Raw genomic sequence first — 55408 nt, forward strand, 5'->3', positions numbered from 1 at the left:
GTTCGCCCCGGGGCCTGTGAGTCGGGCCGCGATCGGCCCCGCCATGAACGCGACGAAGGCGATGGGTCCGGTGGCGGCGGTGGCGAACGCGAGCAGGGCCACGGCGCCGAGGATGCAGAGCACGCGGGTCGTGTTCACCCGCACCCCGAGACCGGACGCCGAGTCGTCGCCGAGCTGCATCGCGCCGAGCGCACGGCCCTGCGCCAGCAGCAGCGGCACGAGCACGAGCGCCGCGATCGCGAGCGGGGCGACGCGCTCCCACGAGGCGTTGTTCAGACTGCCGGTGAGCCACTGCATCGCCGTCTGGATGTCCCACGACGCGGCGCGCGACAGCACGTACGAGATGACGCTCTGCAGCATCAGCGAGACGCCGATACCGATGAGTATCAGCCGCGTTCCGGCGAATCCGCCGCGGATCGACAGCAGGTAGATGGCTCCGGCGGTGAGCAGCGCTCCGCCGAGCGCCATGAGCGAGACGAGCGGACCATCGAGGGACAGCACGATGATGCCGATCACGGCGGCGGCGCCGGCGCCGTTCGAGATGCCGATGATGTCGGGGGAGGCGAGCGGGTTGCGCAGCAGCGTCTGGAACGAGACGCCGGCCATGCCGAATGCGATGCCGGCGAGGATCGCCAGCACGGCCCGAGGCAGGCGGAGCTCCCCGACCGTGAACGAGGCGCCGGGCACGGTCTCGCCGAGGATGACGCGCACGACGGCGTCGAGCGGATAGAACGTGTTGCCGACCATGAGCGCGAGCGCGAACAGCGCGAGCAGCAGCGCGCCGAGGACGATCGTCGCGACGGCGTGGCGGCGGTGCCGGGCGCGACGGCCGGCGATGATCGCGGTGACGCGGTCGCGTGACGTGGTCTGGGCGGGAGCGGTGCGATCCATGGTGCTCACAGCTCACGCACCTTCTGACGGCGGACGATCCAGATGAAGAACGGCGCGCCGATGACCGCGGTGATGATGCCCACCTGGATCTCCTCCGACGACGGCGAGATGACCCGACCGACGATGTCGCTCGCGAGCAGCAGCGCGGCACCCGCCATCGCCGAGAACGGCAGCAGCCAGCGGTGGTCGGTGCCGACGAGCATCCGGCACACGTGCGGGATGACGAGTCCGATGAATCCGATCGGACCGGCGATCGCGGTCGCCGCGCCGGCGAGGATCACGGCGCCGAGCGCCGACACGAGCCGGGTGCGGAAGACGTGCTCGCCGAGCCCCTTGGCCATGTCGTCGCCGAGCGCGAGCGAGTTCATGCCGCGCGCGCTCGCCAGGCAGATGAGTGCGCCGAGCGCGAGCACCGGGGCCGTGAGCGCGATGCGCGGCCACTCCGCACCGCCGACCCCGCCGATCTGCCACGACTGGAAGGCCTGCAGGAGGTCGACGCGCGGCAGCATGACGGCGCTGATGAGAGAGGCGAAAGCCGCCGAGGTAGCCGCTCCGGCGAGGGCGAGCTTGAGCGGGGTCGCTCCACCGCGGCCGAGCGAGCCCACCGTGTACACGAAGGCGGCTGCCAGCGCGGCGCCGGTGATGGCGAGCGCCATCTGTCCGTACGGGTTCGTCATGCCGAGGAAGGCGAGGCCGAGCACCACGGCGAAGGACGCGCCGTTGGAGACTCCGAGAATGCCGGGGTCGGCGACGGGGTTGCGGGTGACGGCCTGCATGGTGGCTCCCGAGAGCGCGAGCGCGGCGCCGACCAGCACGGCGAGCACCGTGCGCGGGATGCGCTTGACGACGGCCGCCTCGGCGATCGTGTCGGCGTGCCCCGAGAACGCTGCGCCGATGTCGTCGAGCGTGACGGCTTTCACCCCGAAGCTGACTGACAGCGCGCACAGCACGAGCAGCACCCCCACTCCGACGAGAAGCCAGAGGGTACGCACCCACGCCGGGCGTCGCAGGTCTGCGATGCCCGGCGCGGGAGCGGTGACAGCGGTCACGAGTCAGAGCGGGGTGGTACCGGCGATCACTGCGCGAGCGGCGCAGCCAGGGCCTCGAAGTACTTCTCGATGCCCCACGGGATGGAGAGCGGCGTCGGGTTCGCCGATGCGGCGAGCGGGGTGGAATCCGGCAGCACGGCCACGCGGCCCTCGGCGATCGCGGGGATCTTCGACAGGAGCGGGTCGCCCTGCAGAAGGGCGAGCGTGGAGTCGTCGCCGTACGTGATGATGAGGTCGACGTCATCGAACTTCGCGGCGTCCTCGGCGCTGACCTGCAGGTAGAACTGGTCGGTGTCGGCGTCCGCCTCGAGCAGGGACGAGAGCGGCATCCCGAGCTCGTTCAGGTAGCCGACGCGGGGGTCGATCGGGGTGTAGTACCCGATCTGGCTGAGGTCGGTCGGGTCGACGAAGAAGAACATCGCCTTCTTGTCCTTGAGGTCGCCCTGCGCCTCGAGGGCGGTCGTCGCCTCGGAGTTCAGCTCTTCGACGAGCGCCTCGCCCTCGTCCTCGAGGCCGAGGGCCTTCGAGTTCATCTCGATCATCTCGTCGACGGTCGTGCCCCAGGGGATGTCGGGGTAGGCGACCACGGGCGCGATCTTGGAGAGGGTGTCGTACTCCTCCTGGGTCAGCGCGGAGTACGAGGCGAGGATGAGGTCGGGCTGCGTGTCGGCCACGGCTTCGAAATCGATGCCGTCGGACTCGTCGAACAGCACGGGAGCCTCTCCGCCCAGCTCGTCGAGCTTCTCCTCGACCCAGGGCAGGATGCCGTTGTCGTCGTCGTCGCCCCACGTCGCCTTGCTCATGCCGACCGGCACGATGCCGAGTGCCAGCGGCACCTCGTGGTTCGCCCAGGCCACCGTCGCGACGCGCTCGGGCTTCTCGGTGATCGTGGTCTCGCCGTAGACGTGCTCGATGGTGACCGGGAAGGCACCGTCGTCGGCCGGGTTGCTCCCGGCGGAGTCGGAGTCGCCACCGGACGGGGTCGAGCAGGCAGCGAGGCCCACGGCGAGAGCCGCGGCGACACCGGCGGCGAGGAGACGGGAGGTGCGCACAGGCGTTCCCTTCGGTTGGAGATGGAGGGTGCGGCGCACGAAGGGGCGCCAGGGCTTTGGTAAGCCTGGCCTAATCTAACAGAAAGTAAGGCGACCCTCATCTCGAGCGTCGACGGAGGAATGCAGAAAGCCGGCCGGATCCGTGCGGATCCGACCGGCTTCAGGAAGTCAGCGCGTGCTCAGAGAGCGCGGATGTTCGCCGCCTGCATGCCCTTGGGGCCACGCTCAGCGTCGAATTCGACCTTCTGGTTCTCGCGGAGCTCCTTGAAACCGGAGCCGGCGATAGCCGAGTAGTGAGCGAAGAGATCTTCCGAACCGTCATCAGGTGCGATGAAGCCGAAGCCCTTCTCCGCGTTGAACCATTTCACAGTGCCAGTGGCCATGTGTTTTCTACTTTCTGTTGATACGGCCGCTGAAGCGACCTGTGCCGCTCCGGATCATCCGGCGCGCACACCTGGTCAACGTATCACGGCGGGATGACCGACGGTCGGGGTGTTCTCACGGTGCAGTACAGCCGCCTCCGTGCGACTCGCCACCCCGAGCTTGCGGAGAACAGCCGACACGTGCACGCTCACGGTCTTCACGCTGATGAACAGCCGCTCCCCGATCTGCCGGTTGCTGAGCCCCTCGGCGATCAGGCCGAGCACCTGAAGCTCGCGCGCGGTGAGCGGGTCGGGGTCGTCGGACTCGATGGTGGCGGCGTGTGGGCCGCCGGCCATGCGGAGCCCGGCGGCACGCCCGAACTCGGCGACCGCGCGCCCGAGGGGCACGTGTCCGAGGCTTTCGGCCGACCGTCGCGCCTCGTCGAGGACGGATGCCGCGGCCACCCGGTCTCCGGTGTCGACCAGCATTCGGGCGAGTTCGAGACGGGTCATGACACGGAACGTCACCGGCACGTCGTCGCCGTCGGCGAGATCGACGGCGACCTGCAGGGCGGGGATCGACGGATCGAGGAACGCCGAGAGGATGCCCCACCAGGCGTCGCCGAGGAGCTGCTCGGGCTGGCCGAGCCAGGCGTCGCGCACCTCGGACACCGCGTCGTCGACCGCCTCGCCCACCGCCCGGAGCTCGGCGATGAGCCACCCCGCTTCGAGCATCAGGCGACGTTCGTGCAGCAGCCTCGGGCCGTCGTCGCGGATCATGGCACGGACCTCGTCGAGCGCGGTCCGCAGGTCTCCCCCGCTCTCGGCGACCGAGAGCCGCATCATGATCTCGTCATACCAGATCTGTCGTTCGTCGACCCCGGCCTCGGCGAACACCGGATGCCACTCGCGCACGATCTCGCCAGCCTCGATGTGGCGGCCGCGCCACGAGAGCACTCGCACCCGCGTCATGGTGGAGTAGGCGTGGAAGATGCGCAGCGTCGCCTGAGCGAGCTCGCGCGCCAGCATCCCCTCGACGCGCTCGATCTCACCCATCTCGAGCAAGGGCACCGCCATGTTCTGCGTCATGATCGCCCCGGTGGTGCGCTCGACGCCGTACTCGCGGGCCCGCTCCATCCCCTCCTCGGCCACACGAACCGCGTCGCGGTAGCGCCCGAGCAGACCCAGCAGGTCGGAGTAGTTGACGCGGTACCTCAGCTCGGCGTTCGTCGTGTTCGCGCGTGCGAGCGCGAGGGCGTACTGCTCATGCGACGCGGCCACCCTGCCCAGATGAGCGAGGGAGGCCGCACGGATGTTCGCCGCGATCGACATCTCCTCGTCGGATCCCGCCGCCCGACCACGGCCCTCCGCGTCGGTCGCGATCTCGATCGCATCGTCGAGACGCCCTGCGACCATGTACCGGCTGCCGAGCTGATTGAGGATCGAGGCGTGCAGCCGATCGTCGTCGACGCGGCCGTCGAGCACCGCGAGCGAGTCCTGCAGCAGCGGCACCGACCCGTTCCGCCCGAGGTTCATCGTGTAATACGCCTTGTCGCGCAGAAGGCGCGCGTGTGTGCGCGGGTCGACGGCCGCGGGGTCGATCTCGGACAGCGCGAGATCGACCACGGTGAGCGCTCGCTCCCCGTCGCCGGCGTTGCGCAGCACCGAACCCAGCGAACGGAGGAACTCCAGGCGCGGCACATCGACGACCGCCTCGGCGTCGGGGACCTGTGCCCACAGGTCGAGCACGAGCTCGCCGAACCGCGCCGCACTCGCGAACGCGAACCGAGCCTTGGCATCGCTCATCGCGGTGATGGCCGCCGCCAGCGCCCGTCGCGGATCCTGCGCGAGCTGCCAATGGTAGGCGAGAGCAGCGGCTTCGCCGCTCGCCGCCCCGGCACCCTGCTGCTCCATGAGTTCCGCGTACGCACGGTGCAGCCGGGCGCGCTCTCCCGGCAACAGGTCGTCATGAACGGCCTCGCGCAGCAGTGCGTGACGGAAGCGGTACTCGTCGTCGGCCACGATCAGGATGCCGCTCTGCGTCGCCTCGCGGATCGCGTCGTCGAGCCTGCCGTCGGCGAGCCCGGCGAGCGCGGCGATGGCAGGATCACTCAGCGCGCGATCGGCACCCGAGGCCACCTGCACCACGCGCCGCGCCTCGGGGCCGAGACGGTCGAAGCGGGCGAGCAGCAGGTCGCGCAGAGTGCCGGGGAGCGGGCCGGCCGAGCATCCCGCGATCTCTTCGATGAAGAAGGGCACTCCCTCGGCCCGCGATTGGATGCGCTCGATCGCGGCATCGCTCAGCGGCTGACCCGTGATCGCCTCGGCGAGCTCGCGCGCCGCATCGGTGTCGAGACGGTCGACCTGAACGCGGTCGAGCAGGCGCGCCCGCGTCGACTCGCCGATGAAGGAGCTCACCGCATCCCCACGACGGACGTCGTCGCTGCGGCACGACAGCAGCAGCATGATGCGTCCGCGCGACAGCGTGCGCAGCAGGAAGGCGAGGATCGCGAGCGTCGAATCGTCGGCCCAGTGCAGGTCTTCGACGATCAGCACCTGCGGGGTGCGCTCGGCCGCGATCTCGATGAGCGCGGCGATCGCATCGCGCACCCGGTCGGGGCTCGTCTGGCTGCGCTCGGTGGGATTCAGCTCGGGCAGCAGCATGCCGAGGGCCTCGGCGCCGACGCCCAGCTGCTCGCGAACGCTCTCGGACCCCAGCTGCGACACGATCGAGCGCAGCATGCCGACGAGCGGCCCGAACGGCGTGCGCGACGCCCCGAGGTCGAGGCACCATCCGACGTGCACATCGGCGCGGTTCGCGACGTCGGAGGCGAACTCGCGCAGCAGACGCGACTTGCCGATGCCCGCTTCGCCCTCCACGAGCAGAGCCACCGGGGCGCCCTCGAGCGAGCGTTCGAAGACCGCGCGCACGACCTGCGATTCGGCCTCACGGCCGACCATCGCGGTGCTCGGAGCGGACGGGGGCATGGACTCATCGTGCCACTGCCCTCCGACATCCGGCAGGGCCGCTGCCGTCGGCAGAGGCTCGGTCGGCGTCACCGCGCGGGCGCGGGCTCGCAGGGCGTCGCGCGGCGGCCGGCGACCGCATCCTTCGCGCCCTGGTTCGATGCTGCGGAGCCGCGCAGCACCCGCCCCATCAACCGGCGCAGCGGACCCGCAGGCCGGGGGACGATCTGGTCGGCGTGCTCGGCGAGGAAGCGGCGACGCTCGGCGGCGCGTTCCAACTCGCGCCGGTCGAACTCGGTGACCTGGTAGCTGAGGTACGGGTGCTCGTACATGACATCTCCTCTGTCGGGATGTCCCTACACTCCGCTCTGAGGCGCCCCCTCGACATCGGGAGGATGCCCTATCTTCGCGGCGACCGATCCCTAGGCGTCGGCGGAGGCCGCAGAGGCCGCGAGCGCCCGCACGCGACGAAGCCCGGAGGCAGCCGATGCTGCCGTCCGGGCCTCGTCACCTGGGGTGTGTCAGGCGTCCACGTCGCCGCGCCAGGCGCCGGTCTCGGCGCCGCGCTTCTCGATGAACTCCTTGAAGTTCTTGAGGTCCTTCTTCACGGCGTGCGATCCGGCGCCGACGAGGGAGCCGACCTTCTCGAGCAGGCCTTCCGGCTCCCAGTCGATCTGCACGGTGACGCGCGTCGTCAGGTCCTCGAGCTTGTGGAACGTCACGACGCCCGCGTGCTCGGTGTCGCCGCCCGTGCTCTTCCACGCGACGCGCTCGTCGGGGTGCTGCTCGGTGATCTCGGCGTCGAACTCGCGCGTCGCGCCGCCGACGTTCACCTTCCAGCGATTGTGCGTGTCGTCGATCTGCACGATCGACTCGACCTCGTCGAGGAACTCCGGGAAGCTCTCGAACTGGGTCCACTGGTTGTAGGCGACGTCGACGGGGACGTGGACGTCGATGGTCTCGATGATCTGCGCCATGTGATGCTCCTCACTGATTCGACTTGAGTTCCGTTGCTCTATTCGACGCCCTCACGCCCTCGGATGCGAAGGGGTTGACAGGGTGCGGGGGAAGAGCGCAAGGGGCCGGATGCCGCTGCTGCCGCGAGTAGCGTGGGAGCATGCGCATCCCCGCCGCGATCCGCGCCTCGAAGCGCTCCCCGCTGCTGCAGGTGGTCAAGTCCGCCGCCGCGACGATCGCGGCCTGGCTGCTCGCGGGATGGGTCGTGCCCGGGCAGCTGCCCGTCTTCGCCGCGATCGCCGCCCTGCTCGTCGTGCAGCCGAGCATCAACCAGTCGCTGTCGAAGGCCCTCGAACGCAGCATCGGGGTGATCGTCGGCGTCGTGATCGCGGTCGCCCTCGGTCTGCTGCTGGGCTCCCCCAGCTGGATCGTGCTGCTCGCGATCGTCGTCGCCATGCTCGTGGCGTGGGTCTTCCGCGCGACGCCGGGCACCGGCAATCAGGTCGCGATCTCGGCGATGCTCGTGCTGGCTCTCGGGTCGACTCCCGACTACGCCCTCGCGCGGATCTTCGAGACCCTCATCGGCGTGGCCATCGGCATCGTCGTGAACGCGCTCATCGTTCCGCCGGTGCTCGTCGCCCCCGCCAAGCGAGACCTCGGACTGCTCGGCGGGGAACTCGCCGCGAGCCTCGACCGCCTCGCCGACGCCCTGCCCGAGCCGCAGTCACCCGCTCAGCTGCAGGAGCTCATGCTCGAGGTCCGACTGCTGCGACCGATGCGCGATGCGGCCGAGGCATCGATCGCCGCCGGCGAGGAATCGCTGACCCTCAACCCGCGCCGTTCGACGCACCGGGCCGACCTCGCCGAGATGCGGGCGCTGCTCGACAGGCTCACCCCGATCGTCACGCAGACCATCGGCATGACCCGGGCGTACTTCGACCACTACGACGACTCGATCGGCGAAGAGCCGGCGGTCGCCGCGATCGCCGATCAGCTGCGGCGGGCAGGGCACGACGTCCGCCTCGCGGTGCAGATCGCCGACGTCGCACGGGAGCCCGAGGCTCTGACCTCGACGATCCCGGCGCTCACGTCACCCCTCGTCATCCGCCCGCCGTCGTCGGCGCACTGGATCCTCATCGGCTCGCTGATGGAGGACCTGCGCCGCATCCGCGGCGAGCTCGTCGACGAGGACTGAGCGCGGTTCAGTCCCGCTCGGCCTCGACGTCGCTGCTGTGCCGACCGTCGTCGTCGCCGTCCGAGGGAAGCTCTCGGGGCGGGTCGCTCTTGTTGTCCTCGGTGCCGAGGTTGTCGTTCTCCTCCGCCCCGGGTGACGGCTCGGAGCTGATGTCGGTGCGGTCGGTGTCGATGCCGTCGTTCTCGGTGCCCATGATCGGTCCTCTCGGTCGGGTCGATGTTCGTGAGACATTATCGGTACCGCCGCGAGAGGGCAGCGGTCTTGACAAGCCCTGCTGCGCGGCCTCGCGCCCTCCTGCGCGACCTCACGCCCTACCCTGGAAGCATGTCGGAGATGACCGTCGACGCCGCGCTGGCTGAGCTCGCGGCACTCGAAGACCCCAAGATGCGCGCAGCGAACGAGAAGCGCGGCGACGACCACGGGATCAATCTCAGTCGGATGCGCGCACTCGCGAAACGCATCAAGACCGATCATCCGCTCGCCCTGAAGCTCTGGTCGACGGGGGACACGGCGGCGCGCTTGCTGGCGCTGCTGATCTGCACGCCGCGGTCTTTCACGCCCGACGAGCTCGACGCGATGCTGCGCCAGACGCAGCCCCCGAAGGTCAACGATTGGTTCGTCAACTACGTCGCGAAGAAGACGCCGCTTGCCGAGGAGATGCGGATGCGGTGGTTCGACGACGCCGACCCGACGGTGGCCGCGGCGGCGTGGGCGCTGACGACCGTGCGCGTGCAGAAGGATGCCGCAGGGCTCGACCTGCCTCACCTGCTCGACGTGATCGAACGCGATCTGCGCGACGCCCCCGCGCGCTTGCAGTGGTCTATGAACGAGACGCTCGCGAACATCGGCATCTTCCATCCGGAGCTGCGCGCCAGGGCGCGTGACATCGGCGAGCGACTCCGGGTGCTCGCCGACTATCCGACCGCTCCGGGGTGCACGTCTCCCTTCGCGCCGATCTGGATAGACGAGATCGTGCGGAGGCGCGAGGGCTGAGCACCCTCCCCTGCCGAGCCACCCCGTTTCGCGCGAGCCACCCCTCTTCTGTGTGGCCGTGAAGGGGTGGGTGGCGCGGAAAGGGGTGGGTCGGCGCGAATACGCTGGACTGATGAGCACGCACATCGCCGCAGAGCCCGGTCAGATCGCCCCCGTCGTCCTCTTTCCCGGCGACCCGCTGCGGGCGAAGTGGATCGCGGAGACGTTCCTCGAGGACGCCGAGCTGTACTCCGAGACCCGCGGGATGCTGGGATTCACCGGCACCTGGGAGGGGCACCGCGTCTCGGTGCAGGGGTCGGGCATGGGCCAGCCGTCGATGGCGATCTACGCGAACGAGCTGTTCTCGGATTACGACGTGCAGACGATCGTGCGCGTCGGGTCGTGCGGGGCGCTGACCGAGAAGCTCGCGGTGCGCGACATCATCATCGCCAACGGCGCCTGCACGGACTCCGGGATCAACCGGGTGCGTTTCCACGGCCTGGTCTACGCGCCCGTCGCCGACTTCGGCCTGCTGCGCGCGGCGGTCGAGGCGAGCGAGTCCGAGCAGATCGACTCGGCCGTGCATGTGGGACTGCTCTTCTCGAGCGACCAGTTCTACAGCACCCGCCCCGAGCTCACGGAGCCCTTCGTGAAGCACGGGGTGCTCGGCGTCGAGATGGAGGCCGCCGGCCTGTACACGCTCGCCGCATACTACGAGCGCCGCGCTCTCGCGATCTGCACGGTCTCGGACCACATCGTCACGGGCGAGGAGACCACCGCGCAGGAGCGCGAGCAGACGTTCGGCGACATGATCCGCATCGCGCTGCGCGCCGCGACGTCGGTCTGACCTCCCCTCCTCTGCGCAGGAGATCTCTCGATATGAAGGACCAGTTCCGGCATCCTCTCCTTCGTTGCGTGAGATCTCCTTCGAAACGGTCGGCGCGCGCGTCCGCAGGGGGATGAAAGGATCGGAGGATGCTCCTCGATCCGACGACCTTGACCGACGGCTCCGACGCGGACGCCGTCTACACGGCGTTCGTCGACTGGGTCGAGTCGACCGGCATCAGCCTCTACCCGGCGCAAGACGAAGCGCTGATCGAGATCGTCTCGGGCAACAACCTGATCCTCTCGACGCCCACCGGCACCGGCAAGTCGCTCGTCGCGGTCGGCGCGCACTTCGCCGCCCTGGTCACCGGGCGGCGCTCCTATTACACGGCGCCGATCAAGGCACTCGTGAGCGAGAAGTTCTTCGCGCTCGTCGACGTCTTCGGCGCGGCGAACGTCGGCATGATCACCGGCGACTCGTCGGTGAACCCCGACGCGCCGATCATCTGCTGCACGGCCGAGATCCTGGCGAACCTCGCCCTTCGCCAGGGGCCGGATGCCGCGGTGCAGCAGGTCGTGATGGACGAGTTCCACTTCTACGCCGACCCCGACCGCGGCTGGGCGTGGCAGGTGCCGCTGCTCGAGCTGCCGCAGGCGCAGTTCATCCTCATGTCGGCGACCCTCGGCGACGTCACGCAGCTCGCGTCCGACCTCACCCGGCGCACCGGCCGCGAGACGGCATCCGTCACCGGCGTCGAACGACCGGTTCCGCTGCACTTCTTCTATGAGACGACGCCGATCCACGAGACGATCGACGACCTGCTGGGCACCGGGCAGGCCCCGATCTACGTCGTCCACTTCTCGCAGGCCTCGGCGATGGAGCGCGCGCAGGCGCTGTCGAGCACGAAGGTCGCCACCCGCGAGCAGCGCGACGAGATCGCCGCGCTCATCGGGGGATTCCGCTTCACGACGGCGTTCGGCAAGACGCTCTCGAGATTCCTCAGGGCGGGCATCGGCGTACACCACGCCGGGATGCTGCCGAAGTACCGCCGCCTCGTGGAACAGCTCGCGCAGCGCGGTCTGCTGCGCGTGATCTGCGGCACCGACACCCTCGGCGTCGGCATCAACGTGCCGATCCGCACCGTGCTGCTCACGGCCTTGACGAAGTTCGACGGCACTCGGATGCGGCAGCTCAACGCGCGCGAGTTCCACCAGATCGCGGGGCGCGCCGGTCGCGCCGGATACGACACGGCCGGCACCGTCGTCGCTCAGGCACCCGAGCACGAGACCGAGAACATCGCAGCCGTCAAGAAGGCCGGCGACGACCCCAAGAAGAAGCGCAAGATCATCCGCAAGAAGGCACCGGACGGATTCGTGTCGTGGGGCGAGCCGTCGTTCCGCAAGCTGATCGATGCGGAGCCCGAGACGCTGACCTCGCACATGCAGATCACGAGCGCCATGATGCTGAACGTGATCGCCCGCGGCGGCGACGTCTTCGAGAACATGCGCGCGCTGGTGTACGACAACCACGAACCGCGGACGAGGCAGCGCGAGCTCGCTCGGCGCGCGATCGGCATCTATCGCACCCTCCTCGAGTCCGGGGTCGTGGAGCGGACGGATGCCGGCGACATCCGCCTCACGGTCGACCTGCAGCCGAACTTCGCCCTCAACCAGCCGCTCTCCCCGTTCGCCCTCGCGGCGTTCGAACTGCTCGACCCCGACCCCGCCGCGGGCACGGGGACCGGCTCGTACGCACTCGACATGATCTCGATCGTCGAGGCGACCCTCGACGACCCGCGGGCCGTGTTGAGCCAGCAGGAGTTCCTCGCCCGCGGCGACGCAGTGGCCGCGATGAAGCGCGAGGGCATCGAGTACGAGGAGCGGATGGAGCTGCTGGAAGAGATCACGTATCCGAAGCCGTTGGACGAACTCCTGACGGCGGCTTTCGAGACGTACAGCTCCGCGCAGCCGTGGATCCGCGACTTCGAACTGCATCCGAAGTCCGTCGTGCGCGACATGTACGAGCGAGCCATGTCGTTCGGCGAGTACGTCGCCGAGTACAAGATCGCCCGGTCCGAGGGAGTCGTGCTGCGCTACCTCTCCGACGCCTACCGCGCCGCCTCGCAGACCATTCCCGAGGAGCTCAAAGACGAGGATCTGCGCGACCTGATCGAATGGCTGGGCGAGCTGGTGCGCCAGGTCGACTCCAGCCTGCTCGACGAGTGGGAGGAGCTCGTGGCCGGTGTGCCGCAGGACCACGACGACGAGCCCATCGTACCGCCCGCGCCGAAGCGCCTGACCGCGAATGTGCGCGCCTTCCGCATCCTCGTGCGCAACGAGCTGTTCCGTCGAGTGCAGCTCGCGGCCCGCGAGGACGTCGCCGCACTCGGCGAGCTCGACCCCGGCTTCGGCGCCGACGCGTGGTCGGACGCCCTCGACGGGTACTTCGCCGATCACGACGAGATCCTCACCGGGCCGAACGCGCGCAGCTCTCAGCTGCTCCTCCTCACCGAGGGCGCGACCGAGTGGACCGTGCGTCAGATCGTCGACGACCCGGCGGGCGATCACGACTGGGGCATCTCGGCGACCGTCGACCTCGCCGCCTCCGACCAGGAGGGCGCGGCCGTCGTCACCGTGACGGCCGTCGACCGCCTGTGATTTCGCTTTACAACTTTGACGAATCGCCGTAGGCTCATGTGACAACTTTTACGGAGGATCTATGGCTACCGAGCCTCGGTCCGCGGATGCCCGTCGTGTCGTGCCGAGCACGGCATCACCCGCAGAAGCGGCTGCCAGAGTGATCATCCGGCGCGCGCGCCTCGGCGGCACGAGCGGGTCCGGGAACGACATCGAGGTGGAAGTCGACGGGTTCGCCGTATCTCCCTTCAAAGCCGACCTGATCGCGCAGATCAGCGGTGCGCTCCTGGCCGTTCCGGACGATCAGCTCCGCCGCGACTCGGAGGAGTCGGCAGAGGAGGCAGCGGACCGTTTCATCGCGTCCAGACGCGTGCGCAATGAGTGGGACGAAACGATCGGCCCGTTCTACGAGACCGGTGCTCTGGTGCGATGGTTGAAGAAGAAGCACCGGATGAACGTTCAGCATCAGATCGACCGCAGGGAGATCCTCGCGGTGAAGAGCGGCCGTACGCTCCTGTACCCGACCTTTCAGTTCGATCCGTCCGGACAGCCTCTCCCCGGCCTCCCTCGGGTGCTCGCTGTGCTCGGGCAGTACATCACGGACCCGTGGGACCAGGCGCTCTGGCTGAATTCTCCGGTCGACGGCGGCGACGGGTCGACAGCGGCGACGGAGCTGCGGGCGGGGCGCGTCGACGATGTCGTCCGTATGGCGCAGGAGGACGTTGCCCGGTGGTCGCTGTGACGGCGGCATCCGACGACCCGCTCGACGATCGCGCTCGACTCGCTCAGCGCGCGCCCGGTCCCGACATCGATCTGAGCGGCTTCCCCGAGAGCACTCTCTCCGGGACCGGGGCACTGTACCGCGCGCACGGCGTCCGCAACGATCCGTGGTGGTTCACGAGCGCGGGTTCGGGAAGATTCGATCTGTCCGCGCCTCGCGGGACCTGCTACGCCGCGGACGGCACCGCCGTGGCCGTCCGCGAGAGACTCGGCCGCCACTACGCCGGCGGGGGAGTCGCGCCCGCCGGCCTCGTCGATGACACCGTCGTGACGGAGGTCACTCCGCGAGCGGGTCGCGCGGCTGAGCTCGAGCATCCGGATGTCGCTGACTACCCCGTGACCGGCGAGCTCACGACCATGTCCGATTACGGCATCCCTCAAGCGTGGGCCGCGGCGTTCGACGAGGCGGGATTCGACGCGATCCACTACCGCGGGCGACTGTCGCATTCGTACGGGGTGTGCTGCTGGGCGCTGTTCGACGACGCAGGAGCGAAGGCGTATCCGACGGGCGCGACGATCGGGGGTCGCGATGCCTGCGCGGTGGCCGGGATCCGGGTCATGCCTCCCCCGCCGACCGACGCGACCACGCTGAGCGTCGTCACCCCGCCAGGGTGACGACGCTCAGCAGAAGGACTCGACGCCGCCCCATCCGCCGAGCCAGGCCTCGACCCGCGGATCGGGTCGCAGCGCGAGGATGCCGTCGACCGGCATCTTCTCGGTCTCGAACCCGCCCTCGGCACCCCAGCGCGCTGCGCGCCGCGTCGCGCGACGGGAGCGCAGAGACCCGAGCGACGAGCCGTCCTCGTCGAGGAGGTCGACCGAGCCGACGCGCCCCGAGCCCAGACGCGTGACGAGATCCACGACCCACGCGGGGTCCAGGACGACGACGGGGCGAGGCATCTCCCAGACGACACGGGCGTCGACGTCTCCCGCCGACACGGTCACGCGAGGATCCTCGACGAGCTCGGCGGGCACCTGTTCCACCACCAGCCTCGCGCGAGGGAACGCCGCGAACAGCGAATCCGCGGTGATGAACAGCGCGGCGGCCGAGTGCTCGCCGGGCAGGCGTACGACGAGATCGGCGTCTCCCGGCCACAGCGCGCGCGGCGCGGAGCCGGGCACGGGGATCGACGACTGCAGCCGCAGGGTCTGGGCGTTGGCGCGGTCCATCCCCGACCCGTCGCGGTCGGCCCACTCGGGACCGTCGTGCCAGGCCACGGCGTCCGGCACGTGCGCGAGCACCGCGCCCGCCTGCCACATGCGGTGCGCCCACTCCCAGTCCTCGCCGCCGTACGTCGTGAACGTCTCGTCGAATCCCCCGACCTCGTCGAACATGCGCCGCGAGCAGCCCATGACCGCGCCGATCACGAATCGGTACGAGCGGTCGTCGGCATCCAGCAGGTCGCGGCTCCGCGCATACTCCTCGGCCAGCCACCCTGGTTCTGCCAGCTCGCGGCCTGCGGCGGCTTTCACGACCGGGGTATCCGGCGCGATACCCGTGAAGTCTGCGTGACGACGACGCCCGACCACGACCGCCTCGGGCAGCAGAGCCGGCAGCCGCGTGAGCGCGCGCACGTATCCGGGTTCCGGCGACGTGTCGGCATCGAGGAAGCACAGCACATCCCCGCTGCTGGCCCGGACGCCGAGATTGCGCACGGCGGCGAGCCGGAATCCGCGATCCTCCTGCCGGACGAGGGTCACGCCATCGGGCACGTCGACATCGCCGGGCGAGCCGTCATCCGCCACCACGATCTCGAGCAGCTCGCGCGGATAGTCCTGGGCGGCGAGCGCCTGCAGAGTGCGGGCGAGCTCGCCGCGCTGGTCGTAGTGCGAGATGATCACCGAGACGCGCGGCAGCGGTTCGGGCACGACGCCGTCCACGGCATCCCACCCGTTGCCGACGACCCACGATGCCGTCACGAGCCCTGTCCGCCCCACAGGCGCAGGTACGCGTCCGCGGCATCCGCCTGCGAATGCGGCAGCTCTGCGAGTCCGTGCCATGTGGTGCGCAGGTCGGCCGCGGCATCCCGAAGGGCACCGGCGAGCCCTGTCTCGTCGACCGCGGTCAGGGTCCCCGGGCGCAGGGCGGCCATCTCGTCGATGTAGCGGTTGCGAACGGCGACCGGACGTCGACCCCAGCCGATCCACGAGGCCAGGGAACCGGATGCCGAGATGTGCCGATGCGCGATCACCGGCACCGACACGGCGCGTCCGCGACGGGCGATCTCCTCGTCGTCCAGCCACCCGGTGACCTCGACCTCGACACCGAGATCGGCGGCGCGTCGGACGAACGTCTCGAGCTCGCCGGCGTGACCGTCGGAGGCTCGCCCGAGCACGGTGAGCCTCCGCATGCCGGCCGCGGCCGCGGCAGCCGCCGCCTCGTCGTGTCCCTTGCCCGGGTAGAAGTAGCCGAGGACGCCGACCGATCCGTCGGGACGCGGCCGCTCGGCATCCGTTCCGAGTTCGACCGGCAGCGGGATGGCGGATGCCGGCCCCGACCACACGTCCTCCTCGCGGAGCAGTGCCTGCTCGTGCGCGCTGTTCACGACGATCGCCTGAGCGGCAGCCGCGACGAGGGCGTACGCGGCGCGACGCCGCGGACGGTTCTGCTCGCCGTCGGATTTCTGCGGCACATCGTGCAGGGTGACGCTCAGCCGCAGCCGCGTGGCGAGCTCGGCGAACGTCCGCGACGCCTCTTCCGGGGAATCGCCCCAGAGCCGGTCGGTGAAGTGCGCGTGCACGGCGGTTCCGTCTGGCACGTGAGCGAGACCCGCCGGATCGACCGTCCGCACATCGGCGAGGCCGCCGATCACTGACGCCAGGTCGCGACCGTAGACGGCGACGCCGTGCTCGCCGGGGTGGATGAGCAGCAGAGGCGCGCGGCTCATGCGGCGCGCCAGATCGCCAGCAGCGGAGCGAGGCGGTCGACCGCCGCCGCGACGAACTCGGGATGGGCGGCGTACCAGGCGGTGTGAGCCTCGCGCACCTCCGTGTCGGCGAGCGCCTCCCCCTCGACGATCCACTCCGCGCGCGGCTCGTCGGGCAGGTCCCACGCCTCGACGACCTCGGCAGCGAGCGGCGCCCGCACCGCGTCGAGCAACGGCCGCCCTGGGTCGACGGGCCCGTCCGTGTCGCCCAGCACATCGAGCACGCGGGCCGCGAGCGGGAGCCAGACCGCGTTCCCGGGGTGGTTCACCGTGCGCGCGTGATCGGCGGTGACGGTGTCGAAGAGGTCGGATACCCGAACGTCGGCGGTCGCTTCACGAGCGCGGAGGGTGTCGACCGAGGACCGACCGATCGCCCGCACCGCCTCCGGCGTGATCGACGAGGACACCGGGATGCCGGCGGCCGCCGCGAGGGTGCGGATGTCGTGATACGCCACGACGGGGGGCTCCTCCTCGACACCGGGAACGCGGATGGCCGCCTGGAACGGATGCAGGCCGGCGAAACGGACGGGTGGCACCGTGAGCACCCGCGCCGGTGTCGCGGCGGCGACCTGCCTCGTGCCGAGGGGGAGGTCGTGGTAGTCGTCGCGCACGGGCTGCGTGACGACGGTGTGCGCGACGGGGACGAGCTCGTGCAGACGCCGGGCGTCCTCCTCGGTCATCTCGTGCACCGGGGGAACGCGGATGAACCGTCGCTCGGGGGTGTCCATCACGAGCCGCAGCGATTCGGCCTGGCAGTTGCCCAGAACGACGCCGAAAGTCTCAGGGAGAGCGGCGAGACCGTAGAACTCCCCGTAGTGCCGACGGCGTCCTAGCACCGCCGACACTGCGGGCGCAACGGTCGTGACGTCGGGGGAAGGGTGGTTCATGCTTCGAACGTATACCTCCCCCTTTCCCTCCTTAACCCCGTTGCATTTCGGCGCTTCCGCCCCTGCGATTTGTGAATTCAGAGCGCTCAGACATGCAAGGAAGACTCCCATCGCTACAGCCTCAGCGCCCATTCGGGTCGCATCCATCCCGTCCGCCCATCCCTACATCCACGCGATCACCGATCCGCAGCGGGTCTCGCTGTTGCCCGACCCACCTGTACCGGGCGCCCCGCCCGAGCAGTGGTGGCCGCCCGTCGCCATGACGGCGCCGTGGCTGACCGAGAACGCCGCCGGATACGACCTGCTGCATGTGCACTTCGGTCTGGAGTCGTTCTCGACCGACGAGCTGCGAGCGGGCCTCGATGCGGCTCGGCGGGCCGGTCGGCCGGTGATCTTCACGGTGCACGACCTCGACAATCCGCAGATCGTCGACCAGGAGCCGTACCGCGCTCTGCTCGACGTGATCGTGCCCGCCGCCGATCGGCTCGTGACCCTCACGCCGTCCGCCGCAGCGGAGATCGAGCGTCGATGGGGTCGCCAGAGCATGGTGCTCGCCCACCCGACGCTGCTCGACGAGGCGGCGACGCCGAAGCGCGAGGCCGATGGCACGGTGCGCGTCGGCATCCACCTGCGAGATCTTCGACCGAACATCGACGCCGAGGGCGCGGTGCGCGCGGCGACGGAGGCGGCGAGGAGCCTCGAGGAGACCGGTCGAGCAATCGAGGTCGAGGTGCTGCTCAACGAGCGGGTGCGCGACGACCGCCTCGCCGACCGCGTGGTCGCCGCGGCGAACGGGCAGACCGCCGTGCGGGTGCGACGCACCCCGTATCTCGACGATGCCGAGATCGAGGCCTGGCTCGGCGGTCTGGACCTGTTCGTGCTGCCCTATCGCCACGGAACCCATTCCGGGTGGGTGGAGCTCTGCTATGACCTGGGGGTGCGCGTGGCCGGGACCGACGTCGGACACATTCGGTCGCAGCATCCGTCCGAGTTCCGGGTCGTCGACCTCGACGACGCGCGCACGCTGGCAGATGCCGCGACGTGGGCGGGCGATGCACGGCATCCGTCCTCGCCAGCCGACGACCGCCTCGCGACCCGCCGGCTCGAGCGGAGCGAAGAGCGGCGTGCTGTCCGCGAGGCGCACGCCCGTCTCTACTCCGACGCGATCGCGGAGGTTTCGGCGTGAGCGCCGGACAGAGGTTGCGGGTGCTCGTGGTCGCGCCCGAACGGCACCCGCTCCGCCAACCGCATGCCGGCGGCCTCGAGGCGGTCGTATGGAACCGCGTGCGATGGCTGCGGCGCCGCGGACACCACGTCGATCTGTGCGCTGCCGAGGGCTCGGACTTCCTCGACTCCGCGGTCGATCTGCATCTGCCGAGCCCCCGCTGGCATCACGCGCGGGATAGGTCGGACACCGAGAACCCCGCGGGGCATCGAGCCCGGATGTCGGATGCGTTCGCCCGCGTCGGCGCACGGCTGACCGATCCGCTCGACCGCGTGGACGTCGTCGACAACCACAGCCTCCACAGCGACCCGATCCTGTGGAGCAGGGATGGGGGCGTGCCGGTCGTGACGACCCTGCACACCCCACCGCTCCCCGACATGGTGGAGGCCGCCCGCGCTCTCCCGCCGACGGCCCCGCACCGTTTCCTCGCGGTGAGCCAGTACACGGCGCGCGCCTGGTCGGCGGAGGGGGTCGACGCGTTCGTCTTCCCCAACGGGGTCGACAGCGCGCAGTGGCAGCGTGGACCGGGCGGGGACCACTGGGTGTGGTTCGGCCGCATCGTCCCCGAGAAGGCCCCGCACCTCGCGATCCGCGCCGCCCGTCTGGCCGGAGCGCGGATCCGGCTCGCCGGTCGCATCGGCGACGCGGAGTACTTCGCCCGCGAGGTCGAACCGCTCCTCGGCGACGGGGTCGAGTACGTCGGTGCGCTGCGTCAGCCCGAGCTGTGCGCGCTCGTCGGCGCCTCGTCGGTCGCGCTCGTGACCCCTGTGTGGTCGGAGCCCTTCGGGCTGGTGCTGGCCGAAGCCCTGATGACGGGCACACCAGTCGTCGCTTTCGACGAAGGCGGCGCGAGCGAGGTGCTGGCCGACCTTCCCGGATGCTCCGTCGTCGCCGCCGGCGACGTCGCCGCGCTCGCGCAGGCGGCCGTTGCGCTCGCCCACGGCTCGTCGGCGAGCGAGCTCCGCGATCGGGTGCGGGCTGCCGCGATCGCCCGTCATTCGCTCGCCCGCCGCCACCGCGAGGTCGAACGCGTGCTGGCCGTAGCCGCACAGAGCCCTGCAATGGTCGCCGAGGAGATCCGACCCGTCGAAGAAGTGGAGGCGGTCGGCGCATGATCGGCTGGTATGTGCATCATCACGGGTGGGGACACCTGACGCGGATGCGAGCGATCCGCCGCCATCTCGACGAGGAGGTGACGGTCTTCTCGAGCCTCCCCGCTCCCGAGTCCCTCGACGACGGCACGACCTGGGTGCACCTCCCGGCCGACGCCGATGCCGTGGTCGGACCAGACGGTGTGAGCCGTGAGGCGCACGAGCTCGGCGATGTCACGGCGGGCGGCGCCCTGCACTGGGCTCCCATCGGACACCCCGGCCATCAGGAGCGCCTCGCGATCATCGCGGACTGGATCGCCCGGAACCCGGTGTCGGCGTTCGTCGTCGACGTCAGCGTCGAGGTCACCGCGTTCGTGCGCCTGCTCGGTGTGCCGACCGTGGTGTTCGCGCAACCCGGCGACCGCACGGACTCCCCGCACCGCCTCGGCTACGACGTCGCGGATCGGATCGTGGCGCCGTGGGCGCCCGGGACCATCGACGCGGCAGAGCTGGCGGGCCGCGTCGATCGCGTCCGTCATGTCGGAGCGATCTCGCGGTACGACGGACGCGACCGCGACCGCAGTGAGGACGATCAGGCGCGGCGAGTGCTCTTCCTCAGCCGCACGCTCGACCAGCCGGAGCTCGCGGAGACGATCGACCTCCTGACCGCGCAGGGCTGGGTGGTCGAGACGGCGGGCGCGCGGGGCGACGATCGGGTCGATGACGTCTGGCCGATGCTGTGTCGCGCGACCGTGGTGGTGAGCGCGGCCGGGCAGAACGGCGTGGCCGACCTCGCGGCCGTCGGAGCCCGTGCCGTGATCCTCCCGCAGGACCGGCCGTTCGGAGAGCAGGAGCACACCGGGCGGGTGCTGCAGTCCGATGGCTACGCGTGGACCGGCTCGGCGGACTCGACGCCGGCGCAGATCGTCGAGCTCGTCGAGCGGGCCGCCGCCTCGACGCCGGATTGGACGGGCTGGGGCGTCGCGGGCGCCGCCGCGCGCGCCGCCAGAGAGATCGAGGAGGTCGCGTCATGACGGCTCGTATCGCCGTGATCACCCCGGCATCCGAGAACAGGCTCGCCCATCTGCACCGCCAGCGCCGGTTCCTCCGGGAGGTCTCGACGCCGGAGCACGAGGTCGTGCGCATCGAGGCCTGGCTCGACGAGTCAGAGCCCCCCGCGTTCGACGGGGCCGTGCACGTGCACGTTCCGCCGGGGCGCGACGGCATGCGGGTCGGGGCGGCGCGCAACGCCGCGGCCGAGGTCGCACTCGCCGGCGGCGCCGACCTCCTCGTGTTCCTCGACGTCGACTGCCTGCCGGGGCCGGATCTCATCGGCCGTTACGCCTCTGCCTCGCTGACGTACCCCGACGGACTGCTCTGTGGGCCGGTCACCTACCTCGAGAGCGTGCAGCGCCCGTCCTCGCCCGACGAGCTCGCGGCGGCGACGAATCCGCACCCGGTGCGTCCGCAGCCTGCAGCCGGTGCGATCGAGACGGCGGGCTTCGGCGACTACGACCTGTTCTGGTCGCTCTCCTTCGCCGTGACCCCCGCCACCTGGGCTCGCCTGGGCGGATTCGACGAACGGTTCCAGGGGTACGGGGCGGAGGACACGGATCTCGGGCGCCGCGCGCGGTCGCTCGGCGTCCCTCTGCACTGGGTCGGAGGAGCCCACGCGTACCACCAGTGGCATCCCGCCGGCACTCCGCCGTGGCGTCATCTCGACGACATCCTCCGCAACGGCGCCCTGTTCGCCGAGCGCTGGGGCGAGTGGCCGATGGGCGGCTGGATCGACGAGTTCGTCGCCGCGGGCGCCATCGAGGAGCACGCGGGCGGGTACCGCCGCACCGCGGTCTGACGACGATCTCACGAATGGGGTCTCGGACTCTCCGGCTCGCTGCGGCCTGACGAAGGCAGACGACGGGATCGGACGCGGTCGGCGAGCAGCAGCGGGTCGAACAGCATCCCCAATCCACACCGCACGAGCAGGGTGTGCAGCGCGAGGCAGATCCCGATGACGACCGCGGTGAGCACGATGGGACCGACCGCCTCGATCACCGGGTTCACCCGCCACCCCGCGGCCCGCAGGCCCGCGTCGATGAATGCGAGCGGGATCATGTGCAGCACATAGATCGGCAGCGTCCTGCGGCCGATCCAGCGCAGCGGTTGGGCGAGCGGCGCCGCAGTCCGGTCGACGAGCGCGCAGACCGCGACCCCGCACGCCACCGCCACGATGCCGAGCAGCGGCCACACCCCCGGCCACTGCCGCATCCCCAGCACACCGACCACTGCCGCCGCTCCGAGGTACAGCAGGCCGAGACCGACTGCGCGCACGGGATCGGATGCCGCGGCGAACCGCTCGACCCCATCGCGAAGCCGCAGCCCGGCGAGGAAGAAGAACAGGTTCTGCACGACCTGCCACAGGTTGCCGAGATCCGGGATGGCGCCGGCCGCGGCGACCGCCGACACCGCGAACGCCACCGGCAGCACGACCGTCGTCGGCACGTCGCGTGTGAGTCGCGCCACGGCGAGGTAGGCGGCGAGCGCGAGCAGGTACCAGAGGTTCGTCGGGCTGATCGTCAGCTGCGCGAGCAGCTCCCCTCCGCTCTCGGCCCTGGCCGTGTCGAAGTCGGGCGTGAGCGCGAGCACAGCGGTCTGGATGAGCACCCAGATCACGTACACCGCCAGCAGCCGCCCCGCTCGGCGTCGCCACGACGACCCGTCGGCGGCCAGCACGGCCCGCCCCGCGAACATCCCGGAGATCAGGAAGAACAGCGGCATGCGCAATGGCAGCAGCTGGGCGTTCACCGTGGCCCACACGTCGGTCACGGTGCCGGCGCCCGGCATCTCGACCGCGTGCTTGGTGACGACGTGCCACAGCACGACGAGGATGATGCACACGCCCTTCGCGACGTCGGGCCAGCCGACCCGCGCGCTCACCGGCTCGGCACCTCGGCGGCGCGCACGAGGCGTTCCACCAGGTCGGGGTAGGCGACGTCGGCGGCGGCGAACATCCGCGGGACCTGAGATGCGGCGGTGAGGCCCGGCATGGTGTTGACCTCGTTCAGCACCGGCCCGTCGGCGGTGAGGAAGAAGTCCATCCGCGCGACGCCGGCGCAGCCCAGGGCGTCGAACACCGTCAGCGCCGCCCTGGTGAGACTCGCGTGCTCGGGCGTCGTGAGGGCGGCGGGCACCGTGAACCGCGCCGTGCCGTCGTACTTCGTCGCGGTGTCGAACAGGCCGGTGGTCTCGATCTCGAGCGGCGGAGCCGCCCAGCGCACTCCGCCCGCCTCCCGGATCACGGCTACATCGATCTCGCGCCCCCGCACGACCTCCTCGACGAGCACCCGCCGGTCGTAGTGCGCCGCCTCGCGCAGCGCCGTCGCGAGGTCCCCCTCCTCGCGGACGAGTCCGACGCCGTAGCTCGATCCGCTCGACACGGGCTTCACGACGACGGGCCCGTCGAACTCGACATCCCCCAGCGCCGCGGCGTCGACGACCCGGCCGCGCGCAATCCGCAGACCGGCCGCCTGGGCGACCAGCTTCGTCGCCCACTTGTCCATGCCGATCGCCCCCGCGCGCGGCCCCGAACCGACGACCCGCACCCCCGCGAGGGCGCACAACGCGGCGAGCGCTCCGTCTTCCCCGAGCGGACCGTGAACCGCGGGGAACACCGCGTCGGCGTCGCCGATCAGCGGCAGTGCGGCGGACAGCGAGACCGCCGCATCCGCCCCCGCCGCGAGCCCTGGCACCCGCCACACCCCCTCCGGCGAGATCGTCACCTCTGTGACCGCGTGCCCTCGAGACCGCAGCGCCTCGGCGACCGCCGCCGCCGAGGCGAGCGACACCGCGTGCTCGGCGTTCTGTCCCCCTCCGATCACCAGTACCCTCATGCGAGGCCCTCCTGCTCGCGTGCGCAACGCAGGAGTTCTCCTGCTTCGAAGGAGGGAAGGGGCGCATCCGTCCTTCGATACGCGAGATCGCCCGCGATCGCGCGCCGCACCCGCGCCCCGACCCCCGTGACGATGGTGTGCGGAATGGTGCCCGCCCATCGCGCCCACTCCTGCACGCTCGGCACCGCTCCGCCCTCGGGTCCGAACACCACCGCGCTCGCACCCCGCGGTACGCGACGGTCTCCGGTGTCGACGATGATCTGGTCCATCGACACCCGCCCGACGAGCGGACAGCGGATGCCGTCGATCGCGACCGCCGCGCCCGGCCCCAGTTCACGGGGGATGCCGTCGGCGTACCCGACGCCGATCACCGCGAGGTGCGTCGGCCGTTCCGTCACGAACGCGCCGCCGTACCCGACGGAGGTGCCCGCCGCGACGGCGCTGCTGTGCACGACGGATGCCGTGAGCCGCGCCGCTCCGTGCAGCTCCACGGTCTCGGACGGGTCGATGCCGACGAGTCCCGCCCCCACCCGCACCAGGTCGAAGTGCGTGGTCGGGTCGCTGAGCGTGCCCGAGGTCGCGGTGAGATGCACGAGCAGCGGGCCGAACCCCGCCCGCAGCACGGCGTCGCGTCCGTGCCGCATCCGCAGCACCGCCGCAGCATTGGCCACGGGATCGGCGTCGTCGGCGCGCGGCAGATGCCCCATCACTCCCACGACCCGGATGCGGTCGCTCGCCGCGCGTGCCGCGCGCAGCAGCTCCGCCCAGTCATCGAGCGGCACCCCGCCGCGCGTCATGCCGGTGTCCAGATGCAGGTGCACACGCAGCAGGGGCGCCCCCGGCACCGTGTCGGCGACCAGCTGACGGAGCTCGTCCAACGATCCGACGGCGATGTCGATGCGGTCGGCGGCGGCCTGCGCGGCATCCACCCCCGCAGGGTTCAGCCAGGCGAGGATCGGCGCCTCGATCCCGGCCGCGCGCAGAGCGCCGCCGTCCAGGGCATCCGTCACTCCGAGCCAGTCGGCCCCGGCCGCGAGCGCTGCCCTCGCCACGGTCAGGGCGCCGAGTCCGTAGCCGTCCGCCTTCACGACGGCCATGATGCGGGAGCGCGTCGAGGTGCGCATCCGGGTGACGTTCGCCGCGACCGCCGCCGGGATCGTCTCGAGCGTCGGAGCGTGCAGGCGAGAGAGCGTGAGGCGCGCGACCGGCGCGGCCAGCGTCATCGCTGCACCCGCGGGTCAGCGGTCGGGTCGGCGTACATGAGCGGACAGCCGTTCGCGACGGCGCCCGGCCGCAGTTCGAAGTGCCAGCGCTCGTTGGCGTAGATCTGGCAGAGGCCGAACTCCGCACCGTGCTGCGACAGCCAGTCCTGCGCGGCCACGGGGCCCAGGTCGACGGCATCTCCCGACACGTGCTCGGAGTTCTCGGGCGTCGCCACCCAGCGCGCGGCCTCCTGCTCGGAGCCGTACTGCGCGACGGCATCGTGGCGCAGCTGCTGTTGGTAGGCGGCCGAGCGCCACCCGCTGTTGACGTGCATCGTCACGCCGTCTCGCTCGGCGGCAGCCGTCGCCGCTGCGCGGACGGCCGTCAGCAGGTCGGCGTCGAGGTTCGACACCGCCGGCACGTCGTCGAACACCGACACGGCCCCCTCTTCGCGGATCAGACCGTCGGCCTCGGTCACGGGTCCGGAGGCGAGGGAGGTGGATGCCGCGGCGAGCGACTGCTGTCCGATCAGCGCCGCCGAGCCGGCGATCACGGCGGCGAGCAGCACGGCGCCGATCGCCGTCACGCGGCGGCGCTGTCTGAGAGGGAGGGGAGTGTTCATGCCACTCAGTCAACGAGCGCGGCTGTTGCGAGGTCGTATGCGATTTTGCATACGCCCGCGATATGCCGGGGTGCGTAAGCTCTCAGCACATGGGAGTCCTGTCGTGCGCGTGCTGATCGTCGAGGACGAGCCGTATCTGGCCGAGGCCGTGCGAGACGGACTCCGCCTCGAGGCGATCGCCGCCGACATCGCCGGGGACGGCGACACCGCGCTCGAGCTGCTCGGCGTGAACGCATACGACATCGCCGTGCTCGACCGCGACATCCCCGGTCCCTCCGGCGACGACGTGGCCCGCTGGATCGTGGCGTCGGGCAGCGGCATCCCGATCCTCATGCTGACGGCCGCCGACCGCCTCGACGACAAGGCGACCGGGTTCGAGATCGGCGCCGACGACTACCTCACCAAACCGTTCGAGCTGCGTGAGCTGGTGCTGCGGCTGCGTGCTCTCGACCGGCGTCGTCAGCGTGCGCGCCCGCCGGTGCTCGAGATCGCGGGGCTGCGGCTCGACCCGTTCCGCCGCGAGGTCTATCGCGACGGACGCTACGTCGCCCTGACCCGCAAGCAGTTCGCGGTGCTGGAAGTGCTCGTCGATGCGGCGGGCGGCGTCGTCAGCGCCGAGGAGCTGCTCGAGCGCGCCTGGGACGAGAACGCCGACCCGTTCACCAACGCCGTGCGCATCACGGTGTCGTCGCTGCGCAAGCGCCTCGGCGAGCCGTGGCTCATCCGCACGGTGCCCGGCGTCGGGTATCGCATCGGAGCGGAGGAGACGGCGGATGCCGGCGCCGAGGCGTAGACGGCGCGGCATCAGCGCCCGCTGGAAGCTCACCCTCAGCTACGCGGGGGTCGTCGTCGTATCCGGTGTGCTGCTGCTGGCCGCCGTGGCCCTGTGGCTGCTTCGCTACATCCCCGACACCAACATCGTCACGCAGCTCGACCAGTGGGTGCCGAACCGCTCGGATCTCATCCGCGCATTCGTGCCCGCGGCCGTGGTGGTGATGATGGTGCTGCTGGCGATCGGCATCGGCGGCGGCTGGCTGCTGGCGGGACGGATGCTGGCGCCGCTCCACCGCATCGGCCGCGCGGCCCAGCTCGCCGCGCAGGGGTCGCTCTCGCACCGCGTCGATCTGGAGGGACCCCGCGACGAGTTCCGCGACCTCGCCGACGTGTTCGACACCATGCTCGAGAAGCTCGAGGCCCACGTGGCCGAGCAGCAGCGATTCGCGGCGAACGCGTCGCACGAGCTGCGCACCCCGCTCGCGATCTCGCAGACCATGCTCGAGGTCGCGCGCGACGACCCGCATCGCGACGTCGACGGCCTCATCGACCGGTTGCACGAGGTGAACTCGCGCGCGATCGATCTGACCGAAGCGCTGCTGCTGCTCAGTCGCGCCGAGCGCCGCGTGTTCACGCGTGAGCCGGTCGACCTGTCGCTGCTGGCCGAGGAGTCGGTGGAGACGCTGCTCCCGCTCGCCGAGCGCCGCGGCGTGACGATCGACGAGGGAGGCGAGACCGCGAACGTCCTCGGCTCCCCCGCGCTGCTGCAGCAGCTGATCACGAACCTCGTGCACAACGCGATCGTGCACAACCTGCCGGCGGGAGGCACCGTCGTCGTGCGCACGCACGCGCTGCCCGAGGCCGTCGCGCTCGTCGTCGAGAACACGGGCGGGGAACTCGCGCCGCACGTGGTGTCGACTTTGGCCGAGCCGTTCCAGCGCGGATCGGAGCGCGTTCGCGGTGATGGCCGGGCCGGCGATCACGTCGGAGTCGGCTTGGGACTGGCCATCGTGCAGCGCATCGCCGAGGCCCACGACGGGAGCCTGGTGCTCACCCCGCGACAGGGCGGCGGCCTGAACGTGACGGTATGGCTGCCGCATCCGTATCCTCCGTCGCGGCCGGAGTTCGGCCACTTCGGGGGCCGACACGCCACATGACGGACGCACCCCCGTCGCACCGCCCGCTTCTGGCGTGTCGGCCCCCGGTGTGTCGGCCCCCTGGGCGCGTCCTCGCCGGCAACTTCTGCGGCCATGACGAACTTCTGCGGCCTCGATCCCCCCTCGAGGCCGCAGAAGTTGCGATGGGCCGCAGAAGTCGCTGTCCGAACGGACGCAGCCCGTCAGGCGACCTCCGACCCCCGCAGCGCCGCGAGTTCGCGGCCGTAGGTGCGCGCGTCGGACTCGGCGTTCTCCTTGAGCTCGCGCGCGGTGTCTGTGAAGGCGTCGAGCGCCGGGTTCACGCCCACGAGCGTGAACGGACGCTGCACGACCCGCAGGTCGAGGCCCCAGACGTCCTCGAGCACGCGGCGCAGCCATCCGGTGGAGTGGTCCCAGCCCTCCTTGGGGGTGCCGGAAGCGTAGTTGCCGCCGAGCACCGTCACGAGTGTGGCGGGCTTGCCGCGCAGCGCGGTGCCCTGCGGGTCGATGCGCGGGTCGGTGTAGGCCAGGTCGAACCAGGTCTTGAAGTGCTGCGAGACGCCGTAGTTGTAGAGCGGCACGGCGAAGAGCAGCGCGTCGGCGCCGATGAGCTCGTCGGCGAATGCGGTCGCGAGAGCGCGGGCCTCGACCTGCGCGGGGGTGCGCTGTGCCTCGTCGACGAAGCCGCCGGTGACGGCATCCGCCCAGGCGGTGGCGGGCACGGGATCGGCGGCCAGGTCGCGGCGGGTCACGGTGGAGTCGGGGTGGGATGCCGTCCACTCGGCCTCGACGAGGTCGGCGAGCGATCGGCTGGCGGACGACGCGGGAAGGATGCTGGCATCCAGGCGGAACAGAGACATGTGGGACCTTTCGTTTTTCGTAGTCGCTCTGTTTTTCTTAGCGACTCGCGTTAACGTAGCACAGGTAGAATGGCGTGGTGTCCGAGACAGCTCACGAGATCCAGCGGTGCGACGCCGCCGTGACCCTCGCGTTCAGCGTGCTCGGCAAGCGGTGGAACGGCATGATCGTGTCGACCCTCGGCGGGGGGCCGTCGACGTTCGTCGCCCTGCGCCGCGCGGTCGCGGGCATCAGCGACACCGTGCTCTCCGATCGTCTCGGCGAACTGGCCGACGCCGGCCTCGTCGAACGGTCGGTCGACGCCGGCCCACCCGTCACGGTCTCCTACGCGCTCACCGACGGCGGACGAGGACTGCTCCCGATCCTCGACCAGCTCGGCGAGTGGGCCTCCGCGAACCTCGCGGTGCGGGCGCACTAGCCCCCCCCCCGGGCATCCGCTGCCCGCGGCATTCGCCCGCCGTCTCATCCGCCGGAGGTCTCATCCGGCTGGCCGAAGCCCGTTGGGCCGTCGACACGCCGCGGAATTACCAGCCATCCGGGGAATGGTCAGCCATCTGACCCGCCCCGGCCGTCACCAGGGGCTGGGCTCGTAGTCCTTGAGGAACACGCCCTGGATGTCTTCGCCGGCCTCACCGCGCACGATCGGGTCGTACACGCGGGCGGCTCCGTCGACGAGGTCGAGCGGGGCGTGGAATCCCTCCTCCGCGAGGCGCACCTTCGTGTAGTGCGGTCGCTCGTCGGTGATCCAGCCGGTGTCGACGGCGGTCATGAGAATGCCGTCGGTCTCGAGCATCTCCCCCGCGCTCGTGCGAGTGAGCATGTTGAGCGCGGCCTTCGCCATGTTCGTGTGCGGGTGGCCGGGACCCTTGTAGCGGCGGGAGAACTGCCCCTCCATCGCCGACACGTTCACGACGTATTTGCGGCGGGCGGGCGACGCCGCCATCGACGCGCGCAGGCGGCTGATGAGCAGGAACGGCGCCGTCGTGTTGGCGAGCTGCACCTCGAGCATCTCGAGCGGATCGACCTGATCGACCGACTGCACCCAGCTGTTCACACGGTTCACGTCGGGCACGAGTCCCCCGGCGTCGATGGCAGTGCCGTCGGCGTGCTTCTCCAGCGACGACGACCCGGGGGCCATGGCGAGACGGGCGAGGTCCTCGGCGGTGAGCGCCTGCCCGCCCTGCTCGGCGACGGTGCCGCCGAGAGCGGCGACCGAGAGGAGCGGATGCGCGTCGACCGACGCCTGCAGCGCCTGGGGATGCGGGTCGGCGGTGTGCCCGAAGGTCTCCATCTCGGGCAGCGGACCGTCGGGGAGCGGCTGCAGCTCGGCATCCGCCAGCAGCGAATACGCACCCGGCGAGCGCCGCACGGTCTGGGCGGCGTTGTTGATGAGGATGTCGAGGGGACCTTGAGCGGCGACCGAGTCGGCGAGCCCGATGACCTGGGCGGGATCGCGCAGATCGATGCCGACGACGCGCAAGCGGTGCAGCCAGTCGGCGGCATCCGGCAGCGCCGAGAAGCGCCGTACGGCATCACGCGGGAAGCGCGTCGTGATCGTGGTGTGCGCACCGTCACGGAGCAGCCGCAGCGCGATGTGCATGCCGATCTTCGCGCGGCCACCGGTGAGCAGCGCGCGCTTGCCGGTGAGGTCGGTCCGAGCGTTGCGCTTGCCGTGGCTGAACCGGGCGCAGTCGGGGCAGAGCTGGTGGTAGAAGGCGTCGACGAGCGTGTACGGCTGCTTGCAGATGTAGCAGTTGCGCGGCTTGAGCAGCTCGCCCGCGATCGGGGCGTCGACGACGCTCGAGGCGAGGTCGTTGCCACGGGTCTCGTCATCGATGCGATCCGGGGCACCGGTCGCGGTGCGCGCGACGACGGCCTTGTCGGCCTCGGCGATCGCGTCGCGGATCTGCTTGCGACGCACGCGCTTGACGTCTTTGAACATCGCGGCGGTCGCCTGGCGCACGGCGATGAAGTCGGGATGCTCGTTGTCGATCGTGTGCAGCTCGCGCAGCACGCGCAGCGTCGTGGCGAGGTCTGCGGGGTCGATGCCGGATCCGAGGTCGGGTGAGGCGTCGGAGGTGGCATCGGTCATTGGGCCGATTTTACGCGAGCGACCTGGGCATCCGCCCGCGGCGCGTCCGTCGGGCACGTCCGCCCCGTTCGCACGGCATCCCTGCCCCGTTTGAGTGGCACCCCCGCCCCGTTCGCTTCGCACGTCCGCCCCGTTCGCACGGCATCCTGCCCCGCTTGAGAGGCACCCCCGCCCCGTTCGCTTGGCACTTCTTGCGGGAATCCGCGCGGAATTCCCGCGGGAGGTGCCAACCGAATCGCGCGCGAGGATGCCGAACACCCACGGCCCGCGACCCGACGTCCGACCCCCGGCGTAGGGTCGGAGCATGAGCAGCCACGTCGCATCCCCCGGAGTCGTCCCGTCCTACCTGCTCGCGCGCCTGGCCGAGTCGGGTCGCTACCCGCGCGCGGCCGCCGCCGCGCGGCAGACCCTCACGGCCGGGCGACCGCCGTTCCGCGCCCGCATCGACCTGTCGATCGACGAGAACGGCGACCTCGTGGCGCAGCTCTCCGACGCGCCGAACCGCACGATCAGCGACGCCGGCAACACGCAGAACCTGCCGGGCGCGGTGGTCCGAAGCGAAGACGAGCCGCCGGTCGACGACTCCTCGGTGAACGAGGCCCACGACGGGCTCGGGGCGACTTTCGAGATGCTGCTCGCGGCGTTCGCGCGCAACTCCCTCGACGACGCCGGTGCGCCGCTCGACGCGACCGTGCACTACGGGGTCGACTACGACAACGCGTTCTGGGACGGTCAGCGCATGGTGTTCGGCGACGGCGACGGCGAGGTGTTCACCGGGTTCACGCGATCGACCACCGTGATCGGCCACGAGCTCGCGCACGGCGTCGTGCAGTTCACCGCGAACCTCGAGTACCAGGGGCAGCCGGGCGCACTGAACGAATCGATCGCCGACGTGTTCGGTGTGCTGACCGAGCAGTACCTCCTCGGCCAGACCGCCGACGAGGCGACCTGGCTCGTCGGCGCCGAGATCTTCACGGATGCCGTCGAGGGCGTGGCGCTGCGGTCGATGATCGCTCCCGGCACGGCCTACGACGACGACGAGCTCGGCAAGGACCCGCAGCCCGACCACATGAGCGGCTTCGTGCGCACCACGGAAGACAACGGAGGCGTGCACATCAACTCCGGCATCCCCAATCGGGCGTTCGCCGTCTTCGCGACCGACCTCGGCGGCAATGCCTGGGAGACCGCTGGCACGGTCTGGTATCGCGCGCTCACGGGCGGCCTGTCGAGCACCGCGGACTTCACGGAGTTCGCCGACGCGACAGTCGCCGCCGCCGCCGAGATCGACGAGGCCACGGAGGCTGCCGCTCGACGCGCGTGGACGACCGTGGGAGTCTATGGAGATGAGCGAGTCCCCTCGACAGACTGACGGTCCCGTCGTCATCGCGGTGGTGCGCACCGGCGGAATCGCCGGCATCCGTCGTCAGTGGCAGGTCGAACCCGAGCCCGACGAGGCGCCCCGGTGGATCACCATGGTCGAGCGCCTGCCCTGGGACGACGACACGGATGCCGGGCGCGGCGCCGACCGCTTCGTCTGGCTGATCCGCGTGCGGACGCCGTCGGAGCGCCGCGAACGCGAACTCCCCGACTCGGCTCTCGACGGCCCGTGGCGCGAGCTGGTCGACGCCGTACGCGAAGCATCCCGCTGACCCCTCGCGATCCGATCAGTCGGCGGCGTCCCCCGCGCCGATGCTGACGCGCGTGCGCGGCAGCGCTTCGGGGTGCTCGCGCTGCAGCCACGTCATCATCTGCTCGCGCACCTCGCAGCGCAGATCCCACTGGTCCGAGGAGTCTTTCGACGACATCACGAAACGCACGGTCACGTACCCTCCCTGCGAGTCGGTCACCAGCGCGCTCGACGAGCGGCCGTCCCATGCCGGAGAAGCCTCGATGATCCGCTGGAACTCGGCACGCACCTCCGCCATCGGCACGCGCCAATCGAGATCCATGTAGACCGTGCCGAGGATCGCATCGGACTTTCGTGTCCAGGTCTCGATCGGCGTGGTCGTGAAGTAGTTGCACGGCACGACCAGCCGCCGCTCATCCCAGATGTAGACGACGACGTACGAGAGGTTGATCTCTCCGATCCGCCCCCACTCTCCCTCGACCACGACGACGTCTCCGACTCGGATCGCGTCGGTGAAGGCGACCTGCACGCCCGCGATGAGATTGCCGAGGATCGACTGCGCCGCCAGGCCGGCGATGATGCTGACGATCCCGGCCGACGCGAGAAGACTCGTGCCGACCGCGCGCATCTCGGGGAACGTGGCCAGCACCGTACCCAACGCCAGCACCGCGATGGCCACGAGGAGCAGGCGATGGATCACGAGCAGTTGCGTACGGCGGCGGCGCGCGTCAGGACCGACAAGGTGCGTCTCCTCGCGAGCCATGAGCCTCTCGAACCCGAAGGAGACCACGGCTCCGAGCAACCAGGACCCCGCGAGGATCGTCGCGATCAGGAACACGCGCGAGAGCGACGGCCACCACTGCGCTGTCGCCGGCTCTGACACCGCGCAGGCAATCCAGACGGCCACCACCGCCACCGTCGTGAGAAGCGCGCTGCGCGAGCGGCGAGCGATGTCGCGCACCCAGGCGACCTTGCGACTGATCAGCGCTGTGACGAGTGCTGTCAGCCCGAGGGCAGCGGCGGCGATGACGAGTGCGATGCCGATCGCCGCGACAGTACCAATCCAGGATTCCCATACGATTCCGGCCATCACCCCACCCTAGGCGCGGCGCTCTGACCGGCGGCTGGGCGGCGCCCCGGCACACCGCATGCATCGCGGGCCGACCGAACGGGACCATGCGCCGCGGGGCGAGAATGGACGCATGGGACTGTTCCAGCAACGACCCGAAGAAGAAGAGAAGCAGTGGGCGCTGCCCTCCGAGCCGCTCGAGCGCGGTGAGTCGGAGGTGCTCGACACGGCGCCTGAGATCGACCCGCTGTCGATCGGCCTCGGCGCCGAGACCGGCGGGAGTGTGAGTTCGATCGTCTTCCCGGTCGCGCCGCCGGCGCCGTCGGCCGAGTCGACCGAGGGCCGCGAGCCCGAGCCCGAGCCCGAGGACTGACCCCGACGTCGCAGTTTCGCGTCGTCGTCGCACGTTCGCGCGGCCGACCTGCGACGCCGCTGCGATTCTGCGACACGGCTGCAGCGGGCACTGTCGCCCGCCGCGGCTACGGTGGAGGGATGACGATCACCGCCGCGGCAGACGGTTCCGCCCTGGGCAATCCCGGCCCCAACGGCTGGGCCTGGTACATCGACGACGCGAACTGGGCAGCCGGCGGATCCCCGCACGGCACCAACAACCAGGGCGAGCTGCAAGCGGTGCTCGAGCTGCTGCGCGCGACGGCGGGCACGAACGAGAAGCTCCTCATCGAGTGCGACAGCCGCTACGTGATCGACTCGGTGACCAAGTGGATGCCGGGGTGGAAGCGCAAGGGCTGGCGCAAGTCCGACGGCGGCCCGGTGCTCAACCGCGACCTGCTCGAAGGCATCGACGAGGCGATCCGCGGCCGTGACGTCGAATTCTCGTGGGTCAAAGGCCACGCCGGGCACCCCCTCAACGAGGCCGCTGACGAGCGGGCGAACGCCGCCGCGAAGGCGTACCAGCAGAAGCAGGATCCGCGCCGCGGCCCGGGTTTCACGATGGCGACGGATGCCGGGGCGGCCGTCGCCGCATCCGCACCGATCGCGGCGAACGCCGGCACCTGGACATCCTCCGACGATGACGCCGCCCGGGCGGATGCGGTCGAAGCCGACACCGCGCGGGTCGGGACAGAGGACGGCGCGAGTGCGCCGCTCGCCGCCGCCGCGGCATCCGCTCCGTCTCCCGCCGCCGCGGCATCGCTCGCCGAGCCGCTGTGGGCCGAGGCTCCCGACCTGTTCGACGGTTTCGACGACGAGCCCTCAACCGATCCGATCGAGCTGCGCGTGCAGTTGTCGGGCGAGGAGCACGCGCGTCTCGCCGACCGCGCCGACGCGCAGGGCGTCTCGCTCGAGGAGGCCCTTCGCCGCCTCATCTGAGCGGGACCGAGAGCACTGCGGCGTAGACTCGCGCCATGTCGACACCTGCGCGCACGATCGGCCGCCTGTTCCTCGGATCCTCCCTCGTCTTCGCGGGCGTCTCGCACCTGACGTTCGCGCGAGACGAGTTCCAGGCGCAGGTGCCGGAATCGCTGCCGCTCGACCCGGACACGACCGTGCTCGCCTCGGGTGTCGTCGAGGTCGGGCTCGGCACCGCGCTGCTGTTCGCCAAGAAGCGACGCGGCCTGGTCGGAGTGATCGCCGCACTGTTCTTCATCGCGGTCTTTCCCGGCAACCTCGCCCAGTGGGTCCACCACCGCGACGGTTTCGGACTCGACACCGAGATCAAGCGGTTCGCACGGCTGTTCTTCCAGCCCGCGCTCGTCGCGCTCGCCCTCTGGTCGACGCGCGAGCCACGGCGCTGACGACGAACCGGCCAGCCCCGAGGGAGCCGGCCGGTTCGAGTCGGAGTCGTGAACCTCAGACCGTCAGCAGTTCCCGCTCGAGGCGGTCGTACGACGCCTCCATGCCGTCGGCCATGCCGGTGGCGAGGATCATGTCGCGCGTCTCCTTGTCGGGGTACTCGATGAAGAGCGTGATGAGGGTCGCGCCGTCCTCCTCGTAGAGGTTGAGGTCGTTCAGCGTCTCGACCGGCATCCCGATCATCCGCTCGGTCTGCACCGACCTGCGCGGGGCGTCGATCACGAGCGCCTCGCCCTCGAAGCCGAACGGCTCGCCCTCGGTGTCGCCGACCGGAGCCCACGAGTTGCGATACGTCTGGCCGACCTCGGTCGCGACCACGCACTCGGTCATCTCCCACCCGTCGGGTCCGAGCAGCCACTTCTTCATGAGCTCGGGCTCGTTGTGCGCCCGCCAGACCAGGTCGCGCGGTCCGTTCACAAGCCGGGTGATGCGCACGTGCGTGTCGTCGAGGATGTCGACGACGGTGCCCTTGCCCTGCGCGTAGTCGCGGAGATCCTGCAGCACCGCGTCGAGCTGGCTCATCGCCATGCGGATGCCCTCGACCTGGCCCATCTCGACCACCTGCTCGAGCGCCTCGACCGAATCGAAGTGGCTCGTCGTGACCATGCGGGTGCCGTCGGCCGTGGACTCGAACGCGAACGACATGCGCTGCGCGGGGAAGCCCTCGAGCGGCTTGCCATCGGCATCCGCGAACGAGTCGAGCACCTCGAAGCCGCGCGGCTCGTCGATCGACAGGAACTCCCACGAGCCGGAGGACGACTCGCCGCGAGGTCCGTTCATCGTGTAGTTCGCGCGTCCGCCGACCGTGTGGTCCCAGGCGGTGAACGTCGCCGGCCATCCGGGAGGTCCCCAGAAGCGCTCGAGCTGGCGCGGATCGCTGTACGCGCTCCAGACCCGCTCGATCGGCGCCGCGAAGTCCGCGACGACGGTCATGGTGAGGTTGTCGGCATCGGTGGTGATGTCGGTGACAGGCATGATCAGTTCCCTTCTTCGGTTCGTGAGGTGCTGCTGTTGTCGATGGTGTCGGATGCGGTCGGGCGCGACGGCTCGGCCAGCAGGTCGTCGAGGCGGGCGATGCGCGACCGCCACAGCTCTTCGTATCGGGCGAGGAGCGCCCTGGCGCGGGCGATCATCTCGGGGTTCGCGCGGACGAGCCGCTCGCGTCCCTCGGCGCGCTTGACGATGAGGTTCGCCGCTTCGAGCACGGACACGTGCTTCTGGACCGCGGCGAACGACATCTCGTATTCGGAGGCGAGGGTCGAGACGGACTGCTCCCGCTCGATCGTCCGACGCAGGATGTCGCGCCGGGTCGACGTCGCCAATGCGTGGAATACACGGTCGACCTCCGCTTCGCTCAGTTCTCGTTGTGCAACCATTTGGTTGTACGTTAGACCCGGGTGAAGGGGGTGTCAAGGATGTTGTCGTTGCTCGGGGCCCGAGGGTGCGCGAGAGCCGAGTCCTACTCGGTGGTGATCCGGTAGATCACCACATGTTCCGGGAACGATCCAGGCAGGTGCACCCCGGCGGAGGCGAGCGCGCGACCGCTGAGCACCACTCCCGATCCGTCGTCGCCGTACCACGCGGGGTCGGCGCGACCGTCGTCGGGCGTCCCCACACTGACGGGCGCGACGCGGTACCGTCGGTCGGGGTCGAGCCCGGGGATGGTGAACCTGCCGCGCGGCGACACCGTCGGACGGTCGAGGAACGCGAGGAACACGAGCGCCTCCGACCGGTCCTGCGCGATCGCGCCGGTGACCTGAACGGCAGGGTCGATCGTGTCGGCCCGCATCATGTCGCCCGAGTGCAGCAGCCCGCGATGCGCCTTGTAGACGTCGATCCAGGCAGCCAGGTCGGCGCTCTCGCGCGCGGTGGCCTTCGCGAGGTCCCACTCTATGCCGAAGTGGCCGAACAGCGCCGTGGCGGCGCGGAACGACAGCTCATGCGTGCGACCGGTGGTGTGGTTCACGGTCGCGCCGATGTGCGAGCCGAGCAGCTCGGCGGGCATCAACTGCATCGTCCACCGCATCATCTGCTGACGCTCGAGCGGGTCGATGCAATCGCTGACCCACACGCGGTCGGTGCGCTCAATGACGCCGAGGTCGACCCGCGCGCCGCCGGACGAGCACGATTCGATCTCGAGGTCGGGGAACCGGCGCTTCAGCTCGTCCATCAGCCGGTAGGCGGCGAGCGTCTGCTCATGCACCCCGGCGGCTCCGGAGGGCGCAGTCCCCGCGTCGATGAGATCGCGGTTGTGATCCCACTTGATGTACGCGATGTCGTGCGCTTCCAGGATCGCCGTCATGTCGGCGAGCACGTGCTCGAACGCCGCCGGAATGCCGAGGTTCAGCACCTGCTGGTTCCGACCCCGGATCGGGAGCCGCCCTCCGGTCTGCATCATCCACTCGGGGTGAGCCCGCGCGAGCTCGCTCTCCTCGTTCACCATCTCCGGCTCGAACCAGAGCCCGAACTCCATGCCGAGCGCTGTCACCCGCTCGACGAGGGGCCCGAGACCGTCGGGCCAGACGTCGCGGTCGACCGTCCAGTCGCCGAGACCGATCGTGTCGTCGCGCCGCCCGAGGAACCAGCCGTCGTCGAGCACGAATCGCTCGACCCCGAGTGCCGCGGCACGGTCGGCGAGGTCGAGCAGACGCAGCACGTCGTGGTCGAAGTACACCGCTTCCCAGACGTTCAACGTCACCGGACGCGGCCTCGTCGGGTGACTCGCCCGGGCGCGGAGGAAGCGATGGAAGCGGTGCGCCTGGGCGTCGAGGCCGTCACCGTAGGCGGCGTACACCCACGGCGAACGGTAGCTCTCGCCCTGCGCGAGACGCACTTCGCCGGGCAGCAGGAGCTCTCCCCCGCCGATGACCGGCGACCCCGTGGAGAGCTGTTCCACGTAGTGGCGGTGGTTGCCGCTGAAGCCGACGTGCACCCCCCACACCTCACCGGAGGAGAACTCGAAGCCGCGGGTGCCGACGCTCAGGACCGTCGCGGCATCCGGACCGGTGCGCCCCTTGCGACCCTCGCGCTCGTGGATGCCGACCACGAGGTCATGACGCTGCGGCACCCGCTCGCGACTCCAGCGGCCGGCGAAGTCGAGTACCTCGCGGGCTCGGACGGGCACGGGGAACGCGAGGTTCACGTCGCCGACCGTGTAGACGCGCGCGACGTCGTTGCGCAGGTCCGCCCGCGCTCGGAGCAGACCGCTCTCGAGCAGCTCCAGTTCCAGGGTGAGACTCAGTCCCGCGACCGGGTCGTGCGCGTGGACGGCGACGAGCGCCGCACCCGCCTCGATCAGTCCGCCGCCGACGGTCGCGCCGTCGAGCTCGATGCGGTGAACGGCGAATCGCGGCGACCACGCCGTACCGTCGCGATGGCCGACGATGCCCGGCTTGCCCTCCCATCCGGCATGATGTTCGGGCACGACGGCCACGCGCACGGCGCCGTCGACGACGTTGCCGCTCGACGGTTCGACGCCGGCGAGCGCGAGGGCGGCGACGTCGTCGATGGTCTGTGCTCCGAGGTCTGCGCCCCAGTGCACGATCGAGGGCAGACGCTGCTCCGTCACATCCAGCACCAGGCTCACGCCGGCGGCGGAGAGGTGGATGAACGTATCGGCCACGACGCCGTCGGCCGGCGTCATGCTCCCGCGTCCCGCGGCTCGATGAGCTCGCGCGTGTAGTAGTCGATCAACCCGTCCGGGCCGGTCAGCACCGGACGATCGAAGTCGCCTGACAGGTACATCGGCGTCACGAGATACGACTCGCGCGGGTGCGTCGGCCGCGCCCAGCGCACGCCGTTGGCGATCACGCGCTGCACGTCGGGATGATGGTAGACCGGATAGATCTCGTCGCCGGGGCTGAAGTAGAAGACCCGACCGTGTCCGCGCCGGTAGGTGATGCCGCTGCGGAACACCTCGCCGCCCGAGAAGCTGCTGATGAAGATCAGCTCATCCGGTTCGGGGATGTCGAAATACTCGCCGTACATCTCCTGGCCGGGGATGATCAGCGGCTGCGGCACGCCTTCGGCGATCGGATGCCGGGGGTCGACGGTCCACACCAGCTCGCGGTCGTTGTCGTTGCGCCAGCGCAGACTGCACGTCGTGCCCATGAGCCGACGGAAGATCTTCGAGTGGTGGCCGGAGTGCAGAACGATGATGCCCATACCCTCGAGGACGTGGCGCTGGATGCGCTCGACGACCTCGTCGGAGACCTCCTCGTGCGCGGTGTGACCCCACCACAGCAGCACGTCGGTCGCCGAGAGGGTCTCTTCGGTCATGCCGTGCTCCGGCTCGTCGAGCACCCGGGTCGACACCGTCACGTCTTCGCCGAGCAGGCGGGTGATGCCCTCGGCGATCGTCGAATGCATGCCGTCGGGGTAGATCCCCTGCACGACGGGATTCACCTGCTCGTGACGGTTCTCACCCCAGACGACGACGCGGATCGGCTCGGAAGTACTTGCGGTGGGGGTCATCGGGCGCCTCCTGACGCGTGTGGGACGGACTGCGGGGACGTTCCCCAGGGCGGGGTGGCGATGGCTTCGGCTGCACTCGGCCACGAGCGCAGCACCTCGACGACGTCGCCGCTCCGCTCGTCGGCGATGGCCTGGGCGAGGGACTCCTCCAGCAGGTCCGCGAGCACGACCCGGTCGCCCCCGCGTTCGCTGCTGCGGATGGCGCCCTCGACCATCGCGAGGGTCATGACGTTCGTGCGCACCTCGTTCTGCGGCGTGTTGCCGGTCGCGAGGGCGCCGACGAACTCCTCCAGCGCCCCCTCGATGCCTTCGCTGGACTCGCCGACCTCGACGGCGACGCCGGCGGCATCCGCCTGCACGAGATGATCGCCGTCCCAGTGAGCGGCCCCCGCCTCGCCGTAGACGTGCCAGTCGGCGTTCCACGAGGTCTGCAGACCCGGGGTGCAGCGGCTGCCGGAGTAGACGAAGCGCGCACCCGAGGCGAGGTCGAAGGTCGCGGTCGCCGCGGCGTCGCCGGCGAACCAGCTCCACGGCGGGTTCCAGGAGTCGCAGCGCACCGACACGGGCTCGTCGACCGTGAGGTAGCGCAGCATGTCGAAGTGGTGGACCGACATGTCGACCAGGAGCGGATGCGCCATCTGCTCGCGGAAGCCGGGCTCGTGGTCTTCATGGAAGAACTGGGCGTGCACCGCGCCGAGGGCGCCGAGCTGCGCGGCGGCATCGCGGAACGCGGCGAGGTGGCGGAAGTACCGACGGGACTGGCTCGCCATGAGCAGTCCGCCGGTGAGATCGGCCAGCGCGACCTGGCGGAGCGCCTCCGAGACGGTCGGAGCCAGCGGCTTCTCGCACAGCACGGGGAGGCCGGAACGCATCGCCTCCTCGTTGACCACGCGGTGCGCCTGCGGCACCGTCACGTTGATCACCGCCCTGGCCCCTGACCGTTTCACGACGTCGGCGAGCGACGAGCCGACAACCGCGTCCGCCAGTCCGATCGACGACACGGTGCGCGTCGCGAGATCGACGTCGAGGTCGACGACGCCCACGGGCTCCGCATGCGCGGAGCGCGCCAGCATCCGCAGCCACTCGCCGCCCATGGCGCCGGCGCCCACGACGACGACGCGCAGCCTCTCGTCCGGCGACTCTGATCCGCTCATCCCGGTCATCCCTTGATCGCGCCGCCGAGGCTCGTGCGCAGCAGGTGTTTGCGCACGAACACGTAGAGAACGGCGGGTGGTACGAGGTACACGATCGCACTCGCGGCGAGCAGGCCCCAGTCGACCTGGTTGTACTCGCTGAAGGCTCGGAAGAGTCCGATGGAAAGCGGGTACAGATCCGCGTTCTGCAGCAGCACGAGCGGCGTCAGGAAGTCGCCCCACACGCCCATGAAGCTCAGCATCGCCGCAGCGCCCAGCCCCGGTCCGACCAGAGGGAGCACGACTCGCCAGATGGCCTGGAGGCGGGAGTTGCCGTCGATCCAGGCGGCCTCTTCGAGCTCGATCGGCACGGCGGCGATCGTGCCGGCGAGCAGCCAGAGCGTGACCGGCAGCTGGAACGCCGCCTCGACGATGATGAGGCCGAACAGGCTGTTCGAGAGTCCGATGTTCACCATGATGAGGTACAGCGCGACGATCGTGGCCGGCGCCGGGATCACCCGGATGAGGAGGATGCCGAACATGAAGAATCGGCGGCCCTTGAACCGGTAGCGTGCGAGCGCGTACCCACCGGCGAGACCGAGCGCGAGGTTGAGCACGGTGGCGCTGACGCCGATGATGAGGCTGTTCACGAGCAGCTGCGGCGTCGCGGCATCCGTGAAGAACTTCACGAAGTTCTCCATCGCGAAGGTCGGCCACTGCACTGTCGGCCCCGCCTCGGAGTCGACTGCGCTCAGCACCACCCAGGCGAACGGCACGAGGCAGAAAAGCGCCATCAGCGAGATGAGGATGTAGCCGAGCGTCCGCTGCACGGCCGCGATCGGCGTCAGGGGGCGCCGCCGCATCTTCTGCGCTGGTGCCTCGGCGACCGCGACGGGCGCGGTGGAGATCACGGATGTCATGTCAGACCTCCACTTTCGCCAGGCGCACGTAGACGACGCCGAGGACGAGAACGATGACGAGCAGGATGATGGATGCCGCGCTGCCGATCCCGATCTGCGAGAACTGCAGAGCGCGCTCGTAGATGTAGATCGCGGCGAGCCGCGTCTGGCCTCCCGGTCCGCCCTGCGTGAGGAAGTAGACGAGGCCGAAGACGCCGATCGTGCTGATGGTCGTCAGGAGGAGATAGAGGAAGACCGGGCCGCGGATGAGCGGGAGAGTGACGTGGCGGAACACCTGGGTGGCGCTCGCACCGTCGATGCGTGCCGCCTCGATGAGCTCGGCTGGCACGTCTTCCAGCGCGGCTTGGAACATGATCATCGCGAACGCCACGCCTCGCCAGATGTTGACGATGATGATCGAGGTCAGCGGCACGACCTGCAGCCACGAGGTCGGCTCCGCGCCGAACAGGCCGGTCAGCCGGTTCAGCGTTCCCTCGACGCTGTTCGAGAGCACGCTCGCCCAGGCCAGCGAGGCGACGACCTCGGGCACGACCATCGGCATCAACACGGCCGCGCCGAAGAAGCCCTTGCCCCGCAGCCACGGGCGGCTGAGGAGGATCGCAGCGACCATGCCGAGCACGGTCTGGCCGATGATCGCGCTCCACAGCGTGAAGGTCGCCGTCTGTCCGAGCGATCCGAGGAAGTCGGCGTTGTTCAGCAGGTAGACGAAGTTGTCGATGCCGACGAACTGCGGATCCCGAGCCGCGAAGCCGGTGAGCTGCGTGTTGGTGAACGCCAGATAGATGCTGTATCCGGCGGGGACGAGGATGAACAGGAAGATCAGCGCGAACGAGGGCCCGAGCAGGAGCAGGATCAGTGGCCAGTTGCGGGCGCGACGCCGTGTCGGCGACGGCCCGGAGGCCGCCGCCGACATGGACGCGGGAAGCGTGGAGGTCACTTCTTCACCAGGTTGGGCCCCAGGAGGTCCGTCGCATCGGCGACGAACGCGTCGTACGCCTCCTGGCCGCTCGCGCCGCTGAGGATCATCTCGGTCGCGGTCGACACGGCCTGCGCGATCTGCGAGGCGCCGTCGCCGGTCACCACGAAGACGCTGTCCGCGAGGTCCTCGCCCGCCTGCAGCAGCTGCGGCTCCTCCGAGTACGGAGCGACGTCGTCGAGGTCATCGCGGGCGGAGGCCGCACCCGACGCCACGAGCTGCTCGGCGAGCGGCTTGCCGCTCGAGAGGTACTTGATGAACTCGAACGCGGCGTCCTTGTTCTCGGAGTCGGCGTTGATGGCGTACCCGCCACCGGTGCTGCTCCAGCCGTAGGGCTCGTCACCCTCACGCAGGCCCGGCCACTGCCACGTGGCGACGCGCTCGGTGAGGCCGTCGATGGGAGCCGCGCCCTCGGGGCCCCAGTCGAACTTCCAACCCCACGTGCCCTGCGCGGCGACCTGGATGTCGCCCTCGGGGAACTTCGTGTACTTGGTCGGCTCCCACGGGTTCGGGTTCTGCAGGTCTTGGATGGGCAGCAGGTCCTTCTCCACGAGCTCGGCGTAGAGGTTGAACACGGCCAGCCACCCGGGGCTCTGCAGATCCCACGTGGCCGTCTCCGAATCGTAGTAGCCCCTGTCGGTGCCGCCGAGCAGCGGCTGGAAGCCCTCGCCCCACGTGCCACCGCCCCACGCGGTCCCGGCCGGAACGACGAGCGGAGTGCCACCGGTCGCGTCCTTCACGGCGACGAGCCGCTCGATCAGATCGTCCCACGTCGCCGGCTGCGACGTGTCGATGCCGAGCTCGGTCAGGATGTCCTTGCGGTAGAACAGGTTCAGGACTCCGGCGCCGGAGGGGATGCTGTAGATCTGGCCGTCTTGGCGGGTCATCGCCTCTTTGACCGCCGGGTAGTAGTGCTCGAACCCGTCCCACGCCTCGAGCTGCTCGTCGAGGGGCGCCAGATAACCGGCGGCGGACCACGAGATCGCCATGTTCTCACCGATGTCGAGCACGTCGGGCGCCTGGCCGGCGGCGAGCTGCTGGGTCATCTTCGTCATGAACTGCTCGTCGGTCAGCTTGTCGGCGATCAGCTCGACCTTGATGTCCTTGCCCTGCTCGGCCATCGCGGCCTCGAAGCCGGGGATCTCCTTGCCGATCGCGTCGATGTTGGTCTGCTTGGTCTCCATGATCGTGATGGTCACGGGCCCGTCGCTGTCGTCGCCTCCGCCCGCGGAGCAGCCGGCCAGACCGGTCGCGGCGACTGCGGTGGCCGTGAACGCAGCGACAAGATACTTACGCTTCATTGCGATGCCTCTCCAGGGCCCACCCCGCCGGCTGCTTTGCCGATCCGTCAGCTGATCCCCCCCTTCATGTTAGGACATACGGGAATTGTCGTCAACGATTTCTCCCGACTTTGTACTAACATGACATACACCCCGTCATGTCAGATGAAATGAGGAAGGAGGCCGCATGAGCGACGGAGGACAGACCGTGGTGCTCCCGGTCGAGCAGCTGCTGCCCGAGACCGCGCAACCGTCTCCGCTCTGGGTGCGGCTGTCCGCCGGACTCGAGAAGGCGATCGCGACCGGCGCCCTGCCGCCGGGGGCCCGCCTCGAGAACGAGGTGTCGATCAGCGAGCGCCTCTCGCTCTCGCGGCCGACCGTGCGGAGGGCGATCCAGGAGCTCGTCGACAAAGGGCTCCTGGTGCGCCGTCGCGGCATCGGCACGCAGGTGGTGCACGGATCCGTGGCGCGCCAGATCGACCTCACGAGTCTGCACGACGACCTCGAGCGCTCCGGTCGGGTGCCGTCCACCCGGGTGCTCGACGTCACCCTGGCCCACGCGGCGCCCGAGATCGCCGCCCAGCTCGGGGTCTCCCCCGATGCCAGGGTCCTCAAGATCCGCCGCGTCCGTTTCGCCGACGCGGCCCCGATCGCCGTACTCGAGAACTACTTGCCCGACACGTTCGCCGACATCACCGCCGAGACCCTCCGCGACGGAGGGCTGTATCACGCGCTCCGCGATCGCGGAGTGACGCTGCGTGTGGCCCGTCAGCGCATCGGGGCCCGTCGGGCAACGGTCGACGAGGGACAGCTCCTCGACATCGGTCGCGGGGCACCCGTGCTCACGATGGACCGCACTGCGTACGACGCCGACGGCGCCGCCGTCGAATACGGTCACCACTGCTACCGCCCCGACCTGTACGGCTTCGAGATGACGCTCGTCGACCGGGGCCCGCTGCCGTGACCGTGACGCTGCAGGACGTGGCCGCAGTGGCCGGCGTGTCGATGAAGACCGTGTCGAACGTGGTGCGCGGCTATCGCCACGTGAGCCCGTCGACGCGGGCGAAGGTACAGCAGGCGATCGATCATCTCGGGTACGTGCCCCACAGCGGGGCCCGACGCCTGGCGACCGGCCGGACGGGCATGGTCGCGTTCGCGCTGCCGGCGATCGAGGCGCCGTACTTCGCCGAGATGGCCGCCCTCATGTCGACGGAGGTCGACGGCTTCGACTACCGCCTGCTGATCGAGCAGACCGCGAGCGGCGTCGAAGAGGAGCGCGCGGTCCTGCGCGGTCGCGAGCAGGGACTCATCGACGGGCTGGTCTTCCAGCCGACCCTGCTGTCGGCCCCCGACATCGAGACGCTGCGGGGCACGACCCCGCTGGTGCTGCTGGGCGAGATCCCGCCGCCTGCGACGGTCGATCATGTGATGGTCGACAACCTCGCCGCGGCACGGACAGCGACCATGCATCTGCTGCAGTCGGGGCGTACCAGGGTGGCTTTCCTCGGCCGCAATCACGACGTCGGACACGTCACCGCGACCCTCCGCCTGGAGGGCTATCGCGCTGCGGTCGACGAGTTCGGCGGCGTCCGCAGCGACGACCTGCTGATCCCGATGACCCAGTTCGGCGCGTTCGCCGCCGAAGCAGCGGTCACCGACGCGCTCAAGGCCGGCGCACGGTTCGACGGCCTGATCTGCTTCGATGACCTCTCCGCGATCGGCGCCATGAAGGCGCTCTCCCTGAGCGGTCGCGCGGTCCCGGACGACGTCGCCGTCGTCGGGTGGGACGACATCCTGATGACGCAGTTCACCTCTCCGGCGCTCACGACCATCAGGCCCGACAAGGCGACACTTGTGCAGACCGCCTTCTCTTTCCTCCGCGATCGGATGGGCGGCGAGCGCGGCGAAGGACGCCACGCGCTCGTCGGATTCGACCTCGTGGTGCGCGGGAGTACCGCCACGTAAATTTGCAGCGCTGGAAAATATGCGCCACAGTATGCGCATGGACACAATGACGTCATCCGCATCCGATCTCCTCGGCACGTACCCACGCCCGCAACTGCGCAGGCCCGCCTGGCACAGCCTCGACGGTGCGTGGGGCTTCGCCTACGACGACGACGAGGTCGGCATGTCGCAGAGGTGGTTCCGCCACGGCGACTTCGAGCAGACGATCGCGGTGCCTTACCCGCCGGAGTCGCCGGCCTCCGGCATCGGAGACCCCTCGTACCACCCGGTCGTCTGGTATTCGCGCACCCTGACCGCCGCCGAGACGGCCCACGACGACGACGCGCGGGTCGTCCTCCACTTCGGCGCGGTCGACTACGCCGCCACCGTGTGGGTGAACGGCTGTCAGGTCGCTGCACACGCGGGAGGGCAGTCGCCCTTCTCCGCCGACATCACCGACTACCTCGACGGCGACGACCTCGTCGTGGTGCGCGCCGTCGACCGCCCGCTCGACGTGAGTCAGCCTCGTGGCAAGCAGGAATGGCTGCCCGAGCCGCACGAGATCTGGTACCGCCGCACGACGGGAATCTGGCAGCCGGTGTGGATCGAGGAAGTCGCGGCGACGCACCTCACCGAGCTCTCCTGGCGCGTGGGTCGCAGCACCGACAGCGTCGAGCTCGAGATGCAGACCAACCGACCCCTCGCGCCCGGCTCCACGGTGGAGGTCGAGCTGAGCTACGAGGGCAGCCCCCTCGCCCGCGTCTCCACGACCGTGCACAGCACCGGCGCGCCCGTCATCGAGATCCCCCTGCGCGACCAGCGCAACGGCCAGCACTACGAGAAGCTGACCTGGTCGCCCGAGAACCCCCGCCTCATCGACGCGACCGTGGTGGTCACCGACGGCGACTCCGTCGACACCGTCGCCTCGTACCTCGGCCTGCGCACGGTCGGCACCGCGGGAGGGCGCTTCCTGCTCAACGACCGCCCCTACTTCGTGCGCGCCGTGCTCGAACAGGGCTACTGGCCCGAGTCGCACCTCGCCGCGCCGAGCGCCGACGCCCTGCGCGCCGAGGTGCAGCTCATCAAAGACATGGGCTTCAACACCGCCCGCATCCACCAGAAGGCCGAGGACCCGAGATTCCTCTACTGGGCCGACCGCCTCGGTCTGCTGCTGTGGGGCGAGGCGCCCGCGGCCTTCGAATTCACCACCAGCGCCGTCGTCGACCTCACCCGCGAATGGATCGAACTCGTGCGCCGAGACCGCTCCCACCCCTCCGTGGTCACCTGGGTGCCGTTCAACGAGAGCTGGGGCATCCGCGACGTGCTGACGGACGCTCCGCATCGCGCGTTCTCCCGCGGACTCGCCGACCTCACCCGCGCGCTCGACCCGACCCGACCCGTCATCTCGAACGACGGGTGGGAGCACACGAAGTCCGACATCCTCACGGTGCACGACTACGACGGCGACCCCGAGACGTTCGCGCGGCGATACGCCGACCACGAGGCGCTGGCTGCCCTCTTCGCGGGCTACGGACCCTCGCACCGGATGCTGATGGCGGAGGGCGAGGCCGATACCCGGGGCCTGCCGGTGATGGTCACCGAATTCGGCGGCATCAAGTACGAGACGGTGCCGGCCGAGCCCGCGTGGGGGTATTCGACGAGCAGCACGGTCGAGGAGCTGGAGGCCCACCTACGGGGTGTCTTCGGAGCGCTGCTCCAGAGCACGGTGCTGTCGGGCTTCTGCTACACGCAGATCACCGACACCATGCAGGAGGCGAACGGACTCGCCGACGAGAACCGCGTGCCGAAGCTGCCGATCGAGGTCATCCACTCGATCGTGGCGGCCGAATCGCACTCGAAGCCCTGACCACCAGCGGAGCGGGCGGCATCCCTGGGCGCCGCCCGCTTCTCTCTGTCAGCCGAGCAACGGCCGCTGGGCGGTGCGCAGATCTTCGTACTGCCCACGAGCTTCGCGTGTACTCTCGAGCGTCGAGGTCTCGGCCACCGGCACATCCCACCAGCCACCACCGTCAGGCCCGTAGCGCAGCGGATCGGCGTCGACGTGGATGAGGGTGGTCGTGGCCGAGGCCTTCGCCCGTCGCACAGCATCCTGCAGATCGCGCGCCGCATCGGGCCCGGGGGCGACCTCGATCACGTCGACCCCGTACGAGCGCGCGTTGGCCGCGAGATCGACGGGCACGAAGCGCTCGTCGACGAAGTCGAGCGTCTGCGGATCCTGCGCGCGGTACTTCGTGCCGAAGCGGGCCGACCCGACGGTCTCGGAGAGGTGTCCGATCGAGGCGTATCCGTGGTTCTGCACCAGCACCACGACGATCTTCAGGCCCTCGGCCACCGCTGTCACGAGCTCGGTGTGCAGCATGAGGTACGACCCGTCTCCGACGAGCACGAGCACGTCGCGATCCGGGGCGGCCCGCCGCACGCCGAGCCCGCCGGCGATCTCGTACCCCATGGTGGAGAACGCGTACTCGACGTGGTAGCCGAGCGGGTCACGCACGCGCCAGAGCTTGTGCAGGTCGCCCGGCAGCGATCCCGCGGCCTGCACGAGCACGTCGGTCGCGTCGCTCGCCGCGTGCACGGCTCCGATGATCTCGGGCTGGCCGAGCAGATCGCCTCCGGCGGGCGCGAGGGCGCGGTCGACGACGGCATCCCACCGCGCCTTCTCGTCGGCGATGCGCCGCACGTACGCCGACTCGACCCGCCACCCGTCGAGCGCCTCGCGAAGCGCGTCGACCGTGCGCCGGGCGTCGCCGACGACCGGCAGCTGCGTCCCGTGCTTGTACGCGTCGAACGGCGCGATGTTGACGTTGACGAAGCGCACACCGGGGTGCTGGAACGCGCTGCGACTGGCCGTGGTGAAGTCGCTGTAGCGAGTGCCGACTCCGATGATCACATCCGCCTCGGCGGCGAGGGCGTTCGCCGCGGTCGTCCCCGTGGCGCCGATCGCGCCGACGTACTGCGCGTGGTCCCAGACGAGGCTCCCGACACCGGCCTGCGTCGCCCCGACCGGCACTCCTGTCGATTCGACGAGGGCGCGGAGCGCATCCTCCGCGCCCGAGTAGAGCACGCCGCCACCCGCGACGATCAGCGGGGTACGCGCCGATCGGATCGCCTCGACGGCCCGCGCGAGCTCCTCCGGTTCGGGAACGGTCCGTCGCACATGCCAGTCCCGGGGCTGCAGGAACTCGAGCGGCACATCGAAGGCTTCCGCCTGCACGTCTTCCGGCAGGGCGATCGTCACCGCCCCGGTCTCGGCGGGATCGGTGAGCACGCGCATCGCGGCGAGCGCGATCGAGAACAGCTGCTCGGGGCGCTGCACGCGATCGAAGAAGCGCGACACGGGCCGGAACGCGTCGGTCACCTGCATCCCCGGATCGTGCGGATGCTCCAGCTGCTGCAGCACCGGATCGGCGACGCGGGTCGCGAACGTGTCGGAGGGCAGCAGCAGCACGGGTAGACGGTTGGCGGTCGCGAGAGCCGCGCCGGTGACCATGTTGGCCGCGCCGGGACCCACCGAGGCCGTCGCCGCGTACGTCGCGCGCCTCCGGCGCATCCGGGCGTAGCCGGCGGCCTGATGAACCATCGCCTGTTCGTTGCGCGCCTGGTGATACGGCATGAGGCCGGGGTCATCGGTGTGCAGCTGCAGCAGCGCCTGCCCGATGCCGGCGACGTTGCCGTGTCCGAAGATGCCGAACGTGCCGGCGATCGTGCGTTCGCGGATGTCGCCGTCGACCGTCCATTGGTTCGCGAGGAAGGTCATCAGCGCCTGTGCCACCGTCATCCGACGTGTGGTCGCGGCCGATGAGGCGGCGGGGTCGAGCCGGTCGTCCTGGTCGGTCACGATGCGTGCTCCTTCGCCGTGTAGGGCAGACGGGGATCGGGATGCTGCTCCGACCAGTGTCGCCGGATCCACGCCTGGGTCGGGTCGTCGGTGATGCGCCAGGCGCGTTCGGAGCCGGGGCCGGCCATGACGTTGAGGTAGTAGAGGTCGTAGCCAGGCGCCGCGACCGCGGGCCCGTGATAGCCGTGCGGCACGAGGGCGATGTCGCCCGTGCCGACCCGCGCGGCGATGTCGATCTCGCGTTCGTCGGAGGGGTAGGCGGTGAACAGCCCGAACGGTCGGGCGTCCGCCGGTGGCTCAGCCCCGCGGGTCACCGCCGCTTCGAAGTAGTAGATCTCCTCCAGCTCGCTCTCCGTCTCGCCGGCGCGGTCGTGTTTGTGCGGCGGGTACGACGACCAGTTCTCCGCGGGGGTGATGACCTCGCAGACGATCAAGCGGTCGGCTGCGAGCGCGCCCGGCACGCCGAAGTTGTGCACCTGGCGCGTCGAGCGCCCCGCCCCGCGGATCTCGACCGGAACCCCGTCCCGGTGCAGCAGCGCGGGAGGCAGGAGCGTGCGCGTCGGGGACTCGGCGATCGCGAGGCGTCCGGCGCCCTCGATCCGCGGTCCGGTCATGGCGCCGACGTAGAGCACGTCGGTCGGCCCGTCGAAGACCGAGCGGCGCCCCCTGAGCACCCAGCGATCGTCGGATGCCGCGACGGCGAAGGATCCGTGCAGCGGGACGATCATCCGCTCGACCGGCGACGAGGGCAGAGCGATCTCGCCGTCGAACTCGGCGATGCGCAGTCCGGTGTGCGCCCATCCGGGAAGCCCTGAATCGACCACGCTCTCCCAGCGATCCACCGCCAACGAGCCCCGCGGGAACAGCCAGTCGTTCATGCTCATCGCGCTCTCGCCGCAGCGGCGGCACCCACCGTGCCGTGCACGAGCGAGGCCGCGATGTCGACCGCGGCGACGACGTCGTCGTCGTGAGGGTAGAGCAGCGTGCGGCCGACGACGAGCCCGCGCATCCCGGGCAGCGCCAGCGCGTTCTGCCACGAAGCGAACACCTCGTCCTGCGCCGAGGTGGGGTCGCCTCCGAGCAGCAGGGTCGGCATGGTCGCGGCCTCCGCGACGCGCGCCATGTCGGCGACCACCGGCAGCTTGAGCCAGGTGTAGGCGGACGAATCGCCCAGTCCCGCGGCGATGGCGACCGATCGCACCACGGCATCCGTCGAGAGATCGTTCACGATCCGACCGTCGTGCCAGCAGCTCATGAACGGCTCGAGCATCACGGGCAGGCGCTCGGCCGCCGCGGCCGACACGGCCGCAGCGGAGCTCTCGAGCACCGATGCGGTGCCGGCGTCCTGCAGATTGACCCGCACGAGGAGCTTGCCGAGGTCGATCCCATCGCGCACCATCGACGGCACCGTGTACGCGGTGAACCGGTCGTCCATCTCAAAGCTCGCGCCCTGCAGACCGCCCCGGTTCATCGACCCCACGACGACCTTGTCGTCGAGCACGCCCATCAGCGCCAGGTCCTCGATGATGTCGGGTGTGCCGAGCACGCCGTCGACACCGGGGCGCTCGAGCGCGGCGGCGAGGCGCTCGAGCAGTGAGACGCGGCTGCCCATTGCGAAACCACGCGCACCGACGCCCAGCGAGCCCCTGGCCGGATGGTCGGCCGCGATGATGAACAGGCGGCCGTCACCACCGAGCAGGGGGCGGCGACGGCGGGTGCGCAGCGCCTCTCCGATGAGTGCGGGATCCTCCGCCCTGATCCGGCGGATGCGATCGATGTCAGGCATGCACGACCGCCCGTCCGAGGAAGGACTCGACCTCGGCGGAGTCGGGCATCGCTGTGGAGCACTCGCGCTTCCCCGCGACGATGGCGCCGGCCGCGTTGGCCCACAGCATGGTCTTGTGCAGGTCCCACCCCTCGATGAGGCCGTGGCACAGGGCTCCGCCGAACGCGTCGCCGGCACCGAGCCCGTTCACGACGTCGACGGCGAACGGCGCGACCTCGACGCGGTCGTCCCGCGTCTTCGCGAGCACGCCCTTCGGCCCCTGCTTCACGATGGCGATCTCCACTCCCCGCTCCAGGAGTGCGTCGGCCGCTCGGTCCGGGTCTGTCTCGCCCACGGCGATCTCGCACTCCTCGCGATTGCCGACGGCCACGGTGACGTGGTCGAGCGCTTGCGCCACCTGTTCGCGCGCCGCATCCGGACTCTCCCAGAACATCGCGCGGTAGTCGAGGTCGAGCACCGTCAGCGGTCGGCGCCCCCGGGCCTGCCAGGCGGCATGATGGGCGGCGCGGCTCGGTTCGCGACTCAATCCGGTCACGGTCGACCAGTAGAGCCGCGCGCCGATCACGGCCTCGACGTCGATCTCGTCGGGGTGGATGATGAGGTCGGGGGCGATCGGGTCGCGGTAGAAGTACAGGGGGAAGTCATCGGGCGGGAAGATCTCGCAGAACGTGATGGGGGTGTGCAGCTCCGCGACGACGCCTACGAATTCGCTCGAGACACCCAATCGCTGCAGCTCCCGCCGCACGAAGATCCCGAACGGATCGTCCCCGGTGCGGCTGATGAGCGCGGCGGTCGATCCGTGCCTCGCAGCCGCGACGGCGACGTTGGCCGCCGATCCGCCGAGGTACTTGCCGAAAGTCGTCACGTCTTCGAGGCCGACCCCGTCCTGCAACGGATACAGGTCGACGCCGACCCTCCCGATGGCGAGGACGTCGATGGGCGCAGAGTGCGGAGAAGGGCTCAAGGGTGATCCTCTTCGATCAGGGGAACCGACTTTGTTCTTACAAAGATCGTAGGCCGTGCGCTCCCCGTACGCAAACAATCCGTCCTGACAGCGCCCTTCGACGAGACCCGCGATCCGCTCGCCACGGTCATGCACGACTGAGCGACGCAGGGCGAGCCGGTCGGACCCGCCCGACGATCCGGATCAGAGGGACTCGGCGATGTCCTTGATCGCGGCGAGGCGGCGGTCCCACGTCCGGCCGATCTCATCGAGGCGCCGCGCGGTCGCGGCGAGTTCGGCGCCCACCGCGCGGAACCGCACTTCTCGCCCGACGCGCACCGACTCGACCAGCCCGACCTCCTGCAGCACCGAGAGATGCCGCGCGATGGCCTGGCGGGTCACCGGCATCCGCTGGGCGAGAGCGGATGCCGAGGCATCCTCGCGTCCGAGCTCCGTCAGGATGCTCCAGCGCGTCTCGTCGGCGAGAGCCGAGAGCACGGGCATGAGGGTGTCCGTGCTCATGCCTCGGCCTCGACGAGCGCGACGAGCTTGTCGAGCTCGGCATCCCATCCGGTGCGGTGGTACTCCATGTTCGCCGCAGGATCGGAGGTCCGCTCGAAGCCGCTTTCGACCACGGTCAGCAGAGTCCCGCCGTCGACATCCTCGAGCGTGAAGGTGAATACGGTCGACGTCTGCTCGTCGAGTCCTTCGGGGCGGTACCCGAGGGCGTCGTCGTTGCTCCACCGATACGTGATCGATCGCAGCTCGTTGACGCTCTCGACGCGCAGCGGGATGACGTCGGCGGGCCCGAACGTCATGGTGCCGCTCGCGCCGGCACCCGCCCCGTCGAGCTCGAGCGCGCCGAACCAGCGCGAGACGTGCGTGGGCTCGGTGACCGCGCGCCACACCTTCTCGATCGGGGCCTGGGTGCGGATCGCCCGCTGCACCGCGAATCGATCGCTGTCGATGACGGCGCCTTCTCGGATGACGACCATGGTCGCACTCCTTTCATTTGACATGCAACTACAGAATTGCACGTATCGATCTGCGGCGCAACCCTGAAGTTGCACTTCACCCGCTCTTCGCTCGCTCACGGCGACGACGCCCCTGCTCGTCGCCGACGCCCCTGCTGAGCGACGTCATCCAGCAGGGGCGTGGGCGCTCAGCAGGGGCGTCGGCGCGCAACTCGGACCGCCGCGACCGCCGGGCGCGACGGTCGGGCGAGGATGCCGAAGGCAGCGCGTCACTCGCGAGGCTTGCGCCCCTCGAGCACGCCGGCCAACAGCACCGCGACGAGCGCGGCGGCGGGAGCGACGACCAGTCCGACGCGCAGGCTCTCGGTCTCGGCGAGGAAGCCGACGAACGGCGGCGAGAGCAGGAACCCGAGGCGCAGCAGCCACGAGACGACCGTGAGCCCGGCACCGGCGCGGAGTCCCGGGAGCTCGTCCGCAGCGTGCATCGCGGCGGGGATGAGCGTGGCGATGCCGAACCCGACGGCCGCGAATCCGGCAATGGTGCCCGGAACGCTCGGGAACAGCAGCGCGAGCGTCATGCCCACGGCGGCGATGAGTCCGCCGACGCGGGCGACCGCGCGCTGGCCGAACCGGTCGGTCATGCCGTCGCCCAGCATCCGTCCGACGAACTGCGCGCCGACGAGGGCGATGAAGCCGAGTGGAGCGACGGCTGCCGCGGCACCGAGCGACTCCGAGAGGTACAGGGTCGCCCAGGAGTTCCCGGCATCCTCGGCGATCGCGCCGGCCATCGCGATGAGCGTGAGAGCGATGAGGATCATCACGAGACGCGGGGTGACGCGCCGGCGCACGGCCGTCGCCACTTCGCCGGGATCCGCGGTCGCCTCGGCATCCGCCTCCTCATCGCGACCGGGCAGGCAGAACACGAGAGCCACGAGTGCGACGATCACGAAGAGGGCGGTCGAGATGCCCAGATGCACGCCGAGCGGCAGCTGCAGCGCGATGGCCGCCGCAGCCATGCCGCCGCCGAGGACGGCGCCGATCGACCAGATCGCGTGGAAGGAGTTGATGATCGACCGCCCGTAGCGCCGCTGCACGCGCAGCCCGTGCGCGTTCTGCGCGACATCGGTGATCGCGTCGGACGCGCCGCCGATCAGCAGAGCGACGGCGAACAGGATGCCGGAGGGCGCCAACGCCGCGGCGAGCAGCCCGAGTCCCGTTGCGATCGTTCCGAAGACCGCCATGCGGGCCGAACCGAAGCGGCGGATGAGCACGGCGGCGAGGAGACCGGCCGCGATGGCCCCGGCGGGGAAGGCGGCGATCGCGAGGCCATAACCGACGTTGTCGAGACCGAGGCTCGCCTTGATCTCGGGGTAGCGGGGCAGGATGTTCGCGAACAGTGCCCCGTTCGTGAGGAACAGCGCCGATACGGCGATGCGCGCACGACGGACAGCTTGTTCGGGCGTGGTACGTCGAATCGTTTCGGCGGAGGTCATGCGTACGATCGTACAGGTCCGAGAACCGTGCGCACGTACGGGGCGCGATGGTCGTGGCCCTAGGCTCGACGGCATGAGCGCCGAGGTCGAGATCCGCCCAGCCGTCGAGGACGACTGGCCGGGTATCTGGCGCGCGCTCGAACCCGCGTTCCGCGCCGGCGAGACCTACACGTATCCCCGCGACATCACCGAGGACGACGCGCGCCGCGCCTGGCTCGAGGCGCCCGGCGCACGCGTTCTCGTCGCCGTGGGTGCCGTCGATGACGACCGGAAGGTCCTCGGAACGGCCAAGTATCTTCCGAACCATCCAGGAGCCGGCGCGCACGTCGCGAACGCGAGCTTCGTCGTCGGTCCTGCCGGCGCCGGGCGAGGGATCGGGCGGATGCTCGGTGCCGCCGTGCTCGCCGCCGCTCGCGCCGACGGCTATCGAGCCATGCAGTTCAACGCCGTCGTCGAGACGAACGAGCGGGCGGTGCACCTCTGGCAGTCTCTCGGGTTCGAGATCCTCGCCACCGCCCCCGAGGCGTTCGACCACCCGAGACACGGGCTCGTCGGGCTGCACATCATGTTCCGGAGACTCTGAACCGGATCGACCTCAGCCCGGCCGGCCGTTCCCGCGCACGAGAGACCCGTCAGCCGACGAGCGGTCCGACCGCCCCGGATCGAGAGGATGCCGCGACGGCGGCCTTCGCGTCATCCAGGTCAGAGAAGACTCCGATCACGTCGG

At 70.2% G+C, this 55408-nt stretch carries 56 protein-coding genes (2 of these 56 running past the window's edge); 22 read left to right on the forward strand and 34 right to left on the reverse strand.

All coding sequences use genetic code 11. The annotated features are described in order from the left end of the window. The 7 genes from M3195_RS01260 to M3195_RS01290 form a co-directional block, all read right to left on the reverse strand. A protein-coding gene (locus M3195_RS01260; protein WP_251585317.1) for a FecCD family ABC transporter permease crosses the window boundary here: on the reverse strand, nt 1–891 show its 5' portion. It extends 171 nt beyond the left edge of the window; the window shows 891 of its 1062 coding nt (coding positions 1–891); its start codon is at nt 889–891; the stop codon falls past the left edge of the window. A 5-nt stretch (nt 892–896) separates the two neighbouring features. Further along, nucleotides 897–1940 (reverse strand): FecCD family ABC transporter permease, encoded by a 1044-nt coding sequence (locus M3195_RS01265; RefSeq protein WP_251584452.1) that lies wholly within the window; start codon nt 1938–1940, stop codon nt 897–899. A 26-nt stretch (nt 1941–1966) separates the two neighbouring features. Continuing rightward, nucleotides 1967–2992: an iron-siderophore ABC transporter substrate-binding protein gene (locus tag M3195_RS01270; protein ID WP_251584454.1), complete on the reverse strand. Its 1026-nt coding sequence runs from the start codon at nt 2990–2992 to the stop codon at nt 1967–1969. Between the two features lie 179 nt (nt 2993–3171). Beyond that, complete coding sequence (locus M3195_RS01275) at nt 3172–3375, reverse strand: cold-shock protein (protein ID WP_050723174.1); 204 nt, start codon at nt 3373–3375, stop codon at nt 3172–3174. 75 nt (nt 3376–3450) lie between these two features. Then, nucleotides 3451–6342, reverse strand: coding sequence for a helix-turn-helix transcriptional regulator (locus tag M3195_RS01280; protein ID WP_251584456.1), 2892 nt, complete (start codon nt 6340–6342; stop codon nt 3451–3453). Between the two features lie 68 nt (nt 6343–6410). Next, nucleotides 6411–6653 carry a hypothetical protein gene (locus tag M3195_RS01285; RefSeq protein WP_251584457.1) on the reverse strand — a complete coding sequence of 81 codons (243 nt, stop codon included), beginning with the start codon at nt 6651–6653 and terminating at the stop codon, nt 6411–6413. 189 nt (nt 6654–6842) lie between these two features. Then, nucleotides 6843–7298, reverse strand: a complete 456-nt coding sequence (locus M3195_RS01290; RefSeq protein WP_096713879.1) for an SRPBCC family protein — start codon at nt 7296–7298, stop codon at nt 6843–6845. 140 nt (nt 7299–7438) lie between these two features. Between M3195_RS01290 and M3195_RS01295 the strand changes: the two genes are divergently transcribed. Continuing rightward, nucleotides 7439–8473, forward strand: a complete 1035-nt coding sequence (locus M3195_RS01295) for an FUSC family protein (protein WP_251584458.1) — start codon at nt 7439–7441, stop codon at nt 8471–8473. A 7-nt stretch (nt 8474–8480) separates the two neighbouring features. On the opposite strand, the gene M3195_RS01300 is transcribed toward M3195_RS01295, so the two are convergent. After that, a complete protein-coding gene (locus M3195_RS01300) occupies nt 8481–8666 on the reverse strand; it encodes a hypothetical protein (RefSeq protein ID WP_251584459.1) in 186 nt (61 codons plus the stop codon). Between the two features lie 131 nt (nt 8667–8797). Between M3195_RS01300 and M3195_RS01305 the strand changes: the two genes are divergently transcribed. The 5 genes from M3195_RS01305 (at nt 8798) to M3195_RS01325 (ending at nt 14302) form a co-directional block, all read left to right on the forward strand. Continuing rightward, nucleotides 8798–9466, forward strand: coding sequence for a DNA alkylation repair protein (locus M3195_RS01305; RefSeq protein WP_251584460.1), 669 nt, complete (start codon nt 8798–8800; stop codon nt 9464–9466). Between the two features lie 112 nt (nt 9467–9578). Further along, on the forward strand, nt 9579–10292 hold the full coding sequence (gene deoD / locus M3195_RS01310) for a purine-nucleoside phosphorylase (RefSeq protein WP_251584461.1): 714 nt from the start codon (nt 9579–9581) through the stop codon (nt 10290–10292). 128 nt (nt 10293–10420) lie between these two features. Continuing rightward, entirely contained in the window at nt 10421–12928 is a 2508-nt protein-coding gene (locus tag M3195_RS01315) for a DEAD/DEAH box helicase (protein ID WP_251584462.1), read from the forward strand. Between the two features lie 61 nt (nt 12929–12989). Next, nucleotides 12990–13649 carry a hypothetical protein gene (locus M3195_RS01320; protein WP_251584463.1) on the forward strand — a complete coding sequence of 220 codons (660 nt, stop codon included), beginning with the start codon at nt 12990–12992 and terminating at the stop codon, nt 13647–13649. Continuing rightward, the gene (locus M3195_RS01325) at nt 13637–14302 is read left to right on the forward strand and encodes an RES family NAD+ phosphorylase (RefSeq protein ID WP_251584464.1); all 666 of its coding nucleotides are present in this window, start codon (nt 13637–13639) and stop codon (nt 14300–14302) included. The genes M3195_RS01320 and M3195_RS01325 overlap by 13 nt, the downstream gene beginning before the upstream one ends. A gap of 6 nt (nt 14303–14308) precedes the next feature. On the opposite strand, the gene M3195_RS01330 is transcribed toward M3195_RS01325, so the two are convergent. The 3 genes from M3195_RS01330 to M3195_RS01340 are packed head-to-tail and all read right to left on the reverse strand — an operon-like array spanning nt 14309 to nt 17501. Beyond that, the gene (locus M3195_RS01330) at nt 14309–15607 is read right to left on the reverse strand and encodes a glycosyltransferase family 2 protein (protein ID WP_251584465.1); all 1299 of its coding nucleotides are present in this window, start codon (nt 15605–15607) and stop codon (nt 14309–14311) included. Next, nucleotides 15604–16575, reverse strand: a complete 972-nt coding sequence (locus M3195_RS01335; RefSeq protein ID WP_251584467.1) for a hypothetical protein — start codon at nt 16573–16575, stop codon at nt 15604–15606. The genes M3195_RS01330 and M3195_RS01335 overlap by 4 nt, the downstream gene beginning before the upstream one ends. Continuing rightward, nucleotides 16572–17501, reverse strand: coding sequence for a WcbI family polysaccharide biosynthesis putative acetyltransferase (locus M3195_RS01340; RefSeq protein ID WP_251584469.1), 930 nt, complete (start codon nt 17499–17501; stop codon nt 16572–16574). The genes M3195_RS01335 and M3195_RS01340 overlap by 4 nt, the downstream gene beginning before the upstream one ends. A gap of 202 nt (nt 17502–17703) precedes the next feature. Between M3195_RS01340 and M3195_RS01345 the strand changes: the two genes are divergently transcribed. Genes M3195_RS01345 through M3195_RS01360 form a run of 4 tightly spaced genes read left to right on the forward strand, consistent with a single transcriptional unit; the run spans nt 17704 to nt 21672 of the window. After that, the gene (locus M3195_RS01345) at nt 17704–18687 is read left to right on the forward strand and encodes a glycosyltransferase (protein ID WP_251584471.1); all 984 of its coding nucleotides are present in this window, start codon (nt 17704–17706) and stop codon (nt 18685–18687) included. Beyond that, the gene (locus M3195_RS01350) at nt 18684–19841 is read left to right on the forward strand and encodes a glycosyltransferase (protein ID WP_251584473.1); all 1158 of its coding nucleotides are present in this window, start codon (nt 18684–18686) and stop codon (nt 19839–19841) included. Before M3195_RS01345 ends, M3195_RS01350 begins: the two co-directional genes overlap by 4 nt. Next, nucleotides 19838–20851 (forward strand): hypothetical protein, encoded by a 1014-nt coding sequence (locus M3195_RS01355; protein WP_251584475.1) that lies wholly within the window; start codon nt 19838–19840, stop codon nt 20849–20851. Before M3195_RS01350 ends, M3195_RS01355 begins: the two co-directional genes overlap by 4 nt. Next, the gene (locus M3195_RS01360; RefSeq protein ID WP_251584477.1) at nt 20848–21672 is read left to right on the forward strand and encodes a glycosyltransferase family 2 protein; all 825 of its coding nucleotides are present in this window, start codon (nt 20848–20850) and stop codon (nt 21670–21672) included. The genes M3195_RS01355 and M3195_RS01360 overlap by 4 nt, the downstream gene beginning before the upstream one ends. Before the next feature lie 8 nt (nt 21673–21680). On the opposite strand, the gene M3195_RS01365 is transcribed toward M3195_RS01360, so the two are convergent. From M3195_RS01365 to M3195_RS01380, 4 genes are read right to left on the reverse strand one after another with little or no spacing between them, the layout of a single operon-like run. Beyond that, nucleotides 21681–22754, reverse strand: a complete 1074-nt coding sequence (locus M3195_RS01365) for an acyltransferase family protein (protein ID WP_251584479.1) — start codon at nt 22752–22754, stop codon at nt 21681–21683. Next, a complete protein-coding gene (locus tag M3195_RS01370) occupies nt 22751–23707 on the reverse strand; it encodes a D-alanine--D-alanine ligase family protein (protein WP_251584481.1) in 957 nt (318 codons plus the stop codon). Before M3195_RS01370 ends, M3195_RS01365 begins: the two co-directional genes overlap by 4 nt. Further along, nucleotides 23704–24930: an alanine racemase gene (gene alr / locus M3195_RS01375; protein ID WP_251584483.1), complete on the reverse strand. Its 1227-nt coding sequence runs from the start codon at nt 24928–24930 to the stop codon at nt 23704–23706. The genes M3195_RS01370 and alr overlap by 4 nt, the downstream gene beginning before the upstream one ends. After that, nucleotides 24927–25532 (reverse strand): M15 family metallopeptidase, encoded by a 606-nt coding sequence (locus tag M3195_RS01380; RefSeq protein WP_251584485.1) that lies wholly within the window; start codon nt 25530–25532, stop codon nt 24927–24929. Before M3195_RS01380 ends, alr begins: the two co-directional genes overlap by 4 nt. A 103-nt stretch (nt 25533–25635) precedes the next feature. Between M3195_RS01380 and M3195_RS01385 the strand changes: the two genes are divergently transcribed. Further along, nucleotides 25636–26325: a response regulator transcription factor gene (locus tag M3195_RS01385; protein WP_251584487.1), complete on the forward strand. Its 690-nt coding sequence runs from the start codon at nt 25636–25638 to the stop codon at nt 26323–26325. Further along, on the forward strand, nt 26306–27463 hold the full coding sequence (locus M3195_RS01390; RefSeq protein WP_251584489.1) for a sensor histidine kinase: 1158 nt from the start codon (nt 26306–26308) through the stop codon (nt 27461–27463). The genes M3195_RS01385 and M3195_RS01390 overlap by 20 nt, the downstream gene beginning before the upstream one ends. A gap of 182 nt (nt 27464–27645) precedes the next feature. On the opposite strand, the gene M3195_RS01395 is transcribed toward M3195_RS01390, so the two are convergent. Next, nucleotides 27646–28302, reverse strand: a complete 657-nt coding sequence (locus tag M3195_RS01395) for an FMN-dependent NADH-azoreductase (RefSeq protein WP_251584491.1) — start codon at nt 28300–28302, stop codon at nt 27646–27648. A gap of 77 nt (nt 28303–28379) precedes the next feature. Between M3195_RS01395 and M3195_RS01400 the strand changes: the two genes are divergently transcribed. Then, nucleotides 28380–28718: a winged helix-turn-helix transcriptional regulator gene (locus tag M3195_RS01400; protein WP_096713898.1), complete on the forward strand. Its 339-nt coding sequence runs from the start codon at nt 28380–28382 to the stop codon at nt 28716–28718. 153 nt (nt 28719–28871) lie between these two features. On the opposite strand, the gene M3195_RS01405 is transcribed toward M3195_RS01400, so the two are convergent. Beyond that, nucleotides 28872–30392: an SDR family NAD(P)-dependent oxidoreductase gene (locus tag M3195_RS01405; protein WP_251584493.1), complete on the reverse strand. Its 1521-nt coding sequence runs from the start codon at nt 30390–30392 to the stop codon at nt 28872–28874. Between the two features lie 304 nt (nt 30393–30696). On the opposite strand from M3195_RS01405, the gene M3195_RS01410 reads away from it, so the two are divergent. Beyond that, on the forward strand, nt 30697–31761 hold the full coding sequence (locus M3195_RS01410) for a M4 family metallopeptidase (RefSeq protein WP_251584495.1): 1065 nt from the start codon (nt 30697–30699) through the stop codon (nt 31759–31761). Next, nucleotides 31736–32041 carry a protealysin inhibitor emfourin gene (locus M3195_RS01415; protein WP_251584496.1) on the forward strand — a complete coding sequence of 102 codons (306 nt, stop codon included), beginning with the start codon at nt 31736–31738 and terminating at the stop codon, nt 32039–32041. Before M3195_RS01410 ends, M3195_RS01415 begins: the two co-directional genes overlap by 26 nt. A gap of 15 nt (nt 32042–32056) precedes the next feature. On the opposite strand, the gene M3195_RS01420 is transcribed toward M3195_RS01415, so the two are convergent. After that, a complete protein-coding gene (locus tag M3195_RS01420; RefSeq protein ID WP_251584497.1) occupies nt 32057–33109 on the reverse strand; it encodes a mechanosensitive ion channel family protein in 1053 nt (350 codons plus the stop codon). 112 nt (nt 33110–33221) lie between these two features. Here M3195_RS01420 and M3195_RS01425 point away from each other — a divergent pair, with 112 nt between their 5' ends. The 3 genes from M3195_RS01425 (at nt 33222) to M3195_RS01435 (ending at nt 34842) form a co-directional block, all read left to right on the forward strand. After that, the gene (locus M3195_RS01425; protein WP_251584499.1) at nt 33222–33461 is read left to right on the forward strand and encodes a hypothetical protein; all 240 of its coding nucleotides are present in this window, start codon (nt 33222–33224) and stop codon (nt 33459–33461) included. A gap of 119 nt (nt 33462–33580) precedes the next feature. Next, a complete protein-coding gene (locus tag M3195_RS01430) occupies nt 33581–34417 on the forward strand; it encodes a ribonuclease H family protein (RefSeq protein ID WP_251584501.1) in 837 nt (278 codons plus the stop codon). 35 nt (nt 34418–34452) lie between these two features. Continuing rightward, nucleotides 34453–34842: a DoxX family protein gene (locus M3195_RS01435; protein WP_251584503.1), complete on the forward strand. Its 390-nt coding sequence runs from the start codon at nt 34453–34455 to the stop codon at nt 34840–34842. A 55-nt stretch (nt 34843–34897) separates the two neighbouring features. Here the strand turns inward: M3195_RS01435 and M3195_RS01440 are convergent, their stop codons facing one another. From M3195_RS01440 to M3195_RS01475, 8 genes are all read right to left on the reverse strand, one after another. Next, nucleotides 34898–35875, reverse strand: coding sequence for an SRPBCC family protein (locus M3195_RS01440; RefSeq protein ID WP_251584505.1), 978 nt, complete (start codon nt 35873–35875; stop codon nt 34898–34900). Nucleotides 35876–35877: 2 nt separating this feature from the next. After that, complete coding sequence (locus M3195_RS01445; protein ID WP_251584507.1) at nt 35878–36276, reverse strand: ArsR/SmtB family transcription factor; 399 nt, start codon at nt 36274–36276, stop codon at nt 35878–35880. Between the two features lie 83 nt (nt 36277–36359). After that, nucleotides 36360–38543 (reverse strand): alpha-galactosidase, encoded by a 2184-nt coding sequence (locus M3195_RS01450; protein ID WP_251584509.1) that lies wholly within the window; start codon nt 38541–38543, stop codon nt 36360–36362. Continuing rightward, nucleotides 38540–39373 (reverse strand): ThuA domain-containing protein, encoded by an 834-nt coding sequence (locus M3195_RS01455; RefSeq protein ID WP_251584511.1) that lies wholly within the window; start codon nt 39371–39373, stop codon nt 38540–38542. Before M3195_RS01455 ends, M3195_RS01450 begins: the two co-directional genes overlap by 4 nt. Further along, a complete protein-coding gene (locus M3195_RS01460; protein WP_251584513.1) occupies nt 39370–40527 on the reverse strand; it encodes a Gfo/Idh/MocA family protein in 1158 nt (385 codons plus the stop codon). The genes M3195_RS01455 and M3195_RS01460 overlap by 4 nt, the downstream gene beginning before the upstream one ends. Nucleotides 40528–40532: 5 nt before the next feature. Next, nucleotides 40533–41426 carry a carbohydrate ABC transporter permease gene (locus tag M3195_RS01465; protein ID WP_251584515.1) on the reverse strand — a complete coding sequence of 298 codons (894 nt, stop codon included), beginning with the start codon at nt 41424–41426 and terminating at the stop codon, nt 40533–40535. A 1-nt stretch (nt 41427) separates the two neighbouring features. Beyond that, complete coding sequence (locus M3195_RS01470; protein WP_251584517.1) at nt 41428–42363, reverse strand: carbohydrate ABC transporter permease; 936 nt, start codon at nt 42361–42363, stop codon at nt 41428–41430. Continuing rightward, nucleotides 42360–43703, reverse strand: a complete 1344-nt coding sequence (locus M3195_RS01475) for an ABC transporter substrate-binding protein (RefSeq protein ID WP_251584519.1) — start codon at nt 43701–43703, stop codon at nt 42360–42362. Before M3195_RS01475 ends, M3195_RS01470 begins: the two co-directional genes overlap by 4 nt. A gap of 166 nt (nt 43704–43869) precedes the next feature. Between M3195_RS01475 and M3195_RS01480 the strand changes: the two genes are divergently transcribed. Genes M3195_RS01480 through M3195_RS01490 form a run of 3 tightly spaced genes read left to right on the forward strand, consistent with a single transcriptional unit; the run spans nt 43870 to nt 47493 of the window. Then, nucleotides 43870–44646 carry a GntR family transcriptional regulator gene (locus M3195_RS01480; protein ID WP_251584521.1) on the forward strand — a complete coding sequence of 259 codons (777 nt, stop codon included), beginning with the start codon at nt 43870–43872 and terminating at the stop codon, nt 44644–44646. Nucleotides 44647–44663: 17 nt separating this feature from the next. Beyond that, complete coding sequence (locus M3195_RS01485; RefSeq protein ID WP_251584523.1) at nt 44664–45647, forward strand: LacI family DNA-binding transcriptional regulator; 984 nt, start codon at nt 44664–44666, stop codon at nt 45645–45647. 37 nt (nt 45648–45684) lie between these two features. Continuing rightward, the gene (locus tag M3195_RS01490; protein ID WP_251584525.1) at nt 45685–47493 is read left to right on the forward strand and encodes a glycoside hydrolase family 2 protein; all 1809 of its coding nucleotides are present in this window, start codon (nt 45685–45687) and stop codon (nt 47491–47493) included. A gap of 48 nt (nt 47494–47541) precedes the next feature. Here the strand turns inward: M3195_RS01490 and iolD are convergent, their stop codons facing one another. From iolD to M3195_RS01525, 7 genes are all read right to left on the reverse strand, one after another. Then, a complete protein-coding gene (gene iolD, locus M3195_RS01495) occupies nt 47542–49425 on the reverse strand; it encodes a 3D-(3,5/4)-trihydroxycyclohexane-1,2-dione acylhydrolase (decyclizing) (protein WP_251585318.1) in 1884 nt (627 codons plus the stop codon). Between the two features lie 56 nt (nt 49426–49481). Continuing rightward, the gene (gene iolB, locus M3195_RS01500; RefSeq protein ID WP_251584526.1) at nt 49482–50369 is read right to left on the reverse strand and encodes a 5-deoxy-glucuronate isomerase; all 888 of its coding nucleotides are present in this window, start codon (nt 50367–50369) and stop codon (nt 49482–49484) included. Next, a complete protein-coding gene (locus tag M3195_RS01505; protein ID WP_251584529.1) occupies nt 50366–51271 on the reverse strand; it encodes a Cgl0159 family (beta/alpha)8-fold protein in 906 nt (301 codons plus the stop codon). The genes iolB and M3195_RS01505 overlap by 4 nt, the downstream gene beginning before the upstream one ends. Continuing rightward, complete coding sequence (iolC, locus tag M3195_RS01510; RefSeq protein ID WP_251584531.1) at nt 51264–52235, reverse strand: 5-dehydro-2-deoxygluconokinase; 972 nt, start codon at nt 52233–52235, stop codon at nt 51264–51266. Before iolC ends, M3195_RS01505 begins: the two co-directional genes overlap by 8 nt. A 183-nt stretch (nt 52236–52418) precedes the next feature. Continuing rightward, nucleotides 52419–52736: an ArsR/SmtB family transcription factor gene (locus M3195_RS01515; RefSeq protein ID WP_251584533.1), complete on the reverse strand. Its 318-nt coding sequence runs from the start codon at nt 52734–52736 to the stop codon at nt 52419–52421. Continuing rightward, complete coding sequence (locus M3195_RS01520) at nt 52733–53209, reverse strand: SRPBCC domain-containing protein (protein ID WP_251584535.1); 477 nt, start codon at nt 53207–53209, stop codon at nt 52733–52735. The genes M3195_RS01515 and M3195_RS01520 overlap by 4 nt, the downstream gene beginning before the upstream one ends. Nucleotides 53210–53457: 248 nt before the next feature. Beyond that, a complete protein-coding gene (locus M3195_RS01525; RefSeq protein ID WP_251584537.1) occupies nt 53458–54681 on the reverse strand; it encodes an MFS transporter in 1224 nt (407 codons plus the stop codon). 73 nt (nt 54682–54754) lie between these two features. Here M3195_RS01525 and M3195_RS01530 point away from each other — a divergent pair, with 73 nt between their 5' ends. After that, on the forward strand, nt 54755–55264 hold the full coding sequence (locus M3195_RS01530; RefSeq protein WP_251584539.1) for a GNAT family N-acetyltransferase: 510 nt from the start codon (nt 54755–54757) through the stop codon (nt 55262–55264). Between the two features lie 49 nt (nt 55265–55313). On the opposite strand, the gene M3195_RS01535 is transcribed toward M3195_RS01530, so the two are convergent. Beyond that, on the reverse strand, nt 55314–55408 hold the final stretch of the coding sequence (locus tag M3195_RS01535; protein ID WP_251584541.1) for a hypothetical protein. 184 nt of this gene lie beyond the right edge of the window; only the last 95 of its 279 coding nucleotides appear in the window; its start codon lies off the right edge, out of view; its stop codon occupies nt 55314–55316.

The sequence above is a fragment of the Microbacterium hydrocarbonoxydans genome (genome assembly GCF_023715885.1).
Lineage (GTDB): Bacteria > Actinomycetota > Actinomycetes > Actinomycetales > Microbacteriaceae > Microbacterium > Microbacterium hydrocarbonoxydans_C.

Coding starts and splice junctions, on each gene's coding strand:
- M3195_RS01390 (WP_251584489.1), top strand. CDS start 26,306: ATGCCGGCGCCGAGGCGTAGACGGCGCGGCATCAGCGCCCGCTGGAAG.
- M3195_RS01460 (WP_251584513.1), bottom strand. CDS start 40,527: ATGAGCGGATCAGAGTCGCCGGACGAGAGGCTGCGCGTCGTCGTCGTG.
- M3195_RS01475 (WP_251584519.1), bottom strand. CDS start 43,703: ATGAAGCGTAAGTATCTTGTCGCTGCGTTCACGGCCACCGCAGTCGCC.
- iolB (WP_251584526.1), bottom strand. CDS start 50,369: ATGAGCATGAACGACTGGCTGTTCCCGCGGGGCTCGTTGGCGGTGGAT.
- M3195_RS01520 (WP_251584535.1), bottom strand. CDS start 53,209: ATGGTCGTCATCCGAGAAGGCGCCGTCATCGACAGCGATCGATTCGCG.
- M3195_RS01370 (WP_251584481.1), bottom strand. CDS start 23,707: ATGAGGGTACTGGTGATCGGAGGGGGACAGAACGCCGAGCACGCGGTG.
- M3195_RS01300 (WP_251584459.1), bottom strand. CDS start 8,666: ATGGGCACCGAGAACGACGGCATCGACACCGACCGCACCGACATCAGC.
- M3195_RS01285 (WP_251584457.1), bottom strand. CDS start 6,653: ATGTACGAGCACCCGTACCTCAGCTACCAGGTCACCGAGTTCGACCGG.
- M3195_RS01425 (WP_251584499.1), top strand. CDS start 33,222: ATGGGACTGTTCCAGCAACGACCCGAAGAAGAAGAGAAGCAGTGGGCG.
- M3195_RS01490 (WP_251584525.1), top strand. CDS start 45,685: ATGGACACAATGACGTCATCCGCATCCGATCTCCTCGGCACGTACCCA.
- iolD (WP_251585318.1), bottom strand. CDS start 49,425: ATGACGGTGGCACAGGCGCTGATGACCTTCCTCGCGAACCAATGGACG.
- M3195_RS01455 (WP_251584511.1), bottom strand. CDS start 39,373: ATGACCCCCACCGCAAGTACTTCCGAGCCGATCCGCGTCGTCGTCTGG.
- M3195_RS01445 (WP_251584507.1), bottom strand. CDS start 36,276: ATGGTTGCACAACGAGAACTGAGCGAAGCGGAGGTCGACCGTGTATTC.
- M3195_RS01275 (WP_050723174.1), bottom strand. CDS start 3,375: ATGGCCACTGGCACTGTGAAATGGTTCAACGCGGAGAAGGGCTTCGGC.
- M3195_RS01525 (WP_251584537.1), bottom strand. CDS start 54,681: ATGACCTCCGCCGAAACGATTCGACGTACCACGCCCGAACAAGCTGTC.
- M3195_RS01505 (WP_251584529.1), bottom strand. CDS start 51,271: ATGCCTGACATCGATCGCATCCGCCGGATCAGGGCGGAGGATCCCGCA.
- M3195_RS01295 (WP_251584458.1), top strand. CDS start 7,439: ATGCGCATCCCCGCCGCGATCCGCGCCTCGAAGCGCTCCCCGCTGCTG.
- M3195_RS01380 (WP_251584485.1), bottom strand. CDS start 25,532: ATGAACACTCCCCTCCCTCTCAGACAGCGCCGCCGCGTGACGGCGATC.
- M3195_RS01420 (WP_251584497.1), bottom strand. CDS start 33,109: ATGGCCGGAATCGTATGGGAATCCTGGATTGGTACTGTCGCGGCGATC.
- M3195_RS01290 (WP_096713879.1), bottom strand. CDS start 7,298: ATGGCGCAGATCATCGAGACCATCGACGTCCACGTCCCCGTCGACGTC.
- M3195_RS01480 (WP_251584521.1), top strand. CDS start 43,870: ATGAGCGACGGAGGACAGACCGTGGTGCTCCCGGTCGAGCAGCTGCTG.
- M3195_RS01515 (WP_251584533.1), bottom strand. CDS start 52,736: ATGAGCACGGACACCCTCATGCCCGTGCTCTCGGCTCTCGCCGACGAG.
- M3195_RS01320 (WP_251584463.1), top strand. CDS start 12,990: ATGGCTACCGAGCCTCGGTCCGCGGATGCCCGTCGTGTCGTGCCGAGC.
- M3195_RS01315 (WP_251584462.1), top strand. CDS start 10,421: ATGCTCCTCGATCCGACGACCTTGACCGACGGCTCCGACGCGGACGCC.
- M3195_RS01415 (WP_251584496.1), top strand. CDS start 31,736: ATGAGCGAGTCCCCTCGACAGACTGACGGTCCCGTCGTCATCGCGGTG.
- M3195_RS01355 (WP_251584475.1), top strand. CDS start 19,838: ATGATCGGCTGGTATGTGCATCATCACGGGTGGGGACACCTGACGCGG.
- M3195_RS01465 (WP_251584515.1), bottom strand. CDS start 41,426: ATGACATCCGTGATCTCCACCGCGCCCGTCGCGGTCGCCGAGGCACCA.
- M3195_RS01450 (WP_251584509.1), bottom strand. CDS start 38,543: ATGACGCCGGCCGACGGCGTCGTGGCCGATACGTTCATCCACCTCTCC.
- M3195_RS01340 (WP_251584469.1), bottom strand. CDS start 17,501: ATGAACCACCCTTCCCCCGACGTCACGACCGTTGCGCCCGCAGTGTCG.
- M3195_RS01305 (WP_251584460.1), top strand. CDS start 8,798: ATGTCGGAGATGACCGTCGACGCCGCGCTGGCTGAGCTCGCGGCACTC.
- M3195_RS01405 (WP_251584493.1), bottom strand. CDS start 30,392: ATGACCGATGCCACCTCCGACGCCTCACCCGACCTCGGATCCGGCATC.
- M3195_RS01360 (WP_251584477.1), top strand. CDS start 20,848: ATGACGGCTCGTATCGCCGTGATCACCCCGGCATCCGAGAACAGGCTC.
- M3195_RS01435 (WP_251584503.1), top strand. CDS start 34,453: ATGTCGACACCTGCGCGCACGATCGGCCGCCTGTTCCTCGGATCCTCC.
- deoD (WP_251584461.1), top strand. CDS start 9,579: ATGAGCACGCACATCGCCGCAGAGCCCGGTCAGATCGCCCCCGTCGTC.
- alr (WP_251584483.1), bottom strand. CDS start 24,930: ATGACGCTGGCCGCGCCGGTCGCGCGCCTCACGCTCTCTCGCCTGCAC.
- M3195_RS01430 (WP_251584501.1), top strand. CDS start 33,581: ATGACGATCACCGCCGCGGCAGACGGTTCCGCCCTGGGCAATCCCGGC.
- M3195_RS01335 (WP_251584467.1), bottom strand. CDS start 16,575: ATGAGCCGCGCGCCTCTGCTGCTCATCCACCCCGGCGAGCACGGCGTC.
- M3195_RS01440 (WP_251584505.1), bottom strand. CDS start 35,875: ATGCCTGTCACCGACATCACCACCGATGCCGACAACCTCACCATGACC.
- M3195_RS01395 (WP_251584491.1), bottom strand. CDS start 28,302: ATGTCTCTGTTCCGCCTGGATGCCAGCATCCTTCCCGCGTCGTCCGCC.
- M3195_RS01410 (WP_251584495.1), top strand. CDS start 30,697: ATGAGCAGCCACGTCGCATCCCCCGGAGTCGTCCCGTCCTACCTGCTC.
- M3195_RS01280 (WP_251584456.1), bottom strand. CDS start 6,342: ATGCCCCCGTCCGCTCCGAGCACCGCGATGGTCGGCCGTGAGGCCGAA.
- M3195_RS01530 (WP_251584539.1), top strand. CDS start 54,755: ATGAGCGCCGAGGTCGAGATCCGCCCAGCCGTCGAGGACGACTGGCCG.